The organism is Enterococcus sp. 6D12_DIV0197, from assembly GCF_002174385.1.
Classification (GTDB): Bacteria; Bacillota; Bacilli; order Lactobacillales; family Enterococcaceae; genus Enterococcus_D; species Enterococcus_D casseliflavus.
Map to the genome: position 1 here is coordinate 331,202 of NZ_NIBN01000001.1, position 57,671 is coordinate 388,872.

At 43.9% G+C, this 57,671-nt stretch carries 58 protein-coding genes (2 of these 58 running past the window's edge); 48 read left to right on the forward strand and 10 right to left on the reverse strand.

Features of this window, described 5'->3' with window-relative positions:
• The 7 genes in view from ulaG to araD are tightly spaced (at most 56 nt apart) and all read left to right on the forward strand, a layout consistent with a single transcriptional unit that may run on beyond the window.
• Nucleotides 1-798: the 3' portion of an L-ascorbate 6-phosphate lactonase gene (gene ulaG / locus A5867_RS01560; RefSeq protein WP_074934297.1), read on the forward strand. The gene continues 267 nt to the left of window position 1, outside the view; 798 of the gene's 1,065 nt are visible here — the last part of the coding sequence; its start codon lies beyond the left edge, outside the window; its stop codon occupies nucleotides 796-798.
• A 47-nt stretch (nucleotides 799-845) separates the two neighbouring features.
• Nucleotides 846-1,319, forward strand: coding sequence for a PTS sugar transporter subunit IIA (locus A5867_RS01565; protein ID WP_010748562.1), 474 nt, complete (start codon nucleotides 846-848; stop codon nucleotides 1,317-1,319).
• The gene (locus A5867_RS01570) at nucleotides 1,320-2,786 is read left to right on the forward strand and encodes a PTS ascorbate transporter subunit IIC (protein ID WP_087626725.1); all 1,467 of its coding nucleotides are present in this window, start codon (nucleotides 1,320-1,322) and stop codon (nucleotides 2,784-2,786) included.
• A 23-nt stretch (nucleotides 2,787-2,809) separates the two neighbouring features.
• Nucleotides 2,810-3,103 (forward strand): PTS sugar transporter subunit IIB, encoded by a 294-nt coding sequence (locus A5867_RS01575; RefSeq protein ID WP_008376531.1) that lies wholly within the window; start codon nucleotides 2,810-2,812, stop codon nucleotides 3,101-3,103.
• A gap of 56 nt (nucleotides 3,104-3,159) precedes the next feature.
• The gene (locus A5867_RS01580; RefSeq protein WP_010748564.1) at nucleotides 3,160-3,798 is read left to right on the forward strand and encodes a 3-keto-L-gulonate-6-phosphate decarboxylase UlaD; all 639 of its coding nucleotides are present in this window, start codon (nucleotides 3,160-3,162) and stop codon (nucleotides 3,796-3,798) included.
• A 6-nt stretch (nucleotides 3,799-3,804) separates the two neighbouring features.
• Nucleotides 3,805-4,704, forward strand: coding sequence for an L-ribulose-5-phosphate 3-epimerase (locus A5867_RS01585; RefSeq protein ID WP_010748565.1), 900 nt, complete (start codon nucleotides 3,805-3,807; stop codon nucleotides 4,702-4,704).
• Nucleotides 4,676-5,362 carry an L-ribulose-5-phosphate 4-epimerase AraD gene (gene araD / locus A5867_RS01590; RefSeq protein WP_087628147.1) on the forward strand — a complete coding sequence of 229 codons (687 nt, stop codon included), beginning with the start codon at nucleotides 4,676-4,678 and terminating at the stop codon, nucleotides 5,360-5,362. The genes A5867_RS01585 and araD overlap by 29 nt, the downstream gene beginning before the upstream one ends.
• 43 nt (nucleotides 5,363-5,405) lie before the next feature.
• Here the strand turns inward: araD and A5867_RS01595 are convergent, their stop codons facing one another.
• From A5867_RS01595 to A5867_RS01620, 6 genes are all read right to left on the reverse strand, one after another.
• On the reverse strand, nucleotides 5,406-5,909 hold the full coding sequence (locus tag A5867_RS01595; RefSeq protein ID WP_010748567.1) for a GNAT family N-acetyltransferase: 504 nt from the start codon (nucleotides 5,907-5,909) through the stop codon (nucleotides 5,406-5,408).
• Nucleotides 5,910-6,115: 206 nt separating this feature from the next.
• Entirely contained in the window at nucleotides 6,116-7,555 is a 1,440-nt protein-coding gene (locus A5867_RS01600) for a 6-phospho-beta-glucosidase (protein WP_087626726.1), read from the reverse strand.
• A 32-nt stretch (nucleotides 7,556-7,587) separates the two neighbouring features.
• Nucleotides 7,588-8,898 (reverse strand): PTS transporter subunit EIIC, encoded by a 1,311-nt coding sequence (locus A5867_RS01605; protein ID WP_087626727.1) that lies wholly within the window; start codon nucleotides 8,896-8,898, stop codon nucleotides 7,588-7,590.
• A gap of 159 nt (nucleotides 8,899-9,057) precedes the next feature.
• Complete coding sequence (locus A5867_RS01610; RefSeq protein WP_010748570.1) at nucleotides 9,058-9,816, reverse strand: MurR/RpiR family transcriptional regulator; 759 nt, start codon at nucleotides 9,814-9,816, stop codon at nucleotides 9,058-9,060.
• A gap of 57 nt (nucleotides 9,817-9,873) precedes the next feature.
• Nucleotides 9,874-10,800 carry an ROK family protein gene (locus A5867_RS01615; protein WP_087626728.1) on the reverse strand — a complete coding sequence of 309 codons (927 nt, stop codon included), beginning with the start codon at nucleotides 10,798-10,800 and terminating at the stop codon, nucleotides 9,874-9,876.
• Between the two features lie 16 nt (nucleotides 10,801-10,816).
• A complete protein-coding gene (locus A5867_RS01620; RefSeq protein ID WP_249270001.1) occupies nucleotides 10,817-11,428 on the reverse strand; it encodes a GNAT family N-acetyltransferase in 612 nt (203 codons plus the stop codon).
• 320 nt (nucleotides 11,429-11,748) lie between these two features.
• Here A5867_RS01620 and A5867_RS01625 point away from each other — a divergent pair, with 320 nt between their 5' ends.
• From A5867_RS01625 to A5867_RS01640, 4 genes are all read left to right on the forward strand, one after another.
• Complete coding sequence (locus A5867_RS01625) at nucleotides 11,749-12,117, forward strand: YxeA family protein (RefSeq protein ID WP_016609076.1); 369 nt, start codon at nucleotides 11,749-11,751, stop codon at nucleotides 12,115-12,117.
• A gap of 295 nt (nucleotides 12,118-12,412) precedes the next feature.
• On the forward strand, nucleotides 12,413-13,759 hold the full coding sequence (locus tag A5867_RS01630; RefSeq protein ID WP_087626729.1) for an amino acid permease: 1,347 nt from the start codon (nucleotides 12,413-12,415) through the stop codon (nucleotides 13,757-13,759).
• 107 nt (nucleotides 13,760-13,866) lie between these two features.
• A complete protein-coding gene (locus A5867_RS01635; RefSeq protein ID WP_005226702.1) occupies nucleotides 13,867-14,295 on the forward strand; it encodes a DUF1761 domain-containing protein in 429 nt (142 codons plus the stop codon).
• Between the two features lie 241 nt (nucleotides 14,296-14,536).
• On the forward strand, nucleotides 14,537-15,037 hold the full coding sequence (locus tag A5867_RS01640) for a hypothetical protein (RefSeq protein WP_087626730.1): 501 nt from the start codon (nucleotides 14,537-14,539) through the stop codon (nucleotides 15,035-15,037).
• 109 nt (nucleotides 15,038-15,146) lie between these two features.
• Here the strand turns inward: A5867_RS01640 and A5867_RS01645 are convergent, their stop codons facing one another.
• Nucleotides 15,147-16,283, reverse strand: a complete 1,137-nt coding sequence (locus tag A5867_RS01645) for a serine protease (RefSeq protein ID WP_087626731.1) — start codon at nucleotides 16,281-16,283, stop codon at nucleotides 15,147-15,149.
• A 424-nt stretch (nucleotides 16,284-16,707) separates the two neighbouring features.
• Between A5867_RS01645 and A5867_RS01650 the strand changes: the two genes are divergently transcribed.
• From A5867_RS01650 to A5867_RS01660, 3 genes are read left to right on the forward strand one after another with little or no spacing between them, the layout of a single operon-like run.
• On the forward strand, nucleotides 16,708-18,015 hold the full coding sequence (locus A5867_RS01650) for a hypothetical protein (RefSeq protein ID WP_087626732.1): 1,308 nt from the start codon (nucleotides 16,708-16,710) through the stop codon (nucleotides 18,013-18,015).
• A 42-nt stretch (nucleotides 18,016-18,057) separates the two neighbouring features.
• Nucleotides 18,058-19,443, forward strand: coding sequence for a hypothetical protein (locus A5867_RS01655; RefSeq protein WP_087626733.1), 1,386 nt, complete (start codon nucleotides 18,058-18,060; stop codon nucleotides 19,441-19,443).
• A 4-nt stretch (nucleotides 19,444-19,447) separates the two neighbouring features.
• Nucleotides 19,448-20,221, forward strand: a complete 774-nt coding sequence (locus A5867_RS01660; RefSeq protein WP_087626734.1) for a hypothetical protein — start codon at nucleotides 19,448-19,450, stop codon at nucleotides 20,219-20,221.
• Nucleotides 20,222-20,321: 100 nt separating this feature from the next.
• On the opposite strand, the gene A5867_RS01665 is transcribed toward A5867_RS01660, so the two are convergent.
• Entirely contained in the window at nucleotides 20,322-21,248 is a 927-nt protein-coding gene (locus A5867_RS01665) for a PAS domain-containing methyl-accepting chemotaxis protein (RefSeq protein ID WP_081116133.1), read from the reverse strand.
• Nucleotides 21,249-21,466: 218 nt separating this feature from the next.
• On the opposite strand from A5867_RS01665, the gene A5867_RS01670 reads away from it, so the two are divergent.
• The 3 genes from A5867_RS01670 (at nucleotide 21,467) to budA (ending at nucleotide 25,068) form a co-directional block, all read left to right on the forward strand.
• Nucleotides 21,467-22,426, forward strand: a complete 960-nt coding sequence (locus A5867_RS01670; protein WP_015508776.1) for an alpha/beta hydrolase — start codon at nucleotides 21,467-21,469, stop codon at nucleotides 22,424-22,426.
• Nucleotides 22,427-22,680: 254 nt separating this feature from the next.
• Entirely contained in the window at nucleotides 22,681-24,333 is a 1,653-nt protein-coding gene (alsS, locus tag A5867_RS01675) for an acetolactate synthase AlsS (RefSeq protein ID WP_010748583.1), read from the forward strand.
• Between the two features lie 18 nt (nucleotides 24,334-24,351).
• Nucleotides 24,352-25,068: an acetolactate decarboxylase gene (budA, locus tag A5867_RS01680; RefSeq protein ID WP_087626735.1), complete on the forward strand. Its 717-nt coding sequence runs from the start codon at nucleotides 24,352-24,354 to the stop codon at nucleotides 25,066-25,068.
• A gap of 126 nt (nucleotides 25,069-25,194) precedes the next feature.
• On the opposite strand, the gene A5867_RS01685 is transcribed toward budA, so the two are convergent.
• Complete coding sequence (locus A5867_RS01685) at nucleotides 25,195-26,688, reverse strand: helix-turn-helix domain-containing protein (RefSeq protein WP_087626736.1); 1,494 nt, start codon at nucleotides 26,686-26,688, stop codon at nucleotides 25,195-25,197.
• A gap of 594 nt (nucleotides 26,689-27,282) precedes the next feature.
• On the opposite strand from A5867_RS01685, the gene A5867_RS01695 reads away from it, so the two are divergent.
• From A5867_RS01695 to A5867_RS01705, 3 genes are all read left to right on the forward strand, one after another.
• The gene (locus A5867_RS01695; RefSeq protein WP_087626738.1) at nucleotides 27,283-28,791 is read left to right on the forward strand and encodes a peptidoglycan DD-metalloendopeptidase family protein; all 1,509 of its coding nucleotides are present in this window, start codon (nucleotides 27,283-27,285) and stop codon (nucleotides 28,789-28,791) included.
• A gap of 495 nt (nucleotides 28,792-29,286) precedes the next feature.
• Nucleotides 29,287-29,691, forward strand: a complete 405-nt coding sequence (locus tag A5867_RS01700) for a hypothetical protein (protein ID WP_060791626.1) — start codon at nucleotides 29,287-29,289, stop codon at nucleotides 29,689-29,691.
• Nucleotides 29,692-29,920: 229 nt separating this feature from the next.
• Nucleotides 29,921-31,462: a helix-turn-helix domain-containing protein gene (locus A5867_RS01705; RefSeq protein ID WP_087626739.1), complete on the forward strand. Its 1,542-nt coding sequence runs from the start codon at nucleotides 29,921-29,923 to the stop codon at nucleotides 31,460-31,462.
• A 232-nt stretch (nucleotides 31,463-31,694) separates the two neighbouring features.
• On the opposite strand, the gene A5867_RS01710 is transcribed toward A5867_RS01705, so the two are convergent.
• Entirely contained in the window at nucleotides 31,695-32,072 is a 378-nt protein-coding gene (locus A5867_RS01710) for a hypothetical protein (protein ID WP_034868894.1), read from the reverse strand.
• A gap of 555 nt (nucleotides 32,073-32,627) precedes the next feature.
• Here A5867_RS01710 and crtI point away from each other — a divergent pair.
• From crtI to agaV, 28 genes are all read left to right on the forward strand, one after another.
• The gene (gene crtI / locus A5867_RS01720) at nucleotides 32,628-34,115 is read left to right on the forward strand and encodes a phytoene desaturase family protein (RefSeq protein ID WP_087626741.1); all 1,488 of its coding nucleotides are present in this window, start codon (nucleotides 32,628-32,630) and stop codon (nucleotides 34,113-34,115) included.
• Nucleotides 34,116-34,126: 11 nt separating this feature from the next.
• Nucleotides 34,127-35,233: a glycosyltransferase gene (locus tag A5867_RS01725; protein WP_087626742.1), complete on the forward strand. Its 1,107-nt coding sequence runs from the start codon at nucleotides 34,127-34,129 to the stop codon at nucleotides 35,231-35,233.
• A 12-nt stretch (nucleotides 35,234-35,245) separates the two neighbouring features.
• On the forward strand, nucleotides 35,246-35,758 hold the full coding sequence (locus A5867_RS01730) for a hypothetical protein (protein WP_015508786.1): 513 nt from the start codon (nucleotides 35,246-35,248) through the stop codon (nucleotides 35,756-35,758).
• 295 nt (nucleotides 35,759-36,053) lie between these two features.
• Nucleotides 36,054-37,118: a trifunctional transcriptional activator/DNA repair protein Ada/methylated-DNA--[protein]-cysteine S-methyltransferase gene (locus A5867_RS01740; protein WP_005226733.1), complete on the forward strand. Its 1,065-nt coding sequence runs from the start codon at nucleotides 36,054-36,056 to the stop codon at nucleotides 37,116-37,118.
• A 300-nt stretch (nucleotides 37,119-37,418) separates the two neighbouring features.
• On the forward strand, nucleotides 37,419-37,847 hold the full coding sequence (locus tag A5867_RS01745) for a MarR family transcriptional regulator (protein WP_087626743.1): 429 nt from the start codon (nucleotides 37,419-37,421) through the stop codon (nucleotides 37,845-37,847).
• 10 nt (nucleotides 37,848-37,857) lie between these two features.
• The gene (locus tag A5867_RS01750; protein ID WP_087626744.1) at nucleotides 37,858-38,820 is read left to right on the forward strand and encodes a ring-cleaving dioxygenase; all 963 of its coding nucleotides are present in this window, start codon (nucleotides 37,858-37,860) and stop codon (nucleotides 38,818-38,820) included.
• 13 nt (nucleotides 38,821-38,833) lie between these two features.
• Nucleotides 38,834-39,727, forward strand: coding sequence for a VOC family protein (locus A5867_RS01755; protein ID WP_087626745.1), 894 nt, complete (start codon nucleotides 38,834-38,836; stop codon nucleotides 39,725-39,727).
• Between the two features lie 15 nt (nucleotides 39,728-39,742).
• The gene (locus tag A5867_RS01760) at nucleotides 39,743-40,351 is read left to right on the forward strand and encodes a flavin reductase family protein (protein ID WP_087626746.1); all 609 of its coding nucleotides are present in this window, start codon (nucleotides 39,743-39,745) and stop codon (nucleotides 40,349-40,351) included.
• 13 nt (nucleotides 40,352-40,364) lie between these two features.
• Nucleotides 40,365-40,961 (forward strand): alpha/beta hydrolase, encoded by a 597-nt coding sequence (locus A5867_RS01765; RefSeq protein WP_087626747.1) that lies wholly within the window; start codon nucleotides 40,365-40,367, stop codon nucleotides 40,959-40,961.
• A 208-nt stretch (nucleotides 40,962-41,169) separates the two neighbouring features.
• Nucleotides 41,170-43,476, forward strand: coding sequence for a helix-turn-helix domain-containing protein (locus A5867_RS01770; RefSeq protein ID WP_087626748.1), 2,307 nt, complete (start codon nucleotides 41,170-41,172; stop codon nucleotides 43,474-43,476).
• Nucleotides 43,477-43,642: 166 nt separating this feature from the next.
• A complete protein-coding gene (locus A5867_RS01775) occupies nucleotides 43,643-44,557 on the forward strand; it encodes a sugar phosphate isomerase/epimerase (RefSeq protein ID WP_087626749.1) in 915 nt (304 codons plus the stop codon).
• A gap of 15 nt (nucleotides 44,558-44,572) precedes the next feature.
• The gene (locus tag A5867_RS01780) at nucleotides 44,573-45,013 is read left to right on the forward strand and encodes a DUF6379 domain-containing protein (RefSeq protein ID WP_087626750.1); all 441 of its coding nucleotides are present in this window, start codon (nucleotides 44,573-44,575) and stop codon (nucleotides 45,011-45,013) included.
• Complete coding sequence (locus tag A5867_RS01785; RefSeq protein ID WP_087626751.1) at nucleotides 45,006-45,989, forward strand: TIM barrel protein; 984 nt, start codon at nucleotides 45,006-45,008, stop codon at nucleotides 45,987-45,989. The genes A5867_RS01780 and A5867_RS01785 overlap by 8 nt, the downstream gene beginning before the upstream one ends.
• 24 nt (nucleotides 45,990-46,013) lie before the next feature.
• Complete coding sequence (locus tag A5867_RS01790; RefSeq protein WP_086294391.1) at nucleotides 46,014-46,361, forward strand: ester cyclase; 348 nt, start codon at nucleotides 46,014-46,016, stop codon at nucleotides 46,359-46,361.
• Nucleotides 46,358-47,422 carry a Gfo/Idh/MocA family oxidoreductase gene (locus tag A5867_RS01795; protein WP_087626752.1) on the forward strand — a complete coding sequence of 355 codons (1,065 nt, stop codon included), beginning with the start codon at nucleotides 46,358-46,360 and terminating at the stop codon, nucleotides 47,420-47,422. Before A5867_RS01790 ends, A5867_RS01795 begins: the two co-directional genes overlap by 4 nt.
• Before the next feature lie 37 nt (nucleotides 47,423-47,459).
• Nucleotides 47,460-48,563 (forward strand): Gfo/Idh/MocA family oxidoreductase, encoded by a 1,104-nt coding sequence (locus tag A5867_RS01800; protein WP_086294393.1) that lies wholly within the window; start codon nucleotides 47,460-47,462, stop codon nucleotides 48,561-48,563.
• An 89-nt stretch (nucleotides 48,564-48,652) separates the two neighbouring features.
• Nucleotides 48,653-49,045 carry a DUF6379 domain-containing protein gene (locus tag A5867_RS01805; RefSeq protein WP_086294394.1) on the forward strand — a complete coding sequence of 131 codons (393 nt, stop codon included), beginning with the start codon at nucleotides 48,653-48,655 and terminating at the stop codon, nucleotides 49,043-49,045.
• A gap of 13 nt (nucleotides 49,046-49,058) precedes the next feature.
• Nucleotides 49,059-50,036 (forward strand): TIM barrel protein, encoded by a 978-nt coding sequence (locus A5867_RS01810; RefSeq protein ID WP_223597670.1) that lies wholly within the window; start codon nucleotides 49,059-49,061, stop codon nucleotides 50,034-50,036.
• 8 nt (nucleotides 50,037-50,044) lie between these two features.
• Nucleotides 50,045-50,911, forward strand: a complete 867-nt coding sequence (locus A5867_RS01815) for a Cof-type HAD-IIB family hydrolase (protein ID WP_086294396.1) — start codon at nucleotides 50,045-50,047, stop codon at nucleotides 50,909-50,911.
• 19 nt (nucleotides 50,912-50,930) lie between these two features.
• Complete coding sequence (locus A5867_RS01820; protein WP_087626753.1) at nucleotides 50,931-52,262, forward strand: PTS transporter subunit EIIC; 1,332 nt, start codon at nucleotides 50,931-50,933, stop codon at nucleotides 52,260-52,262.
• A gap of 16 nt (nucleotides 52,263-52,278) precedes the next feature.
• Nucleotides 52,279-52,590, forward strand: a complete 312-nt coding sequence (locus tag A5867_RS01825) for a PTS sugar transporter subunit IIB (protein WP_086294398.1) — start codon at nucleotides 52,279-52,281, stop codon at nucleotides 52,588-52,590.
• An 87-nt stretch (nucleotides 52,591-52,677) separates the two neighbouring features.
• Complete coding sequence (locus A5867_RS01830; protein WP_087626754.1) at nucleotides 52,678-54,114, forward strand: DHA2 family efflux MFS transporter permease subunit; 1,437 nt, start codon at nucleotides 52,678-52,680, stop codon at nucleotides 54,112-54,114.
• A gap of 7 nt (nucleotides 54,115-54,121) precedes the next feature.
• Nucleotides 54,122-55,051 (forward strand): ROK family protein, encoded by a 930-nt coding sequence (locus tag A5867_RS01835; RefSeq protein ID WP_087626755.1) that lies wholly within the window; start codon nucleotides 54,122-54,124, stop codon nucleotides 55,049-55,051.
• Nucleotides 55,048-55,872: a Cof-type HAD-IIB family hydrolase gene (locus A5867_RS01840; protein ID WP_087626756.1), complete on the forward strand. Its 825-nt coding sequence runs from the start codon at nucleotides 55,048-55,050 to the stop codon at nucleotides 55,870-55,872. Before A5867_RS01835 ends, A5867_RS01840 begins: the two co-directional genes overlap by 4 nt.
• Nucleotides 55,869-56,192 (forward strand): PTS lactose/cellobiose transporter subunit IIA, encoded by a 324-nt coding sequence (locus A5867_RS01845; protein ID WP_087626757.1) that lies wholly within the window; start codon nucleotides 55,869-55,871, stop codon nucleotides 56,190-56,192. The genes A5867_RS01840 and A5867_RS01845 overlap by 4 nt, the downstream gene beginning before the upstream one ends.
• A gap of 591 nt (nucleotides 56,193-56,783) precedes the next feature.
• Complete coding sequence (locus tag A5867_RS01850; RefSeq protein WP_087626758.1) at nucleotides 56,784-57,215, forward strand: PTS sugar transporter subunit IIA; 432 nt, start codon at nucleotides 56,784-56,786, stop codon at nucleotides 57,213-57,215.
• A gap of 2 nt (nucleotides 57,216-57,217) precedes the next feature.
• Entirely contained in the window at nucleotides 57,218-57,493 is a 276-nt protein-coding gene (gene yajC, locus A5867_RS01855) for a preprotein translocase subunit YajC (protein WP_087626759.1), read from the forward strand.
• A 19-nt stretch (nucleotides 57,494-57,512) separates the two neighbouring features.
• Nucleotides 57,513-57,671, forward strand: partial view of a PTS N-acetylgalactosamine transporter subunit IIB gene (agaV, locus tag A5867_RS01860; protein WP_087626760.1) — the 5' end (the start) only. Its footprint extends 324 nt past the window's final position; 159 of the gene's 483 nt are visible here — the first part of the coding sequence; its start codon is at nucleotides 57,513-57,515; its stop codon lies off the right edge, out of view.

The window sequence follows — 57,671 nt, forward strand, 5'->3', positions numbered from 1 at the left end:
GAAATGCAGCCTAACTTACGGACGCAGCCCTTTGTGATCGATCCATTTGAAATCAAAGGAGTGGATGCGTTAGTGGTGACCCATATTCATTCCGATCATTTAGACATCAATACCGCAGCTGCAGTCCATCAAAATTGTCCAGAAGCAAAATTCGTCGGTCCCCATGAAGTCGTTGCAACTTGGTTGAAATGGGGAATACCAGAAGAAAAAACCATCGTGGTCAAACCAGGGGATGAAGTGACCATTGGGCAGGTGAAAATCGTCGCTTTAGAAGCATTCGATCGAACCGCTCTAATTACTTGTGAAGATCCGGATACCAGCTTGAAAGGAAAAATGCCACAGGACATGGATCGTATCGCAGTCAATTACTTGTTTGAGACTTCCGGTGGGGCGATTTATCACGCTGGAGATTCTCATTATTCGAATGTATTTGCTAAACATGGGAATCAGTACAAGATCGATGTTTGCTTAGGTGCATATGGCGAAAACCCGCGGGGCATCACCGACAAGGTTACTTCAGTCGATATGTTGCGGATGGCAGAATCCCTCAATGCCAAAGTAGTGATACCTGTACACTATGATATCTGGTCCAATTTTATGGCTGATCCAAAGGAGATCACTGAGATTTGGAAGTTTAAAAAAGATCGTTTGAACTATGAGTTTAAACCGTATATTTGGCAAGTTGGCGGCAAATTTACCTACCCAACGAATAAAGATGATCTTGAATTTAATTTCTATCGCGGCTTCAAAGATGTGTTTTCGGTCGATAATGATACGCCATTCCCTTCTTTTTTATAAAAGAAGGGGGGATGCTGCAAAAGCCAAATTTGAAAGGAGCAAAGGTAATGCTGCGTTATTTTTATGAAAATGAGTTGGTTGCGATCAATCATGAACAGCCCGAAGATTGGGAAGCCGCTATCTGGGCGAGTGGCGAAGGATTAAAGCAAAAGGCGTTGATCACGGATCAGTATATTGAAGATGTCATTCGGGATGTTCATCAATACGGTCCTTATATTGTGATCATTCCCAAAGTAGCCATGCCCCATTCTTCAGCAGAAAGCAAAGGCGTCTTAGGAACGGGGATCGGATTGACGATTTTTCCAGCCCCCGTTTCATTTCAAGATGATGACCCCGACAAAGAGGCGCAGTTGTTCTTTATGCTCGCTGCCAAAAACGCTGAAGCACATATGAACAATATCGCTAGTTTATCCGAAATGCTGATGGAAGAAGGGCTGGTGGAAGATTTACTAGGTGTAAAAACAATGGCAGATTTTGAAGCGGTGATGGAGAAATATGACCAAAAAGAAAGCAGGGATTAGATGGAAATGGTAGGAGATTTCTTATTGAGATGCTGGGATTACTTTGCTCAGAATATTTTGATGCAGCCAGCTTTTTTGATCGGTTTTATTGTACTGATTGGTTACTTACTATTGAAACGGCCGTTTGTTGAATGTGTTGCAGGTTTCTTAAAGGCCACCGTTGGTTACTTGATTTTGACGATTGGCTCTGGTGGATTGGTCAATAATTTCCGTCCGATCCTGGTGGGGCTTAAGGAGCGTTTTGAATTAGATGCGATGGTCACTGACCCGTATTTTGGTCAAAATGCGATCACCGCCGGCATTGAAGAACGATTTGGACGCACCTTTGGTGACACGATGCTCTTATTATTGATTGCCTTTGTTTTTAATATCTTACTCGTTCGCTTCAAAAAATATACGAAGCTGCGGGCCGTCTTCACTACTGGAAATGTGCAAGTACAGCAAGCCGCAACGGCCTTTTGGCTGCTGCTATTCTGTTTCCCAGACCTGGGTCGAATCGAAGTCTTACTTGTCATGGGCTTGATCTTAGGCTGCTATTGGGCGGTGGGGTCCAATTTGACCGTTGGCATCTGTCAAGATTTGACGGAAGGTGCTGGTTTTGCGATTGCCCATCAACAGATGTTTGGTGTTTACTTCTTTGCACGACTTGCGGAACGCTTCAAAAAGAACAAATCCAACCGCAAATTAGAAGATGTCGAACTGCCGGGTTTTTTATCAGTCTTCAATGAAAATATGGTATCGACTTCGATTTTGATGCTCTTTTTCTTCGGTATCATTTTAGTAACGCTTGGACAAGATTATTTAATAACAGCAGGATTTATGGCAGAAGGACAAAGTTTCTTATTTTATATTTTACAAACTTCACTAATGTTTGCCGTCTATTTAGCAATTCTTCAATTAGGTGTCCGCACTTTCGTTTCTGAATTGACCGAGTCATTCCAAGGAATCTCGAATACGATTTTACCAGGTGCTGTTCCAGGGATCGATATCGCCGCAACCTTTGCCTTTGGGTCGCCAAATGCCGTGACGGTGGGCTTTTTATTCGGTGCATTAGGACAATTCTTAATGATTGCTTTACTGATTTTGTTCCGTTCACCAACGATCGTCATTGCTGGGTTTATCCCACTGTTCTTTGATAACGCAGCGATCGCCGTTTTTGCCAACAACCGCGGAGGCATCAAGGCGGCTTGTCTCTTCCCATTCTTATCCGGCATTATTCAGATCGGTGGTTCGGCATTGATCGCTACTTGGGTAGGATTGTCTCAATATGGCGGCTATCTTGGGATGTTCGACTGGGCGACCGTCTGGCCATTCTTTACAGTATTGATGAAATTCTTAGGCATCATTGGTGTGGTTCTTGTAGTGGTGATCTTATTAGTGATTCCACAGTTGCAGTACCGCAGAGATCCAGAAGGGTATTTCTTGATCGTAGATGATTATGATGCGTATATAGAAAAACAAAAATAATGAATTCTTAGGAGGAAAAGAAGATGAGAGTATTGGTATCTTGTGCAAATGGATCAGGAACAAGTTTGATGATGATGCGGAGTGTCGAAAAAGCTTTGAAGTCAGAAGGGATCACGATCACCTCTATTCATCATTGCGCGATTTCTGAAGGCAAAAGCACCGCCAAGAATTACGATGTGGTCTTTACGCCAATGAACTTTGTCAATATGTTCGATAAAGCCAAAGAAAAGGGCGTAACAGTGATCGGAGTCAGAAATGTGATGTCCCCTAAAGAAATTATTGAGCGGGTCAGAGAAGCGGGTCTTTCGAAGGAGTAGTGCATCAGGACGTGACAAGAACAAAAAGATGATCGAACAAAAGAGAGGGGAATTTCATGAGTATACCAAAACTGCAGATCGCTTGCGATCACTCCGATTTAGCTGGTGCACTGGCTGATATCAAAAAAGTTGGCGATGTGGTGGATATCATTGAAGCAGGAACTATTTTACTGTTGCAAGAAGGAGCACAGGTTTTACGCTGCTTCCGAGCGATGTATCCGGAAAAGTTGATCGTAGCAGACACAAAATGTGCCGATGCCGGTGGGACGGTCGCCAAAAACTGCCAGCAAGCTGGCGCGGATTATATGACCGTGATTTGTGCAGCAACGATCCCAACAATGAAGGCAGCGGCAAAAGAAATTGCTGAGATCCAAGTAGAATTATATGGTGACTGGACCTACCAGCAAGCACAGCAGTGGCTAGATGCCGGCATCTCACAAGCTATCTATCATCAAAGTCGTGACGCACTGTTAGCTGGTGAAACATGGGGAGAAAAAGATTTAACGAAAGTCCGTAAATTGATCGATATGGGGTTTCGAGTGTCAGTCACGGGAGGATTGAGCGTCGAGACGTTGGCTCTGTTTGCTGGCATTGATGTGTATACCTTTATCACAGGACGAGGCATCACTGCAGCTGACGATCCGCAACAAGCAGCAGTTGATTTCAAGCAAGAGATTTTACGGATTTGGGGGTAGTTTTCCATGAGTTTGATCGGTCTATATGAAAAAGCAACACCCAAAACCCTCTCTTGGTCGGAACGATTGCAGTTTGTCAAAGACCGAGGCTTCGATTTCATTGAAATGTCCATTGATGAAACCGATGAACGCTTGGCACGCTTAGAGTGGGACCAAGAGCAACGCAAAGAGATCGTCGAGGCAATCTATGCCTCGGGGATCAAAATCTTGTCTTTATGTCTCAGTGGACATCGGCGGTTTCCCTTTGGTTCGATCGATGAAAAAAAGCGCAAGCACGCGATGCATCTGATGGAAAAAGCCATTGACCTGGCTTCAGATTTGGGTATTCGCTGCATCCAATTAGCCGGATACGATGTGTACTATGAGGAAAAAAGTCTTTGTAGCCGAGAATGGTTCATTGCCAATCTAAAAGAAGCGGTCGCTAGGGCGTCTGAAAAGGGTGTCGTTTTGTCACTAGAGATCATGGATGATCCGTTTCTAAATTCTATCTCAAAGTATTTACGGATCAAGGAGCAGATCCCTTCGCCCTATCTACAAGTCTATCCAGATGTCGGGAACCTATCGGCCTGGCCAGAAAATGATGTCGGTTATGAATTAGAAAAAGGCATTTGCGAGATAACCCAGATTCATTTGAAAGATACATTGGCGGTTTCAGATAAGTTTCGAGGAAAGTTTAAAGAAGTACCGTTTGGCACTGGGTGTGTTGATTTTGATGGCTGCTTACGCACGCTGAAGCGGTTGAATTATAACGGTTCTTTTGTCATCGAGATGTGGAGTGAGACGAGCGCTGACCCGATTGCGGAAATCGAACAAGCCAAAGCATTTTTATTACCAAAACTAAAGGAGGTCGGTTACCTTGATCAATCAGCTTCAATTGATGAAAGAGCGAGTCTATCAAGCCAATAAGAGACTGCCTGAGGAAGGACTAGTAAAGCTAACTTGGGGAAATGTCAGTGAGATCGATCGAGATTTAGGGATCATCGTCATTAAACCCAGCGGTGTTGATTATCAGACGATGACGGTTGATTCAATGGTAGTTTGCGACTTAGCGGGAACGCCGAAAGAAGCGAAGGCGTTGAAGCCTTCCTCGGATATCAAAACCCATGCGCTATTGTATAAGCACTTCGAAGGCGTCAAGGCGATCGTCCATACGCATTCGACAAATGCGGTAAAATGGGCGCAAGCACAGCGAGACATCCCTGCATATGGAACGACGCATGCGGATACTTTTTATGGTAGTGTCCCTTGCACACGACCGTTACGGGCCTCTGAGGTAACGGCAGACTATGAAAAAGAAACTGGCAAAGTCATTGTCGAGACGTTTGAAAAGCGGGGATTAGATCCACTTGCATGCCCAGCTGTCCTCACAGCGGGACACGGTCCCTTTACTTGGGGGCAATCTGCGGAACAAGCGGTCAGCAATAGTATTGTTTTAGAAGAGATCGCAGAAATGGCATTAGGTACCGAAGCTTTGACCTTGGATCGAACACCGATCGCTGATTATTTGCTGGATAAACATTATTTCCGCAAGCATGGCGAACATGCTTATTATGGACAAGGATAACGGAAAAGCAGCCATTCCTAGCGATCAAGGAACGGCTGCTTTTCTATTCGTTTTCTTCAGCGAGTGTTTTCACATAAAAGCGATCCATCGTGGTATGCTGTGCTGCCAATAGTGGCTGGCACAATGCGCGATAGCCGGCTTTTTGATAGACATGCAAGGCTGCTTCTAGAGAATGATGGGATTCTAAATAGAGTTGCCGATAACCTAGTTCAACAGCTTTGGCCTCGATCTTCGCCAGCAAGGGATAGCTGAGGCGCTGCCCTTTGGCAGCATCACTGAGATAAAATTTTTGCAGCTCGGCGATTTTCCCTTCTGAATCATAAGCGGCAAGACCACCGCCGCCTAAAAGGGTACCCGATTCATTAGTGACGACAAAATAATGGCGGCTAGCAGGATCTGCTGCATAAAATTCACTTAAGTGGTCTAACTCGGGATCAAAATAGGCAGTCCCTGGAACCGCCAACTGGTGGTCGGTCAAGCTTTTGCGAATGATAGCGGCTAAGGGCGCATCATCTTGAGATTGGATCGAACGAAATATCGGCTTCATGCAGCTCCTCCTTAAAGTGAAAGTAAATGAATAGCTATAGTGTACCACAGCATTGAGGTAGTGTTTAGTGATGATAAGAAAAGCCATCCTCGCAATGGCGCCCCTCTTTAATAAGAAAACCGCCCCTCGTTGCCGGGCTCCTAATGTGAAAAGGAGTATGGCGCAACGAGGGGGCGGTTTTTGTGCGTTAGTCATGGAAGCAGTAATTAGAGCGTTTCACCATTGGAGGCGATCACTTGCTGGTACCACGCAAAGGAATCTTTTTTCAAACGATTCAAGGTTCCTTTCCCGGTATTATCTTTGTCGACATAGATCATGCCATAGCGTTTCTCCATTTCGCCGCTGCCGAAGCTGACGATATCAATGATCCCCCAAGGCGTATAACCTAATAGCGGCACACCATCTTCAACCACCGCTTTTTCCATCTGTTCGATATGCTCTTTCAGGTAAGTGATGCGGTAGTCATCATGGACTTGCTGCTCATTGGTTAATTGATCGTAAGCACCAAAGCCATTTTCTACGATAAATAGCGGCAAGTCATAGCGTTGATAGATCGTATTTAACACATAGCGCAACCCGACTGGATCGATAGGCCAGCCCCAATCAGAAGCACTGATATAAGGATTCCTCACGATTTTTGCTCCCGGGATATCCTCAGTTGGTGTGCCAGCCACTTCATCAAGGGTTGAGATCGTTCCTGACATGTAATAGCTGAACCCAATATAATCAACGGTTCCCGCTTTTAATAGCGCTTGTTCCTCGGGCGTGATCTCAATCGTGATGCCTTTTTTTGCCCAATATTTTTGCACATAGGTTGGGATCTTGCCTCGTACGTGGACGTCGCTGTAAAAATAGCGACGTTCATTGGCTTTGACGGATGCCATCAAATCAGCGGGTGCGCAAGAGTAGGGGTAGACTGGGACATAGGCCATCATACAGCCAATCTGAAACTCTGGATTGATTTTTTTGCCTTCGATCACCGCTGCCGCACTGGCAATCAACTCATTGACGCCCGCTTGAAAGACGAGTGCTTCTTTTTGACTGTCATCCTCGATGATCATGGCAGAATTGGTCCAAACGTGCAGCGGCTCTTGCCCATCTGCTTGATTATTGATCTCATTGAAGGTCATCCAATACGTTACTTTGTCACGATACCGTTGAAAAACGGTCTTAGCGAATTTGACAAAGAGGGGAATCACTGCTTTGTTAGCAAACCCACCAAATTCTTCATAGAGGGCATAAGGCATTTCAAAGTGGGACAAAGTGATCACGGGTTCGATGCCGTTTGCCTGCAATTCGTCGAAAAGATCATCGTAGTATTGGAGACCGGCTTCATTTGGTTCTTCTTCTGTTCCAGTTGGATAGATCCGACTCCAAGAAATCGATGTCCGTAGACATTTCAAGCCCAGCTCTTTGAATAACTGGATATCTTCTTTGTAACGGTGATAAAAGTCAATGGCTTCATGGTTCGGGTAATACTCTCCTTCAATGACGCCTTTGGTGATTTTACGGGGAATACCGTTGCCGCCGGCCGTCATAACATCAGCGGTACTCATTCCACGGCCAGCAACATTCCAAGCGCCTTCCGCTTGATGGGCAGCGATCGCGCCGCCCCATAAAAAATCTTTTGGCATTTTTGCGGACATAAATTTCATTCCTCCTCGACTCATTCATTTGCTTATAATTCTACTTTTTGGGAACGGTTAGAGGCGATCACGAATGGCAAATAGATCAAGACCGAAATCGCAAGACAAACGACACCGACAACTGCAGCGATCGCATTTCCTCCAGTTCCTAAAAAGAGATTAATGACTCCGGGGGTCGTCCATGGTACCCCAATCGCTGGGGTCGGCATGATCGGCCAGACAACAGTGACAAAATAACCCACTAAAATATTGACCATTGGCGTCAAAATAAACGGAATGATCATGATTGGGTTCAAGACAATCGGTAGACCGAAGATCATCGGCTCATTGATTTGGAAAATTCCTGGAACTAAAGACATCTTAGCGATCTCACGTTGTTCTGGACGTTTTGAAGCGATGAAGATCGCAATGATCAAGCCCAATGTCATACCAGTTCCGCCCATATTTGCGAACATATCATTTAAAACGCCCCAAGTTTCTTTGTAAGGAACGTCCCACAAGGAGCCGCCTTGGTTGATAAAGTCTAGGTTAGCTAGGTCCTGTTCGGTAAAAATCGCTGAACGAACCGCATTTAATGTGTTTGGTCCATGGATCCCGATCGCAAACAACGTAGTTTGCAAGAACGCCAAAATCAAGACACCGACGACATTGCCCCCCAGATCCCGCAATGGACTTTGGATCCCATTATATATCAGTTCATTGATGCCTTCTGGTGCGATCATCAAAACTAAGAAATTGATCAAAGCAGTGACTGCCACGATGATCACGATCGGAATCATGCCAGAAAAGGAGCGAGAAACTGCTGGTGGTACCATTTCAGGCATTTTGATCTGCAGTCGTTTGACTTTGAAAAGCTTCGGCAAGAATTCACCGACCAAACAAGCCACGATCATAGCTACAAACAACCCTTGGGCGCCTAAATATTGTGTGGAGATCACATTGACATCATCTACTGCAAAGGAGGTCGGGTACAAGATCATAAAGGCAGCGACACTTGTCAAACCAACTAGCGTAGCATCTGCTTGGAAATGCTTGGCTAAAAGCTGAGCAACAAGAAACGCAATAAATAAACTCATAATGTTGATGGTCCCGTTCGCCACGGAAGCCAGGACTTGCTGGGCACTTTCCAGATTCGGGAAAAGTCGATTCAGTTGAAATAATTGCACGATGAAACTCTCATTGGAAAATAAAATATTGTTGACCAAAATAACGAGAGAAGAAGCGATGGTCAGTGGGAAAATCAGCATGAACGCATCTCGAATCGCTGCTACGTGGCGTTGATTGTTCAACTTTGTTGCGATTGGTACCAACGAGCGGTCTAACAGGTCATTGAATTTTTGCATAATAATAACACCTTTCATTAATTGATGCCATCATTATAGCGAATGAAAACGACTAAAAGTAAGCGGATACGGATTCCGTACATATCTCTCAAGAAATGAAAAAAATTCCGCAGCTGGAACACAGTGTTACAAAAAAAGATGGTTCAGTAAACTGAACCATCAAGAATGGGTACGATAATCTTGCAAATAGCCGATCAGCGTTTCTAAAATCGCTACTGAAGGCAGTTGACTAGTCAAATCAAGAAAGATGTCTTTGCGTTCCTCTTTGATCGCATACTCGATCGAATAATCGCACAGACGTGCCAACGTACTTTCCCGATTTGGGGTAATGCAGTACTTCTGCACGATCGCCTGATTGTCTAAACCGGTAATGACTTCGATCAGTTCTTTGGTTTCACCAGAGACACTCAAAAAAACCAAAACATTCTTTTGATCTTTTCGTAAAAAGCTTTTGATTGGGTAGGTCAGTTCATCAATGCTGATGCTAAAGTAACCGAGACTGGCTAGTTTGCGGGCAACGTATTGCGCGATCGCACCGGATGCCCCCATCCCCATAAATAAGATCAAATCGGCATCCCGCATCGCTTCGGCGAGTTTTCGTATTTGGTATTCCGCATCAGGGTGGAAGATCTGCATATTCAAGCCTTTGATGCGCGCTTCTAAACCTAAGTGTTCAGGATGCGCATCAAAATGGGCTTTTTCTAAATGATTTTTGATATAGAAGCGAAATTCTGGAAACGACTGAAAGCCGACTTTTTGAATAAAACGAAAGACCGAAGTCGAAGAGACATGGGCATCATCGGCAATGTCGCGCACGCGCATATACGGGATCTTTTCTAAGTGATTGACGATAAAACGGTAGATTTCTTGTTCTACCGCAGAGAGCTTGTTCAAGTTTAATTGTTCAAAAAGCGCCATGCTGGTTCCTCGCTGTCCTAGATAATCAATTTACACCAGTATAGCATATCCGAACTTTTAACGGTGCAGCTGTTGGTGGATCTGATAGACTGCGCCGATCAAGCCGGCGTCGTTTTTCAGCTTCGCTGGACGAACAGGTGCGATGGTTTGTCCGCGCAAATAATTGATCGCTTCATGCCGTGTTTCCGTGATCGTCAAGCGAGCCTGCAGGCGTTCCCAGAAATAAGGATTGGCACTGATGCCGCCGCCGATCAATATCAATTCTGGGTCAAAGCAGCTGATCAAATTGATCAGCCCTACAGACAGATCCGTCAGAAATTGGTCCGTCAGCTTCAGCGCCAACGCTTCGCCTTGCTGCGCGCGGTCAAAAATTTCTTTGGCGTCTTGGGTGGGTTCAAAGCCAGGAACTGCTGCCCCCGCTAAATTGTAGAGGCGAATCAAGCCGCCTACGACGGCAGTTTTTTTATTGATGGAACTTTCCTCGATATTGCCTTCTTCTGGCAGATGATCGATCACCATCCAGCCAAATTCACCAGCCATGCCATGAGCACCTCGGTAGACTTGATTATTGATCACGATCCCACCGCCTACACCAGTGCCTAGGACAAGACACAAATAGTTGGCAGCCTCTTGCGCATTGCCGATCCATTTTTCAGCGATCGCTGCTGCATTGGCATCATTTTCCACCGCCACAGGCAACCCTGTACGCGCTTCCAAGACTGCTTTGAAATTTTCGCCATATAACGATTTGATGGCGCCCGCAGTTAACATAAAGCCGTCTTTTTGAACGATCCCGGGGGCGCTGATCCCAATGCCATCAATCGTGTGGCGGTTCTGGGCATCTTCGATGATCGTGAGTAGATCCTGATAAAACTGGGCTGGTTCATAGCTAGTAGGGATCGCTGATTTTTCAAGGATCACTCCGCTTTCATCTAAAACACCATATTTAATACTTGTTCCGCCAATATCAAATCCTACGTACATTCTTCTTCCTCACCTTCTAAAACATTGTTGCCTTAAGTGTACCATCTGGCAGGAGGAATTTTTTTCTTTTTTTAGCTATTTTTTTGCCTGCCGTTTCCGCTGCATCCAAATAAAACAAAATGTCACTTTTGCCTTCCTGATTGGTTCCTTTGTACACTTCCGTATCCAGACCTCCGATACGAAAGCCTGCTCGCAAGTAGAACAGACAGGCAGAAGGATTGTTGTCCTGTGCTTGCGTGTAGATGCCGCGATAACCTTTGGCAAGGGCCGCTTTCAGTGCCTGGTGGATCAGTAGTTGACCGATTCCTTGCTTACGGTAGTCTGTGTTGACCTTTAAGTCATAGAGGTACAGATACTTGAAAAAAGCGTCTTGAACGATCGCTAAGCCGATGCATTTTCCATCATCATAAGCACCGATAAACAGACTGTTTCGGCTCATTTCGTCATAGCAATAATTTTCATCTGGGAAACGCATCGTCTGAATGTCTTCAGATGCAAATTTACAGATCGTGTACTGCCAGCTGCCCTCATTATAAGACGGCAGCAGTTTCCCCCATAAGGAGAAGGGTTCGTTTTTTAAGCGGATGTCAGCTTGATGTTTTTGATCGATCAGTTTGATTTCTAGCATGGGGCACCTCGATTTTCTATAGATTTCAATCATGAGTATTTAAAAGTAAGTTGTTGCAGTTTAGTTTACTACAAAGAATGAAAAATCACGATACTTATTAAACAGTCTGGTCTTCCTGTGAGAAGGGACGTTTTTGTAGGAGAACTTAGTTGTTTGTCTATACGTTGAGGTTGGAAAAAGCAGAAATATTCCATTGATACCTTAGTCACAATGACCGACGGAAAAATACGCCTTAAGTTTGATTATATTTATCGCTTGTTTTTTTATACTGAAGGTAGATAGAAAAAACGGAGGACAATCACTTGAAGAAAGCAATTAGTATGATCCTGCTCGTGTTAACGATCGGGACCGTCACATTGGTTACATGGTCTTATTTTACGAAAGATGATTCCAGCGAACTGGTTCAGCTGGTGGATCGTTTCAATCCGTTCGTACCGGAGAAAAAGGTCTATGTCAAAACATCCGACGAGTATGGTGTGTTGCAAGAACACGATTCCTACGAATATACACAAGAAGGGGTCAATGAAGATGGACAAAAGATAAAAATCACGTTTTGGGCACCACAAAAGCTAAAAGAAAATGCCTACCTAGAGCTTGATGCAAAGGGCAAACATGTGGAGTCGTATCAAGAGGTGACCGAGCAAGATCTCCCTGACGCCGTCAAAGACGAGTTGGTTACGACTCATTGATCATCAAGCCTGCTTGAAAAAAAGGACAGGAAGTCATTTCCCGCAAGTTGGGAGATGGCTTTTTTCGTGCATTCACTTAGAGAAAAGCTCGCCAAGATTTGATTTAGGTGAAAAAGATTAGAGGATGATAGAATTTTCAGAAAAAATAGATAATTTTTTCAATTCTTAGTTGCAATAGCAGAAGCGTCTGGTATTCTCTATGAGGTAGTTAAAAAAAATCATTCATATAATTAAAAATAGCGACAATGAGAGAATCACCTTGTATGGAGGATCAACGGTTTTCAAGGAGGAACCTATGAGAGAAAAAAATCAATTAAAAAAGCAGATGAAAACCAGACATATCACTATGTTGGCACTAGGTGGCGCCATCGGTGCTGGCCTATTCAAGGGCAGCGGTGAAGCGATCCAGTTAGCGGGGCCTGCGGTCTTGCTGGCGTTTATTTTTTGCGGGCTGATCTTATTTGTCGTCATGACAGGACTGGGACAGTTGGTCTTATCTGACCAAAAACAACATGGTCTTTCGGGCTTAGTCCAGCCATATCTTGGCGTGCATACAGCCGATTTCATTGACTGGATCTACTGGTCAATGTGGATGATCAACATCATCGCCGAAGCAGTTGCTGCCGCAAGCTTTTTGCAGTTGTGGTTTCCCAATATTCCAGCTTGGATCTTTGTGTTGATTTTGGCACTGCTCACGACCACCATCAATTTGTTTTCGGTTCGCTTGTTTGCGGAAACGGAATACTGGCTTTCCTGGGCCAAAATCAGTGTGGTGATCGCGTTGATCTTGGTGGGTCTCTATCTGGTTGCCACGCAAGTCTTTGATTTGGGCTTTTTCCCGACGATGAGACAAATGACAGACTATGGTGGTTTTGCCCCCCATGGTCTCAAAGGGTTTATCAATTCTTTACTGGTCGTAATCTATTCGTACGGCGGTTCTGAATTAGTAGCCATTACGATCAGTGAAGCGGAAAATCCCAAAAAAGCGATCCCGCAAGCAATCAAAGGAGTGATGACTCGGATTGCCGCTTTTTACATCATTCCCTTGTTTCTTTTACTGATCATTTATCCGTGGAATCAATTAGCCGATCCAAATGTCAGTCCTTTTGTGATGGTGTTTCAAAAAATCCATGTCCCATTTGCCTCCGACATCGTCAATTTAGTGATTATTTTGGCTTTGTTTTCGTCGATCAATTCTGGGGTCTATGCTTCTTCAAGAACGTTGTTTTTCCGATTAAGCAACAATGGCCAGAAAAAAAGCCGCTTTACGATGCTGAATAAAAACAGCGTGCCCCAACGAGCGATCATGTTTTGCAGCGGTACATTATATCTTGGGGTCGTTCTTTCTTACTTTTTAGGCGACAAACTCTTCAATTATCTAGCAGGCTCCCTGTCTTATACTGTATTGCTGATCTGGTTGCTGATCAGCGCGGCGGCGTTTGTTTTGGTACGCAAGCAGAAGAAAATGGGCTATACGATTTTCTTGAGTGGGGCGATCCTTGCACTGATTTTGCTGTTTGTCGGTATTTTGATCACTAACCCATTGGCGGTCACTGGCTTCACCGCACTATTGTATACGATCATTTTTCTTAGTTTTTATTGGAACCATCGAAAAATTGAGAAAACCAGTGAAAAAAGTTGAAGAAACGTCCCTTAAGACATAAACTGATGGGGAAGGAACCCCGCGTTCGGTTGTTTCTTCGGTTCTCAGGAATGTGACGATAAAATAAAGTGTAGGAGAAGACGAAAATGGTTAATTTTTGGACATTGATTTTCGGCACCCTCAGCTGGGTCGTGGTGGAAAGTCTGCTTTACAATCCGATGCATAAGTGGGGCAAGTTTTGGGCGAAAGAATCAGGAATGGCAGAGAAGATGGCTGATCAGCAGATGACGACCGGTGACATGCTCTTTACCTTTGGCGGCACGATCGTTGGTGGGATTCTCTTATCAGCAGCGACCTATCAAGTCGTCTATTGGTTTGCAACATTCGATCATGATGGTTGGCTGATGACCTCCTTGCAAGTCGCTTGCTTATTGTGGCTAGGGGTTTATGGGGTCGCCACCTTCGTGATGGCTGTTTACTCGGGACAGTCCCGCAAATTAGTCGGGTTGCACCTTGTGAATGGGTTTCTAGGAGTGATCGTTTTAGGACTTGTTGTCGGCTTGATTGGACAGTAGGCAACGATCATACCCCAGCGAGAGCGTTCAAAGGTCTCAACGAATCAATCCTAAAGAAAGCCGATCTTGTTTCAACAAGGTTGGTTTTTTTGTGCGTAAAATTAATCTTACTATAAAAAATAGCTATAAAAGCAAATAATTTATGCTATACTAAAAGCACTTTAATCTGTAGGAAACCCAAATCCGCGGATTGCGGAAAAATCATCAAAGAAACAAAATTAGGGGCAAAGAGGAGGAAAAAATGAAAACGAAAAGCATGTTAGGTAGAGGAATATTTGCTGCCGTTTGTTTAGCGACACTATTTTTCTTGACAAGCTGCAGTAGCTCAGGGGTTGACTCTGCAGCTGCGAATCAAGTATTGACCAATAGCAACAGTCATCAACAATATGCTTTGTATCTATTTGAAGATGGAAGGATCACTGTCAATAAAACGCTGACTTTTTTTACCAATCCGAATCAGGAACCTGCGGACTTGGTAGAAGAACAAGAGACACAATTAGCACAGATCAACGAAATACTACAAGCAGAGTTTCCCAAAAGCAAAGCACTGACTGCGGCAGACATCGGTCCTATGCACACCTTTGAAGTGACAAATGCCCAAGTGATCATTGATCAAGAGAAAAAGGAAGTGCGCATGACTGGCGATGATTTTGAGAAAGTATTCAAAATGGCGGACAACAATGACAAGCGTCTGATCGATGACGAACAAAACGAGTACGAGTTTTCGTATGAGGAAAACTAGCAAGTGACAAAAAAACGGCTGCCTCCGACGAGACAACCGCTTCAGACAGTAGACAAACCTTAGACAAAACTGAGGTTTGTCTTTTTTTCGTTGCAAAATTTAGTGGCTATTACGGAAAACATTTTGCGCAAGGAGTAAGTCCGCGACTTTGCGCTTCTGCTAAAGTTGCAGGCGTGTAGGTACCGTTGCCGCATTTTCTCGTATGGTATTTCGAACCTGTTGGTGTAACGAGGACCGACGTTTGGGCTTGATTGCTAGCAGCGGCTGGCTGGTTTTCTTCTGGCACAGCTGCCGCTGCTTGTCGTTCTTCCTCCGCCTTGGCTTGGGCGGCTGCTTGTTCGTTGGCAGTGATCGTTTGCGCCACTGTTTTCGTTCGAGCAGCTAATTCCTCATCGGGGGTCTTGAGACGAGCGACAGCATCTTCTGCACGAGCAAGGGTATCTTTTGTCGGCTCCGCCTCTGCTGCTTCCACCGCTTGGACAGCTTCTGCAACGAGGGCTTCTGCTTCTTTCTCAGAAATCTTGGTTTCTACAGTGGATAACCGACTTTCAAACGTTTCCTTGTTCAAAACCGCTTGTGTGACCAATTCTTTTGCCTGATCGAAATCACTGCGTTCAAGAGAAGCTTCAGCAGTATCAAGGGCTTTGCCGATGGCAAGATGGTCTTCAACTACCGCGAGCCGAGTAGCGAGATCTTCGTAGGTTTTACTTAAAGCATGAATCAGCGTCACGGCTTCGTCGTAATTCTTTTGGTTTGGCTGGGTTTCGGCAAGAGCCAGTGCCGTCTCGGCTTTTACCAGTGCTTCTTGTTCTTGTTTTTCAGCTTGCAAACTCGCTAGAAATGCGCGAGAAGGTTTGACGGTGACGACCTCTTCTTTAGTGATTCCACCCATGGAGGCTTGGAGAGTAAATTCCTGTTCCTCTTCATCTTCCAGTTGGACAGCATAAGAAAATGTTTCGTCCGCCAGCGAAACCTCCACCCCGTTGATCGTCAGTTGCGCTTCTGGGTTGGTTCGCCCAGTGATCGCCGCTTCGCCTTGCTCATTCGTAACCAGTTCTGCTTCATCTATGTGAAGCTCCGGTGTTGCTGCAGGAGTCAATAGTGCCCCGCCAATCAATAAGAGAAAACCACCCATAAAAATAACGATTTTGTTGCGAAGCGGCTTTTTCTTGATCAATCCAAGAATAAAAAAGATTCCGCTTACAACCATTGTCAAAAAACCAATAACAAAAATAAACATCCCCATAACTTTTTCCAATTCCTTTCTTGTGAATATTTTAATTATAACATTTTTATTAACGTATCCGCCATCAATAACCGACTAGTAAGGGTTGCTGAGCGTACGGAGGGAGTTTAATTAGTAAATCATCGGATATTTTTATCAATAATAAATAGATTTAAGATGTTTTTTATTATAAAATGATATAGAAAGAGATGTTTTTCGTTTGCGGTTGTTTTTTTGCTAAACAGCTCTTGGTACAAATACACTTGTTTGCTTCATCACTGGAAAAAATGTTTCGAACAAACGGATGAGAGCGAGCAACTACCTGCAAACAAGCAGCTTTCCTTCGCTGCTTCCCCCAACTAACACCTTAAAAAAGATATTCCCCCTCACTTGCAACCAAGCCACTTCATTGATAAGAAAATCAGTATGTGCAAAAGGAGAAGCAATGAAAATCACACAAATCCAATGTCCCAGCTGCTTGGGTCAGTTAACCGTTGACTGGGAGACAGGAAAAGCAGTCTGCCAGTATTGCTTAACTAAGTCAGTCCTACATTCGCCGCCAAAACAAACGCAAGAAGCTTCGAATGAACAAGCTCCCGTAGTTTTTCAAGAAGTCAAAGAAGGGTTTTATTCGTTTACCTTTAATGAAGACGAGGTAGCAAATGCCTTGAAAAAATGGCTGATCCAACAGGAATCAGTTCCTGAGGACATTGTCGTTCATCTTGAAGTCAGCGAGGTAAAAGGATATTTTATTCCGATTTATGAATTTCAGGTGACCTATACGATGCACTGGGAGGGGGCCTTTGGCTACGATACCCATTCCATTGCTTGGGACGGCTCGCATACGACCACGTGGGAAAAGAAGCGCGGCGACCATCCAGATGAGACGGTCATACTCTATCAATGCGGCAGTTCGGAGGTGATCGAGCAAGAAATTCCTCAGAGCTTCGAGGTCAATAATGAAATGAAAAGAAAACCGCACTTTAGTACCGATCAAAAGGAATTTCAACAGCTAATCTCAGCACATGCTATTCATGTTTTTCCCTTTGATATTGAGCAAGAGCAGGCGCTCTTTGGTTCTGAAAAACAAGCGGAACTGAGAGCCCATGCGAATGCCGTGATCCAGAAGAAAGAATCTGCCGATCATCTAAAAGAGCTGCACCTAGATCTTTCCCTGATCAGCTGTGCTACAGAAAAGCTCTACTTTCCCCTGTATATGGGCACCTTCAAGTACCAAGAGCGATCCTTTGAATTTGCGATCGACGGCAAAGATCCTGACCGAATGAAGCTGCCGATTATCCCACAGTGCCAAGAAACCTTACAAACGGTTGCGAATTTTTCAAAAGCTCGCAAGGTTTTTGGCTGGTCCTCCGTACTCTTTTTTACGTTAGGTGTGCTCCTGCTGTTCTTTGCACTATTCATTTCTGAATGGATCCCTCTAGGAAGAGTGTTCAGAGCTGTCATAGGGGGGATTGTCATGAGTTCCCTGCCAACTGCCGTCTATTGGGTAGTATCGGGGATAGTGTTGCACTTTCTAAAAGAACATTATCTCAAAACAGTCCAAAAATTTAGAGATGAGCTTAAAAGAGAATTATTAGGTAAGAAAACGGCTGGGGCAGCTTTGTTAGCAAACTACGAGAAGCGTGGGAAGCACCTTGCAAGAATCAGGAAATTTTATGAATGGCTCGATACACTCGCTTATGTGGTCGTGATCGCTACCCTTATATGGAATATTTGTCAGTTTCTTTTATAAGCCATCTTGTTGAAAACAATGATTCATAAAAAAGGAGAAAAAATGAAAATCACACAAATCCAATGCCCCAGCTGCTTAGGGCGTCTAGAAGTTGATTGGGACTCAGGAAAAGCAGTCTGTCAGTATTGCTTGAATGAGCTGTTGATCAAACCAGAACAAAAAAAACAGGAACAAACAAACCAAGCCGTCTCGCTGAAAGAGTTGCCACGCATTCAAGGGACCGTCAAAGAAGGATTTTATCCGTTTGCCTATGATGAAAAGGCATGTGAAGCTGCGTTGAAAAATAAACTCGCCTGGCAAGAGACCATCTCGGAAAGTATCTTTTTTGAGCTAGAGATGGTTCATCTAAAACGTGTATTCATCCCGATGTATTATTTTCAAATTGCTTATGATGCGCAAGTGAGAGGAAGCTATGTCCACGAGGAACAGCAGAGGGAGAGTGGGCGCATTACTGCCGACATTTCTTTACATAACAGCGGGAACACAACGGTTTTCAATGAATATTTCCCTACGGATACCCAAAAAGAAGCGGATTACAGTATCAATGGTAAGCTGCCGCTGCATCTTCAAAAAGGAGCCGCCTATTGCACGGATATGCAGCAGTTTTCGGCACTTAGCCAAGACGTTCAGGTGCTACCCTTTGATATTTCCAGAGAAGCGGCACTCTCTGATACCCATCTATTGGAAGTCTTCGAAGCAAAAGCCAAAGACCATTTGGTGGGAGCAGATGTTGCTAATGAGGTTCAACTGACTCTTTTTCCGAAACAATGTGATACGGAAAAACTGTATTTTCCTTATTACATTGGCGAATTCAAGTACGGAAACCAAACCTATTCTTTCGTGGCTGATGGCACCGATGCTGAACGTCTTTTTCCAACCCAGCTTCCTGAATGTGAACAGCTCGTGCAAGTGAAAAAAAGTTTTTCCAAAACCAGCAGTGTCCTATGGCAGTTCTGCTATACCTTTTTTTCATTCGGAATAATTTCAGGGACCCTTTTAAATGTTCTTTTTGGTGGCTTTTTAATGCCTGCTGTTGCCTTTAGTCTGCTCGCTTCAGCGGTCATCTTGCTGATTGCTTGTCTTGCGACTTGGTATTTCTTGCTCGTACCAGAGGTCAAGTTTTTCTCAGAGTACGGCAAATTCAAAGCAGAACTTTCTCAGACGTTGAGTCAGTCGGATGGATCAACGGCTGCTGTGAAGAAAGCTTTTGAAGCCCGTAGGAAGAAACTCGTCCGAAAGACAGTATTTTACAGCGGTCTGGAAAACATGGCGTATGAATTTGCCTTGATCCTTTTTTTAGCAATCCTGACTTGGTATTTCGGTTTTTATGGCTTATCGTTTCTAGTGCTGCTGGCGTTTGTCAGCTGGAATACGATCCGTATCTTTACCACGGATAGCTCCGATACCTGTATCGAAACGAAAGGATGATTCAATGGATATTATTCCGATTCAATGCCCCCACTGCCTAGGAGAACTAGAAGTCAATTGGGACGCTGGCACGGCGATTTGTCTGTATTGTCGTGGGAAAATGGTGATCAAACAATCTTTCGATCCTACCAAAAGGCCGCATGCCAATTCTATGGCAGCAAAACAGCTTTCGTTGACGCACCTTGCTTTTTTGCTGAAGAAAATCAGTCAATCAGCTGCTGCCAACCAAACGATGGATCCTCTTCCCCTGGGAAACTCCTCAGCGGCAGGGGGTTCAAGTGATCACAAGCAGTCAAAGCAAGCGGCAATGAATCAGACGTCTTTGATTCAGCGGGCGCCACGCGATCCAGTCAAGGAGCGACAAACTCGTTTGAAAGCTTTTTTGCAAGAGCAAGATTTTTTGTTCTATTTTTCTGGAGAAAGACAAGTGCTGCCACGGCAATGGCAAAGACAAGTCCTTACCAGTTTTCAAGTGCCTGAAACGGAGACGCCTCTGGCACTGCTAACGGCACAGATGACTGGCAAGAAAGCGAATGCGGGGCTACTTTTTGGTATCGAGCGAGTGTATTTGTGCACGTACGAAAAGAAAGAAAAACGAATAGCCAGTTTTTCGTGGAGTATTTGGAAAAACCTCGCCTTTGAGGTCCAACATAAAATCTTTGGCAGTTTTTTGGTGGTTCAACAGGAATATCGTGTTCCTCTTCAAGCATTGGGCTTTGCGACCCAATCATTTTTGCAAGAATTACAGCAGTTGTTGCAAGAGTGGGAGGCTGGCTAGTGCTGAGTATCAATAAAATCAAATAATGGATCAATTTATTGGTCAAAAAAACAAAGAGAGCGTCGCAAACAGCGGCGCTCTTTTTTTATTCATTTGGTTTCTAGGTTTCCAACTCAGCGTCGTTGGTTTCTGATAAATACTCGGCTTCATCGTTTAAAAGACTGGCCGTCGTTCGCAGCGTGTCGTAAGAATGCAAAACGGCAGCGAGGCTTTTTTGCGAATCACTGATTTTCATGGTCGTCGAATCGGCACTATCTAACACGACTAAGGCTTGTTGGTTGATGGCTTGCATGGTTGCGGCAATGGTTTGGGTCAACTGCTTGGTCTGTTCGGCTAATTTTTGCATTTCATCCGCAACCACCCGAAAGCCAGCTGCCTGTTCGCCGATCCGTGCCGTTTCGATGGAAGCATTGAAGGACAGCAGTTTGGTTTGTTGCGCAATGCGGTCGATGTCATGCAGCACCGCTGTCACCTGTTGGCTATCCATTTCTAAGGCATGGGTCGTTGCTTGATTTTGATCAGACAGCTGTTTGACTTGCGCCAAGTTCTCTGACAAATGATCGACTTGCTGGTGTCCGTTGGCAGAAAGTCGTGTCAGGGAAGCAGCACTTTCTTGCACTTTTTTGATAGTGACCGCTAAGGCTTGTTCTCTTTGGGTAATGTCAAAAGCGATTTTGACGACGTTAACGACTTCTTGCTGCTCATCGAGGACGGGGAAGTAAATCCCTTCTAAAATCAGTTTTTCTCCTTGTTTGTTTTTCCGAATGATTTTGTCTTGAAACCGTTGCTTTGAGTAAAGCAGTTGATTCCAGAAAGTTTGGTAATCCGTACTGGCAGCATAATGGTCAAAACAAAAGGTCCGATGCGGCAAGCCAATGATTTCTTCTTGGCTATAACCTAGGATATCCGTCATGTTGGCATTGGCGAAAACAACTTCTTTTTGCGGATCAAAGACTATGACAGCGAGTTCTTGAAAAATAGCAGCGAGCAGACGGTTATTTTGTGTTTCATCTAATGTGAATTTCATACGTACTTACCTACGCCTTTCAGTTTTTTGGGAAGTTTACACAGCGAGTGTCTTACAGTTATCGGTGATGAAGGCAAGGCAGTTAAGAGTGCAAAAACCACCTTTTTTGTCGAGCGAAATGCCTGGAAGTAGAAGGAAGCAAGATTCTTTGCATCAGAATGACTTGGTGGTACCCTTAAGGTCAACACGAACGATTTCAAACAAAAGGAGAGAATCGTATGACAGATAGAATTTCGTTGGAAAAAGCAGCCGTTGAATTTAGTGAGGCAAATGCACCGCACCCACGGATCTATGAATTACCGCCAGAAGAAGGGCGCGCACTATTGGAACAAGTCCAAGAGTCACCCGTCAATAAATTGGCGGTTGAGATAGAAGATCAGACCGTAGATACAGGCGAATGGGGGACCATCAATGTTCGTTTTGTTCGTCCTGAAGGAAACCATGCGATTCTCCCTGTCATTTATTATCTCCATGGCGCGGGCTGGGTCTTCGGCAGTGCCGCGACTCATGATAAATTGATCCGTGAATTGGCGGTACGAACCAACTCGATCGTCATTTTTCCTGAATATAGTCGTTCACCAGAAGCAAAATACCCAACGGCGATCGAACAAAATTATGCGGTCTTGCAGCAATTACCGGGATTTGTCGATGTCAAAGGCTTAGACCTTAGCCGTTTGACCGTGGCTGGCGATTCCGTAGGTGGGAACATGGCGACGGTTATGACCTTGTTAACGAAAGCCCGTGGCGGCATTCCGATCGCACAGCAATTATTGTTCTATCCTGTGACAGATGCCCGCTTTGATACGCCTTCGTATGAAGCATTCGGTGAAAATTATTTTCTGACCAAAGAAGGGATGCAATGGTTCTGGGATCAATACACGACGGATGAAACACAGCGGGATCAAATGACCGCTTCTCCACTGCGCGCGACCAAAGAGGAGTTAGCCGATCTGCCGCCAGCGTTGATCATTACAGGCGAAGCAGATGTCTTGCGGGATGAAGGGGAAGCCTATGCGCAGCATTTACGAGCAGCTGGCGTGGAAGTCACCCAAGCACGGATGCAAGGGATCATCCATGATTTTGTGATGGTCAATGCGATGGATCAGACCCAAGCCGCACGAGCGGCCATGACACTGGCTGTCGGTTGGCTGACGGAAAAAAATGTCCCCGCAGAATAAGAAACCGACGAAAGCAGCTTCTTTTTATGCGGTGTTCTGATACAGAAAAGGATGTATGGAGTGGAGCGATCCACTCCTTTTTTTGTCGGAAAAATGGAAAGACGTACACCTGCAGTCTGAAGCAGATGCAAACGCTCTCTAAAAAAATGCGTTTTTATAATACAGATTTTAATAAGTGTTTTTCGTTGATAAATAAATAAAAAGTGCTATTATATGTATTGTGATTAATACAGTTTTTGAAAAGAGGTAATACAGTGAGTGCAAAAGGATCAGAAATCATTGTTGAAAGTTTAGAAAATCATCGGGTGCCTTATATCTTTGGGATTCCCGGTGCAAAAATCGATGGCGTGTTTGACGTGTTGAGTGATCGAGGACCAGAGTTGATCTTGGCACGACATGAACAAAACGCGGCCTTTATGGCACAAGCAATCGGTCGCCTGACAGGAGAGCCAGGAGTCGTCATTGCAACAAGTGGACCAGGAGCCAGTAATTTAGCGACTGGGTTGGTCACGGCAACTGCCGAAGGTGATCCCGTCTTGGCACTAGCAGGCCAAGTGAAGCGTTCTGACCTTTCAAAATTGACCCACCAAAGCATGAATAATGCGGCGTTGTTTGCGCCGATCACGAAATTCAGCAGTGAAGTCCAAGATCCTGAAACCCTTTCTGAAAGTATTGCCAACGCCTTTCGCATCGCAAAAACAGCGAAAAAAGGGGCGAGCTTTTTATCCATTCCTCAAGATGTGACGGACGGAACCGTTCAAGGGGCAGCGATCAAACCTCTATCTTCGCCTAAATTAGGCAGTGCCGATGCAGAAGATATCCAGGCACTCGTCGATCGGATCAAAGAAGCCAAACTGCCTGTCTTACTCTTAGGGATGCGGGCTTCGGGCGTGAAAGAAACACAAGCGATTCGTCAGTTAGTTGCAAAAACTGGGTTGCCTGTCGTAGAGACCTTCCAAGGTGCTGGAATCATTTCTCGTGAATTAGAAGAGCATTTCTTTGGCCGCGTCGGCTTATTCCGCAATCAGCCTGGTGATATGCTGTTGAAACGCAGCGACTTAGTGATCGCTGTGGGGTACGACCCGATCGAATACGAAGCCCGCAACTGGAATGCGGAAAAAGATGCCCGCGTGATCGTTATCGATGAAGTACCGATGGAGATCGATCCATTTATGCAGCCAGAAGTTGAATTGATGGGCAGTATCGCGAAAATTATTGAACAACTATCAAAAGCCATCGATCAGTATCACTTGAGCGAAGACGCCCAAAACTATTTAACGACGCTGCAAACCAAACTCAATGAAAAACCAGCGGATGTCGAAGGCAGCAACAATACCTTGCATCCTTTGGAAATCATCGATGCTTTGCAACAAGAAGTGACCGATGACATGACGGTGACAGTGGATGTCGGCAGCCACTACATTTGGATGGCCCGTCATTTCCGCAGCTATGAGCCACGGCACCTGCTCTTTAGTAATGGCATGCAGACCTTAGGAGTCGCTTTGCCATGGGCGATCGCTGCAGCGCTCGTGCGACCAAATACTCAAGTGATCTCTGTATCTGGCGATGGTGGCTTCTTGTTTTCTGCCCAAGAGTTAGAAACAGCCGTCCGTTTGAAACAAAACATCATTCACTTGATTTGGAATGACGGTACCTACAATATGGTGAAATTCCAAGAAGAAATGAAATATGATCGTGCTTCTGGGGTTGATTTTGGACCAGTTGATTTCGTAAAATATGCCGAAGCATTTGGGGCCAAAGGTTTACGGGCAACCACTAAACAGGAATTGATGGCTGCCATCGAAGAAGGCTTTGCAACGGATGGTCCAGTGATTATTGATATCCCTGTGGATTATTCAGATAATGCCGATCTGGGCAAAACGATCCTACCTGATCAATTTTATTAAGACCAAAGGAGCAGCAAGATGAAAGTGAAAAACAAAAGTTATTTATATCAGCATGGCACCCTAGGTGGGTTGATGCAGGATTTAATGGATGGCACGGAGCAAATCGGCAAAATGCTTGAATATGGCAGTTTTGGGATCGGTACGTTGGCTGGTTCCAATGGTGAAGTGATTATTTTAGATGGTGAAATCTACCATGTAGACGAGTCGGGCAAGGTGCAAGTGCTCCAAGGAAATGAAGGAACCCCCTATGCGGCAGTTGTTGATTTTTCTGCAGCGAAGCACCTGCAGTTCAGCCAAGAAATGACCGATGAAGAAGTGAAAAACCACGTCCTGACAGAAGTCAGCCCGAATTTGTTTTCCGCTGTCAAAATCCATGGGGTATTTAACAAGATGCACGTCCGCGTTGCCCCAAAGCAAGAAAAACCATATCCAAAATTCATTGAGATCATCCAGCATCAGCCCGAATTTCAGACAGAAAATATCAGCGGAACGATCGTCGGATTCTTTACCCCGCTGTTGTTCCACGGCGCTGCGGCTGCTGGTTTCCACCTGCATTTTATTAGTGATGATCGGACATTTGCTGGCCATGTCTTAGACTTTGAAGTGGCAGCTGGTGAAGTCGAATTGATGGAACTAGCCGAATTTCGTCAGCATTTTCCTATCGACAACCAAGACTACTTGCAGCGGGAGATCGATGTCGCAAAAATCGCCAAAGATATTGAAGCTGCCGAATAAGCAGCAGGCAGCAAAAATAATTGATCGCCAGTAGAGTGGTCTTGAATCGAATGGAACGCAAACAAGCAGTGAAGCCAACGCTTCGCTGCTTGTTTGTGCTTCTTTCTATTCGGATGGTTGGTATCGTCATGTATTATCAAGTACAACTAATCGCAAAATCCTTGGATTGATCCGATTCAAGAGATGATTCCAATCGGCAGCATCAGGTATCGATTTTAATAAGACGCTTTCGACATCCAGCAAATACTCCGTCGCATATTCAGGGTAGTTGGTGATCAGCAAGTTGATATTTTTTTCCTTTAAGTACTCATGGGAAAGTTCGTTTGAATCAGGGTAGTACATTTCATGATAAAACCCTAGATATTTTCGGATAATGCTTTCGGCATGCTCGCAAACATATTCATTGCCTTCAAAAATAACGGCAATGATTCGCGGCTTGCCCCAATTCTCTTCAATAATTGCTTCCATATGGAACGTGAGGCTTGTACAAAAATCATCCAAATGATCGAGAGAATAGAGATTTTTTAAAAGCGGGTGGGAAAGGAGAAACTGGCGATTTTTCGCAAATTCTGCGGCAAACTTTTCTTGGACAAAGTCATTGAGGTCGTCAATATTGATATTCATCGTTGGCGATAACAATTCACGGAGTTTGACAACGATGAAAAAAGATTCTAGCCAAAGCAAGTCTTTTTGTTCATCCAAACTATGCCCGCGATTTTGTGCGTAAAAATCTGCAGTGATCTGTTTGATCTCTGGCCATTGGTTGTAATTGCGGCAAAACGCTTCGCTGGCTGCTAGGTCGGTGTTGATTTTGCGGCGACAAATGATACACGTCAAAAGGTAGACGGCTTCTTCTTGAGGGAATTCATAATGAAAATAACGCCGAATGATTGTTTTTAGCGCCTCATAATCAAACAGCAGATCATTTTTTTTGATCAGCTCCTTGAGTTGAGGGGAGGGGGCAGCAAGTAAAACACGTTTGCTGCGCTCCACGCTAATATAAAGGATATAAGCAAAATAAGAAAACGAAGAGCTCTGTAAGGCCTTCGTTTCCAAAAGATCAGTGATTTCCATCACCGCATCTTGGACATGGATCGAAGGAAATAGCGTGTGGACATTAATGTCAGACTCGTAGTAAAAAAGACAGAAAAATTTCCGAATATCGATCTCAGAACCTGCCAAAGAGACGGGGTCCGTTTTGATTTTTAAACCGAAAGGGGATAAAAAAGGCTGTATTTTTCGGAAATAGCTGATCAGTGCTTGTTCAGAAATATTAAGCGTTAAGCTCCAATCAAGGAGTGACTGCTGCTCATTATAAAAAATACTCTCTAAAATTTGGAAAATCGGTTCATCATTTACTAACTCTTGCTTTTGCTTTCGATACCTATCATGATCGATTACTTCAAAAAGGTACCCGATTTTTGCTGTATGGATCGCAATCGCCCCTTTAAAGTGCTCTCGCAGGCTAGCGATGTCAGTAATCAACGTACGGGTACTGCTTTCGGTCACTTCAGCAAGTTCTCCCAATGTACGGGTGGGACTTTTCTCAAATTCATTTAACAATTGCAGCCAGCGAATCAACGTGCGGTTTCGCATGAATTTTAATTGAAATGTTTTCATGTCAGCCTCCAACAAAATAAGTTTAAATAATTATAGCATAATCATTTGCACAGATAATGGCACCTTCAACTGTTCGGCGTTTTTGGTCATAATCTCTTGAAACCTTTGACTGCCAGCAGAAAATTTCCAAGAATATCAACCCTTCAGAGTAAGTATAGCAAGGACCTGAGAAACCAATTGCCAAAAATCATACATAAACTTGAGAAAAACGAAGCACGAATAGAAAAGCTCCCAACGCTCGATAAAAAGCCAATGGAGCAAGAAGAGACAATTGAAACACTGTTGTTCAACGGGCAGCCGCCTATTTGAACAGCAGTGTTTTTTTCTGATGACGCCAGAGGATCTTAGGCAACAGAAAAAAACTACTGAAGCCGAGGATCGACAATGCGTTGGATGCAAAACGTGATCTTTTACCAGTAGACCCATTCTCCAAAAGCTCGTTCTCTTTCGCTAGGGCGGGAGTTATTTGCTTGAGTCGAAAAAACGAAGCGTAGTATAATAAAAGAGAATTGATATTTATTTACTAATTGGATGGCAAGATGTTTTTTCAATAGAGGTTGTTAAGAGGAAAAAGAAAGAGAAAGGATTTCGCCTATGAAGCATTCGCAAAAAGGGGTAGCGCTTCTTTTGGTTTGCGGACAACTTTTAGCTGGTGTGCCAGTTTCAGCTGCGGTTGTTGCATCAGAAAGTACGACCGTTACCCAAACATCAGAAACAGCTGCACAAGCAAGTGACAGCAGCACAGCAGGGACGATCGAAGAAACCGCTCCAGCAGTGGAAGGACAAGTGCCCGATTCTGAGCAAGGATCGGTACCTGTAGAAAGTGTACCAGAAGGATCTGAGACAGCGGCGGAGGGAACAGAGCAAACCGAAGAACCGACCCCAGTTCCCCAACCGACCCCAGAGCCAGAACCAGAGCCAGAACCAGAGCTACCGAGTAAGCCAGAGCCTTCTCAGCCAGAAGAACCAACGCTAGCACCGAAACCAGAAAAACCAACACAGCCTGAAGCGCCCAAACCTGAGACGCAGCCAGAGAAGCCCCAACCGTCAAAACCTGTAGAAACAAAACCGACACCAGAAGCAAACAGTGAAGCAAGTCAAGAAACACCTGCGGCTGTGTCACCGATCATGCCACCAAGTACCCAAGCACCAAGCGCGCCAAGTCAATCCGATCCGACACCGCAGCAAGGCAGCGAAACGACCTTGACGGTCACACCAGTAAAAGAAGTGTGGGATTTTATCCAAGAAATTGGTGAAGATGCCCGAGAAATCGGCTTGAAAAATGATTTGTACGCTTCTGTCATGATTGCACAGGCTATTTTAGAGTCAGGTGGCGGGCAAAGCAGACTGAGTCAGGCGCCGTACTTCAATCTCTTTGGTATCAAAGGAACCTATCAAGGACAGGGTGTCGCTTTTCGGACACAAGAAGATGATGGTACGGGAAATCACTATACGATCACGGCAACGTTCCGCCAATATACTGGCTACAAAGAGTCATTGATGGACTATGCTCGCTTGTTGAAAGAAGGGGTCGGGCAGCAGTCTGATTTTTATAAAGGCGTATGGAAATCAGAAGCGGCTTCTTATCAAGAGGCTGCCCGTTATTTGACTGGTCGGTATGCCACAGATACGACGTATGATCAAAAACTGACAGCTTTGATCGAAGCCTATGCGTTGACCCGTTATGATCAGAAAAAACCTGATGTGACCGCAAGTGAGACGTATCTTTTTCCTGTTGAAAAAGCCGTTGTCACTTCTACTTTTGGCCCACGTTGGGGAAGCTTTCATCGGGGCGTTGACTTTGCCGCAGCGTTTGGGACCCCAATCCTGGCGAGTCAATCTGGAACGGTCATTCGCTCAGAGGTTCATCCTTCTTGGGGGAATTATATAGCGATTCTCCATGAGGACGGGATGACGACACTCTATGCCCACAATCAACAGAACCTTGTGAAGGTTGGTCAACAAGTGGAACAAGGAGAAACGATTGCCCTCATGGGTAGTACGGGCAATAGCACAGGCGCACACCTGCACTTTGAAGTCAGTGCATCGCCTAGCTTGAGCCAAGCGCAATTGGTCGATCCAATCGCTTTTTTAACAAAATAAGAATAGACAAAAAAGAGAGTATCAGAGATGCTTTCTTTTTTTTGTTTCTTTCTAGTCATTTTTTTCGAGAGCAACGATTTTAATTTTTTTTTCATGAAAACCGAAAAAATGTTTAAAAAAATCGTGCATAGATTCTTTATAATTTTCACATAACCGCAACTGTTGCTAATCCATAAACTGGCGTGAGCAGATCGGTCAGCAAGTAGCACAAATGGTAGATTCGCATGCTCTTGGTGACGAGCGGAGAAGCAAAATCGTTACAGTTGTTACCCCTACGAATAAAAATTTGCTAACGAAGTAGGGGAGCGAATAATCAGGAAGTGCATCAATTATAAGCCTAATCCTTTTTCTATCAGTATTGATCGTTGAAAAGAACTAACAAGAAATGATTAACCATAAAAAAGTAGAAGAGATAAATGAGCTGCTCTTTTTCTGACAAACGAAAAGAACGTCGTAAACAGTGATGCATAAAATAGAAAAAGAGGGGAACATTTTATGAGAATAAATAAAACGGATTTTGAGACAGTGATGGCTAATAGCGAATTTTTAGACTATTACTATCAACTATTTGAACGAAACGGCGTAGGGTCAGTCGTAGATATGCAAGTAAAAGAATTCCAGTATTTGATTCACCAGCAAGTGGCAGCAACGATTCAACAGACTGCACGCTATTCTTTTTTTACTCAAACATACAAGCTGCCGCAAACACTCGCAAAGGATTACCAACTGCTAGCGGAGTGTACTGAGCGGCTTTCAAAAATAGAAATGGATCAGTTGATACCCAAACAATTTATTGAACAGGACTTTAACGTGCAGGTGAAAAAAACAAGTCAAGAATCTCAATATGAGCAGCTTTTAAACATCATGTCAGACACATTTAGACAAATAAAGAAAACATAGTCGATTTTTCACGCAGCAGCTTTTTCAAGCATGAAGCAAGATGCGTATCCGCCCTAGGTGGTCTCTGAGGAAAGCAAAAGCGAAATCCTTGCACTATTTTCAATAGCCGATAAAATAATTGTTATACAACAGTAGTCTTGAAACAACGCTTTTTTTCATCAGGCTATGAAAAAACCGATTTTTTATGTAGGATGAAAACCGATATAATGAGACTGCTTAGGCGCCTTTCATGCGTAATTTAGCCGCAAAAAGAAATCTTTTAGTAAGGAGCTTATGTTTGAAAAATTTTCAATTGAGTTTTGTCACCAGCAAATCGACCGTCCGATGGTTGCAGATTCTAAGTGAATTTGAAAAAAATGAAATTTGCAGTGCCAGTCAATTGGCTGAAGTAACAAGTAGTACCACCAGGACGATTGGCAAAGACATCAGTCAGATCAACGAGTATTTCTGTGGGCTGATCCTGATCACTTCCACCAATCAAGGCTATTCGTTTGAACTATTTGATTATTCACAGTATGAAAAGAAAAAAGCCTCGCTTTTAGCGAATGAACCGCTCTTTATTTTATTGGAAAATATTTTTATTGGAGAGTTAAAGACGATCGATGAGTGGGCGGACTGCTTGTTTTTATCCAAGAGTACCTTATCGAAGTACTTGCAGCGCATTCATGAACAACTGGCACGTTTTGATCTCCAGCTAGCATTAGATCCTGTGAATATCGTTGGGGAAGAAGCAGATATCCGCAATTTCTTCTGTACCTTTTTTTATGAAACGGACAGCACCCCCCACACTGTATTTCCGCCAGCAGCGGTCCAGCAGGCAGTAACGGAAATCGGCAGGATGTTTGACAAAAATAGTTACCACACCGTTTCGTTTTCACAATACACGTATCTGCTCTATATTTCGCTTGAGCGATTTATGCAAGGTAAGACTGTGCAAATCAACGCCGAATTGTACCACGCCTTGCGACACAGTATTCAGCTGATGCATTTTCAACGAATCAATGGGGTCATTGAAAAGTACTTTCAATGTCGATTGACGAACGATGAACTTATCTTCTTATTTGTTAGTATTATCACAAAGAAAAAACTGCAAAATGTGATCGTCGAACAAAAGTTTTGTCTTTCTTATAATCATTGGACAGAGATCCGCATGTTGACCAACGATTTTTATCAGATGTTGAAGGTATCGTCGAAAAAGCCCAAAGAGGATCAGATTCTGATTGAATCCTTTTTTACCTCTGCTAAATTGAAGGAGTGCTTATCCACGTCTGCCAATCGCAATATCTATGATGTGAATGCGTTTATTAAGAAAACCTTTCCTAAGGAGTTTGCTGCTTACCGAGAGTTTTTAGAAAATAGTCGCGAGTACCACAACCTTTATTCTGAGGAGTATCTGACGGATTTTTGTGCAAACTTAGTGATTTATATCGAGTCTGTTCGAGAACGTCATTGGTTTCCCCGAAAAAATATCGCCTTTATCTTCGAAGGAAATAACAATATCGTTCAGTACATTGAAGGCTGGTCTAACCGCTATTTTAGCCGATCTCATCAAGTCTTTTATCCTGACTCAGGGGAAGTCAATGCTCAGTATTTGGAACAAAACACCATCGATCTGCTAGTGACGAACTATGCCGAGCATGCGACCGAATTTCGAGATATCGTTGAGTGCATCGTCTTCAAAACGATCCCTTCTTCTTCTGACTGGAATCGACTGCTTGAACGGATCAATCCTAACGTCACCCGCCAATTTGCCTTAAAAGACCTCTTCTAGTTTCCCATTATGTTTTGACCTAAAGAGCTGCTAGAAAGGGCCTTTTACATGAAAAGAAAGCATTTTTCCTTCACTGCTTAAATAGTGAAAAGGAAAGATGCTTTCTTTTTTAATGGCTTGACTCTCCGCAGCTGTGCAGGAGTGTGGGGAGGGGAAGTGGGGAGTGCATCAGGTACGGATGCAAGCCTTTGGAACCAGCGGTTTTCAATTCAATCGATCGATGTGGGCGAACTCATTGGGCTTCACTTAAGTAAATCAAACTCCAAGGCGCCTTTTGGTTTAGCTGAAGACCGGTCAATTCCCGATAGAAACAGGTTTTGTCTTTGACCGTCAGCTGAATGATCTCTTCTTCCGTATACTCATTTAAAGAAGAAATTTTTAAAACATAAAGTTCTTTTAGTATTTGCAGCTGTGCGTCGATATCTAGTAGCAACGACATTTTTTCGAAAAAAGTACCCTCTTCTTGTTCATAGATCGCCAAAAATCGTTGGCGCAAAGAGAGATAAAAATTAAAGATTTTCGGATGAGTATAAGAACAGGGCGAGTGGATAAATTCTTCGTCAAAAAAGTTTAAATATTCTTCGGCTGATTGGATCGTTTTTAAGTTCATATCAATACTCCTTATAAGTGTTAGGAAAAAGCGACAATACGTGTCATTATCAAAAACAGTCACTGTTAAGCAATGTCTTACTGAGAAGGTCCGTTTGTTTTTTTAAAATGATTGGGGGAAGGACTTTCGCTACATTCAATGTACAGGATATTCCAAATTGGCTCAAACGCGTTTTTTCGTAACCATACGAAGATTTGTTTTTCGCTGGTATTAACGTCAAAAATGTTCAAATATTCTGATAATTGTTGTTATAAAAAGAATATTTCCGTAAAGGACCAAATTGCTGGGGTTCCATTCTTTGCCAGCAGGTTGTTTTTTCATTTGCTGAAATCATGGTCGCAGATAAAGCAGTATCAATTGACCGATAGGCTCATCCCCGTCATTTTTTCAAAGGTGTGATACTATAGAATTATCTAGAAAAACGATCCTTTGATTCAAGCTGCCAATGCCAAAACAGTGCCAAGACACGCAGTTGCAGTGAGACGCAACCGTCTGTTTTGACGAGAAGGTTTGGCTAAATAGGGTCGTTCATTAAAGCAAACGAGGAGCAATTCAATGAAAGAGAAAAAAACAGTTGTAGTGATCGGCGGCGGACTTGGTGGTCTATCAGCGGCGGTCTCATTAGCCCAAAATGGCTTTGATGTATCATTATATGAAAAAAATCAACACTTAGGCGGCAAGTTGAACCGACTGGAAACAAACGGCTTCGGCTTTGACTTAGGTCCTTCGATTTTGACGATGCCGCAGATTTTCGAAAAGTTATTTACTGGCAGCAATCGCGATATGGCGGATTATGTTGCGATTCGCCGATTGCCATTGGAATGGCGCTCCTTTTTTCCTGACGGAACAAAGATCGATCTCTATGGCGATCTTGCACGCATGGCAAAGGAAAACCCGCACTTGTCGGAAAAAGACATGGCCGAGTACCAAGACTTTTTGGACTATGCGCAAAAAATTTATGAAATCACAGAAAAAGGCTATTTTGAGAAAGGCTTAGATACCACGAAAGAAATCTTGAAGTATCATGGCGTGATCAAAGCGCTGAAAGGCTTTGATTATTTCTCTTCGATGCATGATGCCATTCAAAAACGTGTCAGCAATCCGCAGCTGCAAGACATGCTGAGCTATTTTATCAAGTATGTCGGCTCATCTCCTTATGACGCTCCAGCCGTCTTGAACATGATGATCTATATGCAGCATGCCCAAGGTGTCTGGTACGTGCCAGGCGGGATGCATCGTTTAGCCGAAGGCATCGTTCGCTTAGCAAAAGAGATCGGTGTGATCTTCCACACGGGACACAAAGTGGAAAAATTGATCGTTGAACAGGAACAGATTCGTGCCGCTCGTTTGGATGATGGCACGTTGATCGAAGCCGACTATTTTGTTTCCAACATGGAAGTGATCCCGGCCTATGAAGAGTTGTTAGAAGAAGCGCCGACCTTTACTCAAAAACTGGAAGAAAAATTTGAACCAGCAAGTTCTGGTTTTGTCTTGCACTTAGGGGTCAAAACCTCCTATCCGCAATTGGCCCATCACAACTTTTTCTTTTCAAATGCCTCAAAAGAAAACTTTGATCAAAATTTCCATCAGCATCAGCTGCCAGAAGATCCAACGATCTATTTGGTCAATGCCAACAAAACCGATCCTTCGCAAACAGTGGCAGGGCATGAGAACATCAAAATCTTGCCTCATATCCCTTATTTGCAGGATAAGCCCTTTACGGAAGCGGAATACGATGCTTTTCGTGAACGGATCTTGATCAAGCTGGAAAACATGGGTTTAACGGATCTACGTAAGCACATCGTGTATGAAGACCGCTGGACACCCGAAGACATCCAAAAGAATTATTTGTCACATCGCGGTGCCATCTACGGCACGGTCTCTAATCGCAAGAAAAATCATGGCTTTAAACACCCGAAACACAGCGAACGCTACGACAATCTATACTTCGTTGGCGGTACGGTCAATCCAGGTGCCGGCATGCCGATGGTGACCCTCAGTGGCCAGCAAGTCAGTGAGATGATCACCAAAAGAGAACACTAAGACAAGAAAGGATGATGACTGTGTACCTGCTGCTCGCTGGTATTTGCGTTGCTTGGCTGGCAGGCTGGCTGATTTTTTTCCGCCTGCCGACGATACCCACCCGCAAGGAGACAGCCGCATCCAAAGACTTGACGGAGAGGGGAGAACTGTCGATCATCATTCCCGCCCGCAATGAAGCAGAAAATTTGCCGCAATTGTTGGCGTCCTTGCAGCAGCAAACCCTTCATCCTGTGGAGATTTTGGTGGTTGATGACGGATCGGAAGACGAGACGATCGCCTGTGCCAAGGGCTTCGGTGCGACGGTCTTGCAAACCACTGCTGATTCTGCTGGGAAAGCGGCGGCTTGTTGGTTAGGCGCCTCACAAGCGGTGGGCAAGTATCTATTATTTTTGGATGCCGATACCTTCTTTCTAGCAGAAGATGGCTTAGAGCGTCTTTTCGCTGCGTATGAGGAGCGATCGGGACAAGGACTGCTCTCGGTGCAGCCCTATCATCAAACGAAGCGCCTGTATGAACAACTGTCTGCCGTCTTTAATGTCGTCTTACCTGTCGGGTTGAACCGCTTTTCTATCGTAGGCGAAAAACTCTCAGCTGGCGGCGCCTTTGGTCCGTGTATTTTGTGCAGCAAAACTGCGTACCTTCAAGCCAATGGACATCAGGACATGCCACAAGGAATCTTAGATGATCTAGCATTAGCGAGACGCTTTAAGAAAAAACGCTTGCCGATCGCCTTGTATGGTGGAAAAGACTTGGTGGCCTTTCGGATGTATCCAGCTGGTGTTCGTCAACTTGTTCAAGGCTGGACGAAGGACTTTGCCACTGCTTCGCAATCCACTCACCCTTTGATTATGGCGGGCGTCATCTTGTGGATCAGCGGCGGCATTGGGGTACTGGCGGCACCATTTCTGATGGAACCGCTTTGGCTAGGACTGCTTTTTTATGCTGCTTATTTTGGACAAACTCTGCGCTTTGCCCGCCGTGTCGGCAACTTCAACCGAATCCTGCTGCTTTTTTTCCCATGTTACTTTCTTTTTTTCCTAGGCTTATTTGGTTGGTCGTGGATCCAAACCCATTTGTTGAAATCCGTGACCTGGAAAGGACGCAAAATCAATTTATAGGAGGCGATGCACATGCCGCTGATCACCTTATCTCCACTGCTCTTGCTCATTACAGACAGTTTGGCTTGGCTGCTGTTTCATCTAGGCATCTCCTTTGGCTTGCGCAAAGTCAGCGATGCCTTTTTTGAACGTCATGCCAACTGGTTCCGTTCTTTTGCCTTTGAAAAAGGCGGTAGGATCTGGTCGGAGGTGTTTCGTATTCGTCAGTGGAAAGACAAATTGCCCGACGGCACTGTGATTGCCAAAAAAGGCTTTGACAAATCCCGCTTGGCCCAGCAGCAAAAGGACTATCTGGAAAAATTCGTCATCGAGACACGCCGAGCAGAGCTGACCCATTGGCTGCTGATGGTTCCAGCACCGTTCTTTTTCCTCTGGAATCCTGCGTGGGCGGGCTGGGTGATGATCGTCTATGCGTTATTGGCTAACTGCCCATTTATCATGATCCAACGCTACAATCGCCCCCGTTTGGAGCGAGTCTTGCGGAAAAAAAGTGCCCTGCAAGTCAAGCAGAAGGCGACGGTCTAGGTTCCTGTAGGTGCCGCTTTAAGATTCGCTGAAAAATAGGCAAACTGGAAATCAAAAGGATCGGAGGGCAACTGCCTTCGATCCTTTTTAAAAAATTGGTGTTAATTTTTATGGGATGTGCCAAGTCCATTTTTTGTACACTAAGGTCATTCAGAGGAAAGGGTGATCGTATGTCATCAGAAGGATGTGGGCAAATTTTCGAACTGCCATTGCAGACTGCTGCATTGGTTGATCGTGTGTTTGGACAGGCACGAAGTATTTTTGTAAGTGTAGAAAAGAGGGAGGGATGCGCAAGATGATTGAAGATAGCCGACAACGGGACCACTATTACGACATGCTGATTGAAAAAAATTCCCAATATGAAGGGATTTTTTACGTTGGGGTAAAAACCACCGGCGTCTTTTGCCGTCCCACCTGCCCAGCGAAAAAACCGCTCAAAAAAAATTGCGAGTTTTTTCAGACGGCACAAGAAGCGCTGCTGGCGGCGTATCGTCCCTGCAAACGATGTCGCCCGCTCAGCTCGCCTAGCCACTTATCCCCTGACGTGAAAAGCCTGGTGGAAGCCGTGGAGAGTAACCCAGAGAAAAAGTGGACCGACAAAGATTTTGAAGCACTAGCGATCCATCCCAATACCGCACGCCGACAATTCAAAAAATATTTTGGCATGACCTTTATCGAATACTCCCGTGCACGCCGCTTAGGATTAGCGTTTAAGCAGATTCGTGAAGGAGAACCGCTGATCCAAGCGCAATTAGAAGCCGGTTTCGATTCTGGCAACGGCTTTCGAGATGCGTTTTCTCGGATTATGGGGGAGTTGCCTTCCAACAGCCGCGAAAAAACGATTCTTTCTTCTGCTTGGCTTGAGACCAAGCTGGGGTCGATGTTGGCGATCAGCGACCAGCAGCAGCTTTACTTGTTAGAATTCGTGGATCGCAGAGGGCTAGAAACGGAGATTGCTGTTTTGAGAAGCCGCTTGAATGCAGTGATCATTCCCCAGCAAACAGCAATCATTCAGCAACTCAAACAAGAACTGACGGAATATTTTGCAGGGAATCGAACTGTCTTCACGGTACCCATCGCATTGATCGGCTCTGATTTTCAGAAAGCCGTCTGGCAGCAGCTGTTGGCGATGAAGATCGGAGAAACATACTCTTACAAACAATTGGCACAGCGAATCGGCAATGAAAAAGCTACCCGAGCTGTTGCCAATGCCAACGGAAAAAATCAATTGGCGTTGATCGTTCCATGCCACCGCGTCATCAATAGCGATGGCAGTATCGGCGGCTATGGCGGCGGGATCGAACGCAAAAAGTGGCTGCTGGCTTTGGAAAAGCAGGTGCAGCCGACCACAATGATCTAAAAAGGACAAGTATGCGTCGGAATCAGCGCTTCATTGATCGGTACATGGAATGGATCGAGTCCTTTTCATTGAAATATATATTTAGCGGAACTTATGGAACCTTTCATAAGTTCCGCTTTTTTTCTTAGATTTGGCGGGTTCATAGAGAAAAGGCGAGGACCGTCGTTAGTGTCTAAGTGTTCTTTATCTCTACAAAAATAAGCATTGAATGATTTTCTTAAATAACCAAAGCATATCCTTTTACAACTTACAAAAAGTAAGTTATGATTATCTCGAATTCGAAATAAAGAGGTGAGGAAAATGGCGCATCAAGAAGAAGCGCTCAAAGCATACATCGGTTTGCTGCGTACGGCGAGTCGTTTGGAACAAGTGGCAAAAAAAGATGTCCGTTGTTATGGCTTAAATATCACAGAGTTTTCCGTACTGGAATTGCTTTACCATAAAGGCACCCATACGACGCAAGCCATCAAGGAAAAAATCTTGATCGCCAGCAGCTCCACAACCTACGTGGTCGATCAATTAGTCAAAAAAGGCTGCGTGCAACGGGAACCTAGCCAAGAAGATCAACGGGTAACATACGTCAGTATTACGGAAGCAGGCAGGGCGTTGATGGAGAAAATTTTTCCCAGGCATGCACAAAAGATTGCGGCGAGTTTTTCCGAACTCAGCAGTGAAGAATTGCAACAATTAAAAACAATTTTACGAAAAATAACTTACGATCAGAAATGAGGAAAAGAAAATGAGAAAACAAGACCAATTATTAGGGGTACACCATGTGACGGCTATGACAAGTGATGTGGAACAGAATTATCATTTCTTTACAGATGTGTTAGGGATGCGTTTAGTGAAAAAAACCGTCAATCAAGATGACATCTATACGTACCATACTTACTTTGCGGATGATTTAGGGACACCGGGAACGACCATGACGTTCTTTGATTTTCCCAATACCGCTCGTGGTAGCAAAGGAACCAATTCAATCACCCGTACCAGTTTCCGAGTGCCCAGTGACGCAGCTCTTGATTATTATGCCGCACGCTTTGATGAATTTGAGGTAAAACACGAGGCAATCACTACCGAATTTGGGAAAAAAGTGTTGCGCTTTTGGGATTTTGATACGCAAGCCTATCAACTGATCTCTGATGAACACAATACTGGCGTGAAAGCTGGTACTCCTTGGAAAAAAGGACCCGTTCCTACTGAGTTTGCGATTTATGGCTTAGGTCCTGTTGAAATGTCTGTTTCTTATTTGGCAGATTTCAAAGGGCTGCTGGAATCCGTCTTTGATTTCAAAACCATTGATCAAGTAGACAATTGTTATTTGTTAGAAGTCGGTGAAGGCGGCAATGGCGCCCAAATCGTTTTAGTGGAAGACACCACGAGCCCACAAGCACAACAAGGGGACGGCGAAGTGCATCATGTCGCTTTTCGTTTAGCCCACCACGACTCGTTAGCAGTCTGGCAAGAAGTCTTTGATAACTTGGGATTGGCCAACTCTGGCTATGTCGATCGCTACTATTTTGAATCGTTGTATGTGCGCATCGGCCATATTCTTTTTGAACTAGCGACAGATGAACCAGGGTTTATGGGGGATGAGCCGTATGAAACATTGGGTGAATCCTTATCATTGGCACCATTTTTAGAAAATCGCCGTGAATACATCGAAGGAGTCATCAAACCCTTCAATACAAAACGCGCCTAAGGAGGCACATAGTATGCAACCCATTCAACAGATCCACCATATTTCAGCCATCGTAGGCGATCCGCAAACGAACGTTGCCTTTTACCGTGACGTGTTGGGGTTGCGCCTCGTCAAACAAACCGTCAATTTTGATGATCCCTACACGTATCATCTTTATTACAGCAATCAAGCGTTAGAAAATGGGACCATCATCACTTTCTTCCCTTGGGCAAATGCCCATCCTGGACGAGTAGGAAGCGGACAAGTCGGCACGATCGCCTTTCGTATTCCTAAAGGCAGCAGTGCCTATTGGCAAGAACATTTGGCGAAACATCAAGTAACTGTCCAAGAAAGTACATTGTTTGACCGGCCAACTTTAGAACTTCATGATCAGCATGACCTGTCTTTGGCGCTAGTCGAAGCCGAAGAATCGGCGGAAACACCAGCGATTTTAGGCTTTCATGGGGCCGTCTTGCTTTCGGCACAACCAGAAGCGACCATTCAAACGTTGGCAGATGATCTAGGACTAAACATTTTTAACAAAACAGAGAAAAGCACCCATCTTCATACCGCAGGCACCCTCGTTCATGAGATCGTCGTGCCCCATGAAGCACTGCCAGCAGGGCGCTGGGGTGTTGGCACCGTCCATCACATCGCGTGGTCCGTGCCAACGGAAGCAGTGCAAAAAGAGTGGCAAGAGTACTTGTACGATCAAAGATACGGAGTCACTGAAATCAAGGACCGCAACTATTTCAAAGCCGTCTATTTCCAAGAGCGGGGCAACATCGTCTTTGAGATCGCAACAGAAACCCCAGGCTTTTTAGTTGATGAACCATTAGAAACGTTAGGACAGCAGTTGATGCTGCCAGCCCAATTTGAAAGCCGCCGTGTAGAGATCGAGGATCGCTTGCCAGACTTATCGGTTTAGAAAAGGAGACGCTATATGCGCTATTTAGATCCCAAGGATTTGACCCAACGAGAAAATTATAAACTACTGATTGGCTCCATCATTCCACGGCCAGTAGCAGTGGTCAGTACGCAATCAGCCGATGGTATCGTCAACATCGCCCCATTCAGTTTTTTTAACATCGTCAGCTCAGAACCCGTGATCCTCTCTTTAGCTATCCAACGCAAAGAGGGGGAACTGAAAGACACCGCCCGCAATCTGTTGGCGACGAAAGAAGCCGTCGTGCATATTTTGGATCAAACAAATGTCCAAGAGGCCAATAAAACCGCGGCATTATTGCCCGCAGACCAAAGCGAGTTGACGGTTTCTGGGTTTACCACAACGACATCGAAAACGATTGCCGTTCCTGGCTTGAACGAAGCCAGTGTCCGCTTAGAAACGATTCTGCATCAGCACGTACCCATCAAAAAAGACCAGCAGATCACTGCCGATCTCTTGTTGTTGGAAGTCGTCGGCTACCAGGTTGCAGAGCATGTCTATCAAGACGGCAAGATCGATCCCCGTGCCTTACAAGCAGTCAGCCGGCTAGCGGGAAATTCTTACGCAACGATTGGGGAGATTTTCGATATCAAACGACCAAGTTAAAGGAGGAACTTCGATGAAAGCAATCTACCAACAAGGAGCAGCCGACGCACCAGTTTTGGTGCTGCTCCACGGCACTGGTGGCGACGAACAGTCGTTGCTGGAAGTAGGCAAAGCCCTTGATCCCCAAGCATCACTATTAGGTATTCGCGGGAACGTTTTAGAAAACGGCATGCCCCGTTACTTCAAACGTCTAGCTGAAGGAGTGTATGATGAAGTCGACTTAGCACTTCGCGGCGACGAATTAGCCGAGTTCATTCGGCAATCCGCCAAAGAACACCACTTTTCGTTAGCGCAAGTGGTACTGGTGGGTTATTCCAATGGCGCCAACATTGCCATTCGCTTATTACTAAATGATAGTGACCACTTTGAAAAAGCGATCCTCTACCACGCCATGTATCCAGTCGAGAATTTACCGACGAATTCCTTGCCTGACACTCATGTGTTTCTGAGTTTTGGCAGAAACGACCCGATCGTTTCCCTAGCTGACAGTGCTTACGTCCAAGAGATCTTCACCTCCCGGGGCGCAGTCCTTTCAACCGTTTGGACACCAAGTCATCAGTTAACATATGAAGAAGTTGAACACTCACGCATGTGGTTGACCGAACAATAAAGCAGTGCCTCTTTCCTAATCAAACAGCGATCCTGCTGGTTGGTTAGGTTTTTTTGTTTCACGTGAAAACAGTGTATCTGTATTCCGTTTAGTAAGTAATGGAAAAGAAAAAACGATGAAAGCGCTATTTAACTCATATTTCTTGTGATAGTATCTAAAATAAGCAGATTCAAAAAAATAACGATGTTTGTCAAGGGGAGGCACATTGATGAGTAAGATCATACATTATTTGGATAGTCAGAGTGATATTCGTTTGCTTGCGGATGCACAGCTGTATTATCAGGAGATTCGAACCACGGATTTGCTTTTTTTGTTGCAGGGGAAGGCCGAATTAGTGGTCGACGGCAAAAAAAGCGTGATGAAAAAAGATGACATCATTGTGATCAACAAGCAGGAGAGCTATAAACTACTTGCGGAAGAAGGAAGCCTGCTTTTTCACTTTTCGATCTCACAGTATCTGCTATCTCAGGCATTAGAAGTTGAAAGAGAAGGCTTTTACTGCAATTCGATTGAGCAACCGAATAGAAACTATCAATCGATCCGCCAATCAATCATCAGTATCATTGATCTGCTGCTTTTTGAAAATGACAAAACAAACTTCTTACATATCAGTAAAATTTATCACTTGCTGAATGAACTAAGCAGTTTGTTTTTAGAGAAGACAATCGAGTCGTTTGAGGAAGACCAGCGCATCCAAAAAATAACTCGGGTAATCAAAGAACAGTATTACGACAATTTGTCACTAAGCCAGATGGCAACTTTGGTTCATATGGATGTCGCTTATTTTTCTAAATTTTTCAAAAAAAATCTCGGAATCAATTTCAAAGATTATTTGAGCAATGTTCGGATGCAGCATGCCGTTCGTGATTTGCTGGAGACCGAGAAACCAATCACGCAGATCGCAATCGATAATGGTTTTTTCAGTGTCAACGGCTTCAATAAAAAGTTTAAGGAACGATACAACACATCGCCATCGGTTTATCGGAAAAATTACCGTGTGAAAGAAAAAGCGCCTGCTGTTTTAGTCAGTGAAGAAATCAAGGACACTTTTAGCCGCTATAAAAAGCAACAGCAACGACCAGTGATTTCAAACCAAACCTTTCGTCAGTATGAAATTAGCGGAGAAAATAGAGAGCCCATCAAAACGAGTTGGGCGAACATTTTAAATGTTGGGGAAGCAAAATTTGTTTTGAATAGCAAACTGCGTCAGCAACTATCTGCCATCCAGCAAAACTTGAAGTTTAAATATGGCAGAATCTGGGCACTATTGACACCAGAACTTTTGGGCGAATCCTTGAGTCGTTATGACACGATTGATGAAATCATTGATTCCCTTGTTATTTTAGGATTAACGCCATGGATTACTATTAATAAGATCAGTCGAGGATTCAAAGAAAGCGAGTATCCTAGAGAAAAATGGCGAAATTTGATTCATGATTTTTGTCTGCATCTCCTCAATCGGTACGGCTCTCAAGCGGTGTCGCAATGGAAAATTGAAATTGTTGCCAGTGCGCCGGAGGATGTTGAATCAGCCAAACGCTATCGAACATTTTATCAACTTACATCGTCGATCTGCAAAACATTGCTACCGGAGACTGCGATTGGCGGCGGCACGTTTATTGTGACGAATGACCTCAAAATAGAAGAATTACTCAACGGCTGTCTTGCAGATTGCTGCTTCGATTTTTATTCCTTCGCTTTGTTTCCGTATTCAAATCGCTTAGTACGGGAAAAGCGTAACTATCAGCGTGTGACTGATCCAGATTTCTTGAAGAACCAAGTCCAGCGCTTAAAGAAAAGCGATCTTAAACGACCAATTTATATTTCTGAATGGAGCAGCACAGTTTCACGAAGCAATCGATTGAATGACACCTTATACAAAGGGACCTTCATTGTGAAAAGTTTGATTGATATTTTTGATCAAGTAGATGGACTGGGGTATTGGCTTTCCACAGATTTGGCTCAAAAAAATACCCACTATCATGGCTTATTGACTGGCGGTAACGGCTTAGTCACTAAAAATGGTTTATTAAAGCCGGCAATGCATGCGATGAAGTTTTTCGATCAGCTTCGTGGTACCTATTTTCAAACCAAAGATGACCGACACTTGGTCTGCGCTTCGGAAGAAAATGAGTATTTTATATTGGGGCACTATTATGTTCATCCGAACAATCTTTACTTTCTTAAAGATGAATCGCATTTAAAACTAACAGAGATCGAACAGTTTTTTGAAGCATCTGATCATGAGGAAGAACTCGTATTGACAAACATTCCCAATGGACGTTATGAACTGCGAGTATTTTCCTGCTTAGCAGCGCATGGCGATTTATTCACTCAGTGGGCCAAACTGAATTTCATCCGCGAGCTTCGGGGGTCAGACATCAAGTATTTGGAGGCAAAAAGTACCCATCTGCAAACACTTGATGAGATCGAGGTCACTAATAACCGCATTGTGATTCAGAAGCATTTGGAGACCAATGAGTTTTATGAAATCAACATTAGAAAGCGACAATAATCAACTACCTCATAAAAAAGACAAAAAACATCTGATTTTTTTTGTCTTTTTTTATTTATCTAAAGAAAAGAAAACAAAAATAAGGTTTTACTAGCACAAAAATCGGGAAGCTGTCAACAAGAAAGCGTTTTATAATTCGGGTATAGAAAGAAGTTGAGGTGAAGAAATGAAGTTAGGGATTGTAAGTGCTATTTTTGATCAAAGTGATTTTAAAGAAATGATCGATATTGCCGCAGCAAACGGTTTGGAGTGTGTAGAAGTTGCTTGCTGGCCAAAGGAAAAAGCGTCGCGCAGGTATGCCGGCGTTGCCCATCTTGATATAGAAAATCTGACGGAAGAGCTGGCGGCTGAAGCACTGGCTTATGCTGCCAGTAAAACGATCACGATTTCAGCACTCGCCTATTATCCGAATCCGCTGGATGAAGATCGGCAAAAGAGAAAGGCTGTGATCGAACATTTGTATCGTTTGATCGATGCGGCTGCTCTAATGAAGATCAATTTAGTCACAACGTTTATCGGCAGGATGCAGACTAAATCAGTAGCAGAAAATTTAGAAGAGATGGTTCTTGTCTGGCGACCTCTTTTAGATTATGCCGAAAAGAAAGGTGTCAAAATTGCCATTGAGAATTGTCCAATGCTCTTTTCAGAAGATGAATGGCCTGGCGGGCAAAACTTGATGACCACACCAAAAATCTGGCGAGAAGTTTTCAAACGCTTGGATAGTCCAATGTTAGGGTTGAATTACGATCCGTCACACTTTGTTTGGCAGCAGATTGATTATATCGCTCCGCTCTATGAGTTTAAAGAAAAGATTTTCCATGTCCATTACAAAGACATAAAACTCTACCCAGAAAAGTTGAAAGATGTAGGTGTAATGGCAGAACCGTTAGCGTTTATGCGTCCGAAATTGCCGGGACTAGGCGATGTGGATTGGGGCCGATATGTTTCAGCACTCACTGATATCGGTTTTGACGGGTATAGCTGTATTGAAATTGAAGACAAAGCTTTTGAAAAAAGTTATGAAGACGTCAAAAAATCAGTGGCACTAAGCACTAAATATCTAAGAAATTTTGTTGGATAAGAAGGAGGGGAAAAGATGTTTGCTATGCGCATGAAATTGGCTCCACAGATTATAAAAAGAGAGTCCTTCAAGCCTATTTATATTCATGGCAAAAGACAAGGTCTGACGTTTGCCCTTCAACTTGCCTATTATCGAGGCCATTATCTTTCAGATATTGACAGCCTGGAAGTTTTAATCGATGGGAAAAAAATCCCTGATGAAGCAGTGACTTTTGAATTGAATGGCGAAGAAATGCCTTTGTACAAACTAAAATATGCTGTGACAGAATTTTGGCGTCAAGATGATTTGGCACAGCTTCATTTGTTACTGCCAAACGGACTGTCTGGACAGCATGAGATTGGCTTGAAGTTGATGCTTCGTATCCCTTACATGCAGATAGGACCTGGCCATACATTTATGCCTCTGGATTCAGGGGAGACGATAACGATTACGCTGGAAGGTGAGAAGAATGAGTGAAATCAAACTGGGTGCAACCCTCTTTTGCTATGGGACTGAATACGCCCGACATGAATATGATTTTGCTGAGTGTGTCCGACAAGCAGCGCTGGCAGGAGCCTCAGGCTATGAAATCGTCGGCACCCAAATGCTGCCCAATTACCCAAATGTCAGCCAAGAGTTCTTAGGACTGGTCCAGTCGTTAAAAGCAGCTTACGGCATCGGACCAGTGGGGTATGGCGCAAATAATGATAAAGGGCTGATGCACGATCGTAATTTGACGGATGATGAAATGCTGGCGGATGCGATCATCGATTTAAAAACGGCCCATCAATTAGGATGCAAGGTTATGCGCGCTCAAGTGATGCTGTCGCCGCAAGCCTTCGAACGGTTGGCGCCGTATGCTGAGCTATACGATATTCGTGTTGGAATTGAGATCCACAATCCAGAGACTCCCTTATCACCGCGGATTCAGGAATACTTGAAAGTAATCAAAAAAACCGGATCGCAGCATTTAGGCTTTATTCCTGATTTTGGTTGTTTTGCGGTAGCGCCGAATAAAGCCCACTGGCTCAAAGCGTTGGAAGCAGGGGTCAGCGAAGAACATCTTGAACAGGCCGCTTCCTTTCGCTATCAAGGCATTCCATTAGAAGAAGCCCGCACTCGTTTGAATGAAAGTGGGGCCCATCCAGCGATTCAACCTGCGCTACAAGGCATGTATGGGTTTGTGCAATTTAAACCAGCCTCGGAATTGCCGACACTTCTAGCGGAATTGAAAGAAATCTTGCCTTATAGTTTTGAGCTCCACGGGAAATTCCACTACCTAGGAGAAGATTTGGTCGAACCAAGTATCCCCTACAAAGAAATTTTAACAGTGGTCAAAGAGTCTGACTTCTCTGGCTATTTAATCTGTGAATATGAGGATGAACTGTATTGCGGCGGAACCACCTTCACCAAACGTCAGCTCCAAATGGTGAAAAACCTATTGGCAGATTAAAGAATTAGAACGGGAGGGTCTGTGATGACACTGACTAAGGAACAGATCTATGCGTTTTATGAAGGCTTCTTTAATCAGCAAAAGCTGGCGCTGGCAGAGGAGTACATCGCAAATAATTATCGCCAGCATAATCCTGGAGTTCCCCAAGGAAGAAAAGGATTCATTGAAGCCTTTAAGGCAAAATTTCAGTCGCAAGAATTTTTTCACTTAGTAATCGATACGATTTTGATTGATGGCGAATACGCAGCCGTATTTTTATGCAGTGTCGATGAACAAGGTCGAGTGAAAAGCAATGTCGTTGACTTATATCGAATGTCCGACACGCAATTTATTGAGCACTGGGATTATTTTGATCGGAGGGAAAGAAAATGAGGAAACAATTAAACATCGGCATTATCGGATATGGTTTTATGGGTCAGACCCATGCTGATACCATCGCCCAACTGGATTATGCTCAACTGCTGGCAGTCTGCGACATTGATCCAGACCGATTCAAAGAGCTGCCTCAGCAGATCAAAGCTTTTACCGAAGCTGATGCATTGTTGGCAGAACCTGCCATTGATACGGTAATTATTGCAGTTCCGAATCAACTGCATTTGGAGATGGTATTGAAAGCAGCACGAGCGAAAAAAGATATTATTTGTGAAAAACCGCTCGCCATGAATGCCAAAGAAGTAAAAGAAATGATCGCTTTTGCGGAAAAAGAAAAGGTTCGCTTCACGGTTCATCAGCAAAGACGCTGGGACCATGATTATCGGGTAGCCAAAGAAATCTTTGACCAAGGATTGTTGGGGACACCGTATACTGTCAAAAGCGCCTTATATGGGTTTAACGGCAACATGCATGACTGGCACATCTATCCTGAAATGGGAGGCGGCATGCTTTATGACTGGGGTGTTCATCTTATTGATCAGATTTTGTGGATGATGCCAACCAAGTTGAAGACGATCTATGCCGACGTAAGGAATGTGATCAATGAACAGGTGGACGATTATTTTAACATCCAGCTTTATTTTGAGAATGGCGTCAATGCCCAGATCGAATTGGGGACTTACTTCTTAAACAGCTCGGAAAACTGGTTTGAGCGTCACTGGTTTTTGGGAGGGAATGAAGGAAGTGCCAAGATCGACGGCTTTTACCCAAGAGGAGAGATTACTCGGACATCGGAACTGCTGAGCAATGTTCCTGGGAAAATAACCATGACTCATGCGGGACCGACCCGCAGTTTTGGACCGGCACCAGAAGGGCGGATCATTACTGAAGCGCTGCCGGAAGTGCGTGTCAATCATCGTATGTTTTTCGATAACTACTATGCCTATACTCAAGGTCAAGCGGAACTGATCGTTAAACCAACAGAGATTTTGCGTCTGATGGAAGTCATTGAGGCAATCCGCATTTCAGCAAATTATCACCAAAGTATCAGCTTTGAATAAAAAGCAATATATCACTTAAGAAGAGGAAGGTTTATCTATGAAAAAACTAAGAATCGGTATCATTGGCTGCGGTGGGATCGCAAATAACAAACATTTCCCAGCCTTAACAAATCAAAAAGACAAATGTGAACTTGTGGCATTTTGTGATATTCAAGTAGAACGGGCAAAAGAAGCCGCAGAATCATTTGGGGCAAAAGGAGCAAAATATTATCAAGACTATCATGAGCTTTTAGCAGATCCATCAATCGATTTGGTCCATGTCTGTACGCCAAATGTTAGCCACAGTCCCATTACGGTTGCAGCTTTTGAAGCCGGTAAGCATGTGTTATGCGAAAAACCGATGGCTCATACACCAGAAGCTGCCCAAGCGATGATGGATGCGTGGAAAAAATCAGGTAAAAAATTTACGATCGGGTACCAAAACCGTTTCCGTAAAGAAGTGACGGCACTACATGAAGCATGTGCCAATGGGGAGTTAGGTGAAATTTACTTTGCCAAAGCTCATGCGCTTCGTCGTAAAGCAGTTCCGACATGGGGTGTTTTTCCAGATAAATCGCAACAAGGCGGCGGGCCACTGATTGATATCGGTACCCACGCATTAGATATTACCTTATGGATGATGAATAACTATGAAGTAGAGTCGGTAACAGGTTCTGTTTTCAGTAAATTAGGTAATCTTCCTGGGGCAGAGGCGGGCAACTTATTTGGCCCCTGGGACACCGAGAAGTTTGAAGTAGAAGATTCAGCATTCGGTTTTATCAAAATGAAAGATGGTGCGACGGTATTCTTAGAATCTTCATGGGCACTAAATATCTTAGAATCCAAAGAAGCGGCAACAACGTTATGCGGAACCAAGGCAGGGGCTGAGATCGATGCTGGCATGAGTTTTCCAGTGAATCAATTGACGTACAATCGGGCCAAAAACGGTCTATTGACGGAAGAAAGTATCAGTGCTGCCGGCAATATTGCCTTCTTTGAGGGAAGTGATTCAGCACCAGAATCATTGGAAGCTAAGCAATGGTTGGAAGCAATCATCCATGATACCGAACCATTGGTAAAACCAGAAGAAGCATTCAAAGTAACGCAAGTATTAGCCGCAATCTATCAAGCAGCAGAGACAGGCAGCGAAGTAAAACTATAACAAAATGAGCGAAGGGCAGGCAGCCGCTGATTGGCTAGGCAGATTGCTGCTTGCCAACCTTCGTATCAATAAAAGAGGAGTTGAAACAATTGTTTGAAAAATATTTGGTTCATCCAAAAGGGTTTCGAAATGTGCGCGAACAGCAAGAAATTACCGGCTTTGAGGTGCAATTACGCATACCGTATTACCGCGGTTTACCTATGAGCTGTGTAGAAGTCATTGATCTAACCATAGACGGAGAAAAGGTTGCTGTGAAGGATATGATCATCACTGTCAAAGGGGAATCATTCACCTTTGATGAATTAGCGACAGCGATCAACCATCGCTGGGAAATGATTGAAACAATCACGGTTTTTGTAAAGAAACCAGGTGGATTGGCTGCCGGAGAGCATACGATTCATGCGTTTGTTAGTTTAAGGATTTCCTATCTGCCTTTCAACAATGTGGGCGATGACAAGAAAACATTACAGTTAGAAGCTTAAAGGAGATGAAATGATGAGTAAAATTAAACGCGGGGTATCGCTTTACAGCTACCAAGAAGAATTTTATACCGGAAAAATGACGTTAGAAGACTGCATTCGTGAAGCAGCTGCGGCTGGTGCCAAAGGAATCGAATTTTTACCGGAACAGATGATTCCAACGTTTCCGAATATTACCGATGAATTTGTTCAGCAGTGGCATGGCTGGATGGAAAAATATCAGGTGGAACCCATTGCTTATGATGCGTTTTTAGATAACAAATTATTTGCTAACCGAATGCTAACTACTTCTGAGAATGTTGCAATGATGAAACGTGATTTGACTATCGCTAGCCGATTGGGCTGTAAGATTTTACGGACTTTGGTCTCGACTCCTTTAGAAGTCATCAAAGAAAGTCTGGCTTATGCAGAAGAAGTCGGCGTTAAAATCGCATTGGAAGTCCATGCTCCCTTCACATTCGGCACCCCCTGGTTTGAGGAACGGTTGGATTATATCAAAGAAAGCGGCACAAAATGGTTTGGGATTATGCCAGACTTTGGGATTTTTACGAAACGTATCGGTTCGATCTTTCAAGACAGTTATATCCGTAAAGGCGGCACGCCAGAAATTATTCAATGGGTCAGTGACAATTATGAAAAAGGCATCGATCGTGATGCGACTTTTGAACAAGTTTCGAACATGAGTGAAGCAACTGAGACAGACAAAGCGTTCGCTGAATTTTGCCGCCACTTTGTTTATACAGATCCAAAGATTTTAGTGGAAAATATGCCGTATATCGTTCATATTCATGGAAAGTTTTATGATATCACGCCAGAACTTCAAGAAACGAGTATTCCCTACAAAGATGTGATCGAAGTACTAAAAGAAGCTGGCTACAATGGCTATATCTGCAGTGAATATGAAGGAAACCGCCACATCCAAGACTATATGGAAGTAGACAGTATCACGCAAGTCAAACGACACCAAGCAGTATTAGAAAGTGTAATTGGATAGGTATTGCGATGATCAAATTGATTGCTTCAGATATGGACGGAACACTTGTCAGCTCGAATCATAAAATTTCAGAAGCTGACGCCAGAGCTGTAAAAAAAGCCCAAGAAAAAGGGATCGAATTTATTATCACCACCGGTAGAAGTTACGAAGATGCTGTCCCCCAAGTCCAACAAGCGGGTATCGAGTGCAGTTATCTAGTGATGAATGGTAGTGAACTGAGGAACGAAAATGGAAAGATCATACAAAGCCTCTACCTTAGTGAAATGTTGGTTCGCGATATAGTGGCAGAGCTGGAGAAAGCAAATCTATGTGTCGAACTTTATACCACTGGGGGGACGTTCACTCCCAGTGATGCAGAGCGCAGGAAATGGGCGGTTGCAGCGAAGATCAATCAGTTTCATCCCAAGATTTCTGTAGAAGAGGCCTACAAGTCTGCAGGGGAACACTTTTTGTACCGAGAAGTTACACCAATTGCTTCCTTAGATGAAATTTTTGAAAACGATTACTTTGTTGGGAAGATAATCAGTTTTTCTCATGATACGGAAAAAATTGCCGCATTGCGTCGGACACTTCCAGCAATTTATCCGGTCAACGTCACAGGATCATTTGCCATCAATCTAGAAATTACTAATCCATTGGCAGATAAGGGGCAGGCAATCAAAACCTATGCAGAAAAAAAGGGCATCCACCTGAAAGAAATTATGACGATCGGTGACAGCTATAATGATCTCGGGATGCTAGATGAACGATTTGGCTATACAGTCGCGATGGGCAACGCGATTGAAGAAGTAAAAGAAGCTGCAAAGTACCAAACGGATACAAACGATGAAAATGGCGTTGGGAAGGCAATTGAACGTTTTGTTCAGATAGACTAATAAAAGAGGAGACTTCACTATGAGCTTTGTTAATAATCTTGAAAAAATACAATTGTCCGCCGAAAAAATTTCTGATAACCGCTATCTAAAAGCTGTCAGTAAAGGGATGGTCATGACGATCCCTGCGAGTATCACGGGGGCGATGCTTACTTTGATCGCCAACATGCCGTTTGACGGCTACCAGGAATTTATTCAATCAAACGGGCTAAAAACACTGCTGTTATTGCCAGGTATTTTCACCAGTAACATTATGGGACTGATCGTTGTTTACTTTATTGCGTTTAATTTAGCGAAATCCTATAAAATCGATGGGATGTTTCCAGGATTTCTAGCCATTGTTTCTTTTTTGATACTGACACCACTTGCAACTGTTGAACAGCAAGTGCACGACACCGTCAGACCAGTCGATTTTATCAGCTTTGATTTTATTGGTTCGAGAGGAATGTTTGTTGGAATCATTGTTGGGTTGACCGTTGCGAAACTTTACAGCTGGTTTATCAAAAATAATATTACGATCCGAATGCCAGATAGTGTTCCCAGCTTCGTAGAAAAATCCTTTAGTTCGATTATTCCCTTCTTTTCTATCACGTTTCTTATGGCATGTATCTCATGGGGCTTTTCATTTACGAGTTACGGCAGTGCCCATAATTTAGTGTACTCTGTTTTACAAGTACCGATCCAACAGATCGGCGGTTCGATTGGCGGAGTGATGGTTGCCTATGCATTGATTGGTCTGTTCTGGTGGTTTGGCATTCATGGCAAAGCAATCATCTTTGGCGTTTATGCTCCCATTTTGCAGACTATGACGATCGAAAATATGAACGCAGCTGCAGCAGGTACGACACCACCGAACTTGATTGATTTTGGTTTTACTTCTGCCTTTTTAGAAATTGGCGGCGGTGGCTGTGTCTTGGGTCTAGCGATCTGCTTTGTTTTCTTTGCGAAGAGTGAACAGTACAAAAGTGTTGGCCGGATTACAAGTATCCCCACATTCTTTGGTATCAATGAACCGATCACATTCGGAACGCCGGTCTGCTTGAACCCAATGTTCTTGCTGCCAACGGTCATTACGCCGTTAGTGACTGGCTTGATCGGCTATATATCGATCACGACTGGTTTGGTGCCGCGAATGGTAGGCGCACAGTTGCCAACGGGGACGCCGACCTTTGTGAACGCCGTGATTGCGGGTGGCTGGCGGATGCTACTAGCTCAAATCGTTTGTGTGATCGTTGCTACTGCCATCTATTTCCCCTTCTTTAAAATGGCAGACAACGTCGAATACAAGCGAGAACAAGAAGCACAAAAAGAGCAGACGGTACAAATGAACATTGGCGCAGCAGTTGCGGAATAAATAAGGGGGAAAAGAAATGAAAGAAATCAATATTTTATTAGTTTGCAATGCCGGCATGAGTACCAGCTTATTGATCGAGAAAATCGAAAAAGCGGGTACAGCACAATCAATCATGACGCAAGTCGATGCGCGACCAGTCGAGGACATCAAAGACTACTTGTCGGACAAAGATGTGATTTTATTAGGACCGCAAGTTCGCTTTAAAGAAAAACAAATCCGTGCATTGGTTGCAGATAAGATTCCTGTTTCAGTGATCGATATGTCTGCCTACGGCACTATGAATGGCGAAAAAGTGCTGCAGCAAGCACTCTCACTTGTTGAAGCATAGTCAAAGGCGGCTTTCACAGCCGCCTTTTCAATGGATTCATTTCAGAACGTTTTTTAACGCATGATCTATTAGAAATGGAGAAGACAAATGAAACAAGAAAAGATTTCAAGAAAAACGATTGGGGCTGTCACAGCAACAGGAATTCTGGCTTTTTGCGGGGTCTTAATCAGTACAGCAATGAATGTGATTTTTCCCGTGTTGAGTAAGGAATTTCAAGTAGATATTGCGGTGATCCAATGGCTGACAACAATTTATTTTTTAGTTTTGGCAATCATCGTTCCTTTATCTGGCTTTTTGAAACAGTCATTTAAAAACAAATCTTTATTTTTAGTTGCAATTGGGCTGTTTATCGCAGGCATTATTTTAAACGCATTCGCAAGCAGCTTTGTCCTACTTTTAATAGGGCGTGTCGTACAAGGGATCGGGACCGGCATCGCTTTACCGCTGATGTTTAATATTATTCTGGAACAAGTTCCTAGCGGAAAGCTTGGGATGATGATGGGTGTGGGAACGATGATCCCCGCCATTGCTCCTGCGATTGGTCCGACTTTTGGCGGCTGGATCGTTACGCGCTTCGGCTGGCGAGCAATTTTCATTTTCCTGTTGCCGATTTTGATTGGAGCATTGCTTCTCGGTGCGTTGACGATTGAACAGAAAATGAAGCCGCAAAAAGCTAAATTGGATCTAATGGGCACTATACTTGTAGCGGGCTTTTTTATCGGCATGACTTTTGGCTTCAGCTATATGGGCAGTCGCAGTTTTTTTAGTTTGGCAATTGGTGGCGCCTTTTTGTTAGGGGCAGTTTGCTTATGTCTGCTGCTTTTGCACGTCAGAAAGCATCCATCACCGGTCTTAAAATTAAGCTTATTAAAGAACAAAGGCTACAGCCTTCGACTGGTTTGTTTTTTTATCATGCAGCTTGTCTTGATGGGTTTGGTGTTTATCCTGCCACTTTATCTTCAATTAGTGAATCAAAGCACTGCCCAAACTTCCGGCTTGATTATTTTGCCGGGGGCTTCCTTGGGGGCGCTCTTTACACCTCTAGGCGGACGCTTTTTAGATCGATATGGGGAGAAAAGACCTATCGTTGGCGGAAGTCTCTTGATTATCAGCGCACTGTTACTTTTTTGGCTGTTGGCTGAAAACTTGGGCAATGTCATGATTGGACTGCTCTATTTTCTTTTTACATTAGGTATCGGTTTTTCTTTTGGAAACTTGATGACCAGCGCTTTGGCACAACTGGAAAAAGTCGAACAAGCCGCTGGCAATGCCCTGATCATGACCGTTCAGCAATTTGCCGCAGCCGCAGGTACTGCTATTATTGCGGCAATCATGGCCAAAAGCCAAGCTGATCCTGCTTTAAGCAATTCAGCAGCAGTCGTTGAAGGGTCCAAGCAAAGCTTTGTCGTTTTGTTCCTATTGTTTACTGGTGTCTTGCTGCTTTTAGGACAAATGTACTTAATGAAAAAAGAACAGCATCCTGCCTCATTGAAGAAAAAACAAACAGAAGAAACGAGAGGATGAAAAGACAATGGAAACGATTATCGGTATAGATATCGGCGGTACAGCAATCAAAATGGCGCTGTTTAGCGAGAATCAGCAACTGCTGGACAAATGGTCGATCCCGACAAATAGTAGGAATAACGGAACGATGATCCCAGAAACGATCATCACGAGTATCAAGAAAAAACTAAACGAGAACGGGCTCTCTTTAAGCGCACTGAAAGGCATTGGGATCGGCGTTCCAGGACCGGTAAACGAAACGGTCGTTAAACGAGCAGTCAACCTCGGCTGGATCGATTTTCCTTTGAAACAGATTATTGAAGCTGCATTGAATGTACCAGTTTTAGTAATGAATGATGCCAATGCAGCTGCGTTGGGCGAGTTGTGGCAAGGCGCAGCTTCTGACTGTCAGTCAATCGTTTTTGCTACGATTGGAACGGGAGTCGGTGGTGGCGTGATCATCGATGGCAAAGTCCTAAACGGAACGAATGCTTCTGCTGGAGAGATTGGACACATCCCACTTCAAACAAGGGAAGTCCGTGTCTGTGGTTGCGGCAATCAAAATTGCCTAGAGTGTTACGGCTCTGCGACAGGAATGATCAAAACCATGAACCTGATCGCCGGTTTTGAACGGGTCAGTGGGACAAAAGAGATCTTTGACTTGGCAGCTCAAGGAGATCGGCAAGCCAAAGAGACGATTGATACAACGATTGATTATTTAGCGCAAGCCTTTGCCGGCCTGATCAATGCAGTCGATCCAGAGGAATTGGTTATTGGTGGCGGTGTTTCAGAATCTGGACCAGCTTTTTTGACACCACTTCAGAATGCATTAGAGACTTATTTGTTCCCAGAAATTAGAGGGAAGCTTCCTGTACGAAAAGCCATGCTGGGAAATGATGCTGGAGTTTATGGCGCGGCTTATCAAGTCATATACGCCCGAGGAAGTGAAGAACCATGATCAAATTAGTAGCGATCGATTTGGATGGAACCCTGCTGAATCCGCAAGGGGAGCTATCGACATCGGTTAAGCAGACCATCCAATCTGTTAGGCAAGAAAAAATTAAAATCGTTTTGTGCACTGGACGTCCTTTTTATAGTCTGGCACCTTTGATCAAGCAGCTGCAGCTACATAAAGAAGATGAATACGTCATCAGCTTTAATGGTGCTGTTTTATCGGATGCTCGAGGTGAAACAATTTTTTTCGAACAAGCAGTGTCCTACGAGAATTTTTTGCAGGTACTCTATCTGGGGCAGCAATTGGGACTGAATTACCATGTCCAAAGTAAGGAAGGAATTTTCACAAGTTCACTAGTCATCGATGAATATACCGCCTATGACAGTATATTAAATCGTGTGCCAATCAAAATTGTGAAGCTCGATGAATTACGACACATCCCTATCTATAAAGTGATGCTAGTGGGGGAAAAAGAGCGAATCGATGCAGCAATCCCGCAGATTTTGTCTAACTGGTCGAAACAATTTAATCATATGCGGAGTTTGGACTGTTTTTATGAGTTCTTGCCGCTTCAAGCAAGCAAAGGCCAAACCTTGCAGCGATTAACGGAACAATTAGGGATCCAGTCGAATGAAGTCTTGGCCATTGGCGACAATGAAAACGATTTGTCTATGCTGCAGTTTGCAGGGATCAGCGTGGCAATGGGCAACGCAGCCCAGACCATTAAACAGCAAGCCGATTATGTAACCAAGAGCAATGAAGAAGATGGCGTGAATCATTCACTCCTTCAACTACTTAATGAAAAAAGGAGAATCAAGTCATGAATCAAGAACAATTAGAGGCTGTTATGGGTCTGATCATTCATAGCGGTAACGCAAAAAGTGATGCGATGGAAGCAATTACAGCAGCTAAAGAAGGAAATTTTGAGCAAGCAGACCAGCAAGTCAAACAAGCAGAGGAGGCAATTGTTGAAGCGCATCACGCACAAACTTCCATGCTTACCAATGAAGCACAAGGCAATGCAGCAGAAATCACCCTCCTAACCATTCATAGTCAAGATCATTTGATGACGGCCATCGCCTTTTGTGATTTAACAAAAGAGATCATTGAACTGCATAAGCGGATCGCATCTGCTATCACATAGTTATTGTATAAACTCAAATAAAATTTTTTTGCCGCACTGCTTCCCGAGTACAATTAGGAAGTAGTGCTTTTCTATGTTAATGGAGAATAAAGAAAAGTAGAGGAAACTCTGCATAACTACGGTTAAACTATCAACAGCAGAGGATAAGGGGGCTAGTCGATTTATTGTGGAAGGAAGATTTAATGAAGAGCGGAATAAGGAGGAATTAATTGAAATGATTAGAACCAGTCACGGAGTTACCCTGACTGGTTTTTTATTTTATTCAGCAAGGGTATTCTTAGGATCGCTTATTTCAAGGGGAAATAGAGGTTTTCATCGGAAAAAAATGAGCGTATGGTTCTTTTAATACCAGTATCTGAAAGCAGACGTTAAAATTTGTGAAAAATAACAATCCTATATATGTCTAGTTTGCTTATCATTAAAAATAATAGATTATTATGTTTGATAAACACAATATTTACGCTCTTTTTCGTATTTAAAGATAACAAAGACATTTTTATATAAAAACAAAAATTTTGTTGACAGACAAAATGAAAGCGTTTATATTGGATATGTGGTTACTACCAGTTGAGAGTAAGGGGAGGAGATAAGATGCTTGGTTTGGTTTTAACAGGTCATGGAGGATTTGCGCAAGGGATGGAAAATGCGCTTGCGATGATTGCAGGGCCGCAAGAACAATTTCTAGCAGTGCCGTTTTTAGAGGAAAATCCGTTAGCTGACTTTGAAAAAGAGTTGCAAGGAGCAATCGATCAATTAAAGGAAACCTGTGATGGGGTCGTGATTTGTGCAGACCTTGTGGGCGGAACCCCTTTTAATGTTGCGATGACCGCTGCCAATGAGGATCCGCAAGTCGAGGTCATCGGCGGCAGCAATCTGCTGATGCTAGTGGAAGGTTCGTTGACTAGATATACAGCAGCTGATCCAGAGCGTTTTTGCCAAGAACTGGCAGAGATTGGCAAGAGCGGTATTTTTCACGGAAAGATCAAAGGCCATGGGGAAATCAAGGAGGAAGAAGGGATTTAACGATGTGGGAAATGATCTTAGCAGCCTCAATCGTGGTGCTTGTTTTTCTCTTTCTCTTTTTGGGGGTCTCGTCTTTCTTGAATGGGAAACATCTGAAAAAGCAAAAAGGCTATTTCGCTGAATTGCAGCAGTCCTTGAAAAAGGGGCAGAAAATCGAATTATACGGCGGCATTATTGGGGAGATTCAAGCACTTGGGAAAGAGACAGTGGATCTAAGGGTGAAATCGGGAACGGTGATTGAAGTAGAACGTAGTGCGGTTGCAGAAATCATGCAGTAAATAAAAGGGGGAAATATTTATGGGAGAACCAAATATTTTATTGACGCGAATCGACAATCGGTTGATTCATGGGCAAGTTGCCACACAGTGGAACGGTACATTGGGGGCAAATCTAATTTTAGTGGCAAATGATAAGGTCGCCAAAGACAAAGTCAGACAAGGGTTGATGGATATGGCG

Coding starts and splice junctions, on each gene's coding strand:
- araD (WP_087628147.1), top strand. CDS start 4,676: ATGAAAGAGCGAGTCTATCAAGCCAATAAGAGACTGCCTGAGGAAGGA.
- A5867_RS01815 (WP_086294396.1), top strand. CDS start 50,045: ATGATCAAATTGATTGCTTCAGATATGGACGGAACACTTGTCAGCTCG.
- A5867_RS01845 (WP_087626757.1), top strand. CDS start 55,869: ATGAATCAAGAACAATTAGAGGCTGTTATGGGTCTGATCATTCATAGC.
- A5867_RS01770 (WP_087626748.1), top strand. CDS start 41,170: ATGAGTAAGATCATACATTATTTGGATAGTCAGAGTGATATTCGTTTG.
- A5867_RS01725 (WP_087626742.1), top strand. CDS start 34,127: ATGATGACTGTGTACCTGCTGCTCGCTGGTATTTGCGTTGCTTGGCTG.
- A5867_RS01745 (WP_087626743.1), top strand. CDS start 37,419: ATGGCGCATCAAGAAGAAGCGCTCAAAGCATACATCGGTTTGCTGCGT.
- A5867_RS01640 (WP_087626730.1), top strand. CDS start 14,537: ATGAAAACGAAAAGCATGTTAGGTAGAGGAATATTTGCTGCCGTTTGT.
- A5867_RS01595 (WP_010748567.1), bottom strand. CDS start 5,909: ATGAAGCCGATATTTCGTTCGATCCAATCTCAAGATGATGCGCCCTTA.
- A5867_RS01580 (WP_010748564.1), top strand. CDS start 3,160: ATGAGTATACCAAAACTGCAGATCGCTTGCGATCACTCCGATTTAGCT.
- A5867_RS01700 (WP_060791626.1), top strand. CDS start 29,287: ATGAGAATAAATAAAACGGATTTTGAGACAGTGATGGCTAATAGCGAA.
- A5867_RS01820 (WP_087626753.1), top strand. CDS start 50,931: ATGAGCTTTGTTAATAATCTTGAAAAAATACAATTGTCCGCCGAAAAA.
- A5867_RS01605 (WP_087626727.1), bottom strand. CDS start 8,898: ATGCAAAAATTCAATGACCTGTTAGACCGCTCGTTGGTACCAATCGCA.
- A5867_RS01835 (WP_087626755.1), top strand. CDS start 54,122: ATGGAAACGATTATCGGTATAGATATCGGCGGTACAGCAATCAAAATG.
- A5867_RS01740 (WP_005226733.1), top strand. CDS start 36,054: ATGATTGAAGATAGCCGACAACGGGACCACTATTACGACATGCTGATT.
- A5867_RS01660 (WP_087626734.1), top strand. CDS start 19,448: ATGGATATTATTCCGATTCAATGCCCCCACTGCCTAGGAGAACTAGAA.
- A5867_RS01585 (WP_010748565.1), top strand. CDS start 3,805: ATGAGTTTGATCGGTCTATATGAAAAAGCAACACCCAAAACCCTCTCT.
- A5867_RS01750 (WP_087626744.1), top strand. CDS start 37,858: ATGAGAAAACAAGACCAATTATTAGGGGTACACCATGTGACGGCTATG.
- A5867_RS01710 (WP_034868894.1), bottom strand. CDS start 32,072: ATGAACTTAAAAACGATCCAATCAGCCGAAGAATATTTAAACTTTTTT.
- A5867_RS01840 (WP_087626756.1), top strand. CDS start 55,048: ATGATCAAATTAGTAGCGATCGATTTGGATGGAACCCTGCTGAATCCG.
- A5867_RS01635 (WP_005226702.1), top strand. CDS start 13,867: ATGGTTAATTTTTGGACATTGATTTTCGGCACCCTCAGCTGGGTCGTG.
- A5867_RS01575 (WP_008376531.1), top strand. CDS start 2,810: ATGAGAGTATTGGTATCTTGTGCAAATGGATCAGGAACAAGTTTGATG.
- A5867_RS01830 (WP_087626754.1), top strand. CDS start 52,678: ATGAAACAAGAAAAGATTTCAAGAAAAACGATTGGGGCTGTCACAGCA.
- A5867_RS01780 (WP_087626750.1), top strand. CDS start 44,573: ATGTTTGCTATGCGCATGAAATTGGCTCCACAGATTATAAAAAGAGAG.
- A5867_RS01615 (WP_087626728.1), bottom strand. CDS start 10,800: ATGTACGTAGGATTTGATATTGGCGGAACAAGTATTAAATATGGTGTT.
- A5867_RS01600 (WP_087626726.1), bottom strand. CDS start 7,555: ATGTCCGCAAAAATGCCAAAAGATTTTTTATGGGGCGGCGCGATCGCT.
- A5867_RS01695 (WP_087626738.1), top strand. CDS start 27,283: ATGAAGCATTCGCAAAAAGGGGTAGCGCTTCTTTTGGTTTGCGGACAA.
- A5867_RS01775 (WP_087626749.1), top strand. CDS start 43,643: ATGAAGTTAGGGATTGTAAGTGCTATTTTTGATCAAAGTGATTTTAAA.
- A5867_RS01630 (WP_087626729.1), top strand. CDS start 12,413: ATGAGAGAAAAAAATCAATTAAAAAAGCAGATGAAAACCAGACATATC.
- A5867_RS01610 (WP_010748570.1), bottom strand. CDS start 9,816: ATGGCGCTTTTTGAACAATTAAACTTGAACAAGCTCTCTGCGGTAGAA.
- A5867_RS01755 (WP_087626745.1), top strand. CDS start 38,834: ATGCAACCCATTCAACAGATCCACCATATTTCAGCCATCGTAGGCGAT.
- crtI (WP_087626741.1), top strand. CDS start 32,628: ATGAAAGAGAAAAAAACAGTTGTAGTGATCGGCGGCGGACTTGGTGGT.
- A5867_RS01790 (WP_086294391.1), top strand. CDS start 46,014: ATGACACTGACTAAGGAACAGATCTATGCGTTTTATGAAGGCTTCTTT.
- A5867_RS01570 (WP_087626725.1), top strand. CDS start 1,320: ATGGAAATGGTAGGAGATTTCTTATTGAGATGCTGGGATTACTTTGCT.
- A5867_RS01730 (WP_015508786.1), top strand. CDS start 35,246: ATGCCGCTGATCACCTTATCTCCACTGCTCTTGCTCATTACAGACAGT.
- A5867_RS01685 (WP_087626736.1), bottom strand. CDS start 26,688: ATGAAAACATTTCAATTAAAATTCATGCGAAACCGCACGTTGATTCGC.
- A5867_RS01625 (WP_016609076.1), top strand. CDS start 11,749: ATGATCCTGCTCGTGTTAACGATCGGGACCGTCACATTGGTTACATGG.
- A5867_RS01810 (WP_223597670.1), top strand. CDS start 49,059: ATGAGTAAAATTAAACGCGGGGTATCGCTTTACAGCTACCAAGAAGAA.
- A5867_RS01655 (WP_087626733.1), top strand. CDS start 18,058: ATGAAAATCACACAAATCCAATGCCCCAGCTGCTTAGGGCGTCTAGAA.
- A5867_RS01765 (WP_087626747.1), top strand. CDS start 40,365: ATGAAAGCAATCTACCAACAAGGAGCAGCCGACGCACCAGTTTTGGTG.
- A5867_RS01800 (WP_086294393.1), top strand. CDS start 47,460: ATGAAAAAACTAAGAATCGGTATCATTGGCTGCGGTGGGATCGCAAAT.
- A5867_RS01785 (WP_087626751.1), top strand. CDS start 45,006: ATGAGTGAAATCAAACTGGGTGCAACCCTCTTTTGCTATGGGACTGAA.
- A5867_RS01825 (WP_086294398.1), top strand. CDS start 52,279: ATGAAAGAAATCAATATTTTATTAGTTTGCAATGCCGGCATGAGTACC.
- budA (WP_087626735.1), top strand. CDS start 24,352: ATGAAAGTGAAAAACAAAAGTTATTTATATCAGCATGGCACCCTAGGT.
- A5867_RS01645 (WP_087626731.1), bottom strand. CDS start 16,283: ATGGGGATGTTTATTTTTGTTATTGGTTTTTTGACAATGGTTGTAAGC.
- A5867_RS01650 (WP_087626732.1), top strand. CDS start 16,708: ATGAAAATCACACAAATCCAATGTCCCAGCTGCTTGGGTCAGTTAACC.
- A5867_RS01565 (WP_010748562.1), top strand. CDS start 846: ATGCTGCGTTATTTTTATGAAAATGAGTTGGTTGCGATCAATCATGAA.
- A5867_RS01795 (WP_087626752.1), top strand. CDS start 46,358: ATGAGGAAACAATTAAACATCGGCATTATCGGATATGGTTTTATGGGT.
- A5867_RS01760 (WP_087626746.1), top strand. CDS start 39,743: ATGCGCTATTTAGATCCCAAGGATTTGACCCAACGAGAAAATTATAAA.
- A5867_RS01850 (WP_087626758.1), top strand. CDS start 56,784: ATGCTTGGTTTGGTTTTAACAGGTCATGGAGGATTTGCGCAAGGGATG.
- A5867_RS01670 (WP_015508776.1), top strand. CDS start 21,467: ATGACAGATAGAATTTCGTTGGAAAAAGCAGCCGTTGAATTTAGTGAG.
- A5867_RS01620 (WP_249270001.1), bottom strand. CDS start 11,428: ATGCTAGAAATCAAACTGATCGATCAAAAACATCAAGCTGACATCCGC.
- A5867_RS01705 (WP_087626739.1), top strand. CDS start 29,921: ATGCGTAATTTAGCCGCAAAAAGAAATCTTTTAGTAAGGAGCTTATGT.
- yajC (WP_087626759.1), top strand. CDS start 57,218: ATGTGGGAAATGATCTTAGCAGCCTCAATCGTGGTGCTTGTTTTTCTC.
- A5867_RS01665 (WP_081116133.1), bottom strand. CDS start 21,248: ATGAAATTCACATTAGATGAAACACAAAATAACCGTCTGCTCGCTGCT.